Origin of the sequence: Paenibacillus aceris (genome assembly GCF_017874035.1) — a bacterium.
In the GTDB taxonomy this organism is placed as follows: Bacteria; Bacillota; Bacilli; order Paenibacillales; family NBRC-103111; genus Paenibacillus_E; species Paenibacillus_E aceris.
Genome location: NZ_JAGGKV010000024.1, coordinates 57672 through 114202, shown reverse-complemented (window position 1 = coordinate 114202; position 56531 = coordinate 57672). Strand labels below are relative to the sequence as shown.

Annotated in this window: 35 protein-coding genes and 1 pseudogene; 7 read left to right on the top strand and 29 right to left on the bottom strand. The window is 46.8% G+C overall.

The window, feature by feature from the left end; all coding sequences use genetic code 11:
- Together J2Z65_RS29210 and J2Z65_RS29205 are read right to left on the bottom strand one after the other, a co-directional pair.
- Positions 1-1382: sugar ABC transporter ATP-binding protein (locus tag J2Z65_RS29210; RefSeq protein WP_209856197.1), on the bottom strand; the 1382-nt coding region annotated here is incomplete at its 3' end.
- A gap of 79 nt (positions 1383-1461) precedes the next feature.
- On the bottom strand, positions 1462-2499 hold the full coding sequence (locus J2Z65_RS29205) for an ABC transporter substrate-binding protein (protein ID WP_167055529.1): 1038 nt from the start codon (positions 2497-2499) through the stop codon (positions 1462-1464).
- 266 nt (positions 2500-2765) lie between these two features.
- Here J2Z65_RS29205 and J2Z65_RS29200 point away from each other — a divergent pair, with 266 nt between their 5' ends.
- Genes J2Z65_RS29200 through J2Z65_RS29190 form a run of 3 tightly spaced genes read left to right on the top strand, consistent with a single transcriptional unit; the run spans position 2766 to position 7175 of the window.
- Positions 2766-4574 carry a cache domain-containing sensor histidine kinase gene (locus J2Z65_RS29200; RefSeq protein WP_167055527.1) on the top strand — a complete coding sequence of 603 codons (1809 nt, stop codon included), beginning with the start codon at positions 2766-2768 and terminating at the stop codon, positions 4572-4574.
- The gene (locus J2Z65_RS29195; protein WP_167055524.1) at positions 4574-6223 is read left to right on the top strand and encodes a response regulator; all 1650 of its coding nucleotides are present in this window, start codon (positions 4574-4576) and stop codon (positions 6221-6223) included. Before J2Z65_RS29200 ends, J2Z65_RS29195 begins: the two co-directional genes overlap by 1 nt.
- Positions 6207-7175, top strand: a complete 969-nt coding sequence (locus J2Z65_RS29190) for a sugar ABC transporter substrate-binding protein (RefSeq protein ID WP_193580848.1) — start codon at positions 6207-6209, stop codon at positions 7173-7175. The genes J2Z65_RS29195 and J2Z65_RS29190 overlap by 17 nt, the downstream gene beginning before the upstream one ends.
- A 317-nt stretch (positions 7176-7492) precedes the next feature.
- Here the strand turns inward: J2Z65_RS29190 and J2Z65_RS29185 are convergent, their stop codons facing one another.
- The 3 genes from J2Z65_RS29185 to J2Z65_RS29175 all read right to left on the bottom strand — a co-directional run bounded on the left by J2Z65_RS29185 (position 7493) and on the right by J2Z65_RS29175 (position 22414).
- Positions 7493-12961 (bottom strand): family 43 glycosylhydrolase, encoded by a 5469-nt coding sequence (locus J2Z65_RS29185; RefSeq protein ID WP_167055522.1) that lies wholly within the window; start codon positions 12959-12961, stop codon positions 7493-7495.
- 76 nt (positions 12962-13037) lie between these two features.
- Positions 13038-17786 (bottom strand): LamG-like jellyroll fold domain-containing protein, encoded by a 4749-nt coding sequence (locus J2Z65_RS29180; protein ID WP_167055519.1) that lies wholly within the window; start codon positions 17784-17786, stop codon positions 13038-13040.
- Positions 17787-17872: 86 nt separating this feature from the next.
- Positions 17873-22414, bottom strand: coding sequence for a LamG-like jellyroll fold domain-containing protein (locus J2Z65_RS29175; protein ID WP_167055516.1), 4542 nt, complete (start codon positions 22412-22414; stop codon positions 17873-17875).
- A gap of 395 nt (positions 22415-22809) precedes the next feature.
- On the opposite strand from J2Z65_RS29175, the gene J2Z65_RS29170 reads away from it, so the two are divergent.
- A complete protein-coding gene (locus tag J2Z65_RS29170) occupies positions 22810-23832 on the top strand; it encodes an S-layer homology domain-containing protein (protein WP_167055512.1) in 1023 nt (340 codons plus the stop codon).
- A 63-nt stretch (positions 23833-23895) separates the two neighbouring features.
- Here the strand turns inward: J2Z65_RS29170 and J2Z65_RS29165 are convergent, their stop codons facing one another.
- The 22 genes from J2Z65_RS29165 to J2Z65_RS29060 form a co-directional block, all read right to left on the bottom strand.
- Positions 23896-25146: an MFS transporter gene (locus tag J2Z65_RS29165; RefSeq protein WP_167055507.1), complete on the bottom strand. Its 1251-nt coding sequence runs from the start codon at positions 25144-25146 to the stop codon at positions 23896-23898.
- Between the two features lie 216 nt (positions 25147-25362).
- Positions 25363-26286 carry a C40 family peptidase gene (locus J2Z65_RS29160; RefSeq protein WP_167055505.1) on the bottom strand — a complete coding sequence of 308 codons (924 nt, stop codon included), beginning with the start codon at positions 26284-26286 and terminating at the stop codon, positions 25363-25365.
- Complete coding sequence (locus tag J2Z65_RS29155; RefSeq protein ID WP_167055503.1) at positions 26283-27386, bottom strand: dipeptide epimerase; 1104 nt, start codon at positions 27384-27386, stop codon at positions 26283-26285. The genes J2Z65_RS29160 and J2Z65_RS29155 overlap by 4 nt, the downstream gene beginning before the upstream one ends.
- A 13-nt stretch (positions 27387-27399) precedes the next feature.
- The gene (locus J2Z65_RS29150) at positions 27400-28332 is read right to left on the bottom strand and encodes a S66 peptidase family protein (protein WP_167055501.1); all 933 of its coding nucleotides are present in this window, start codon (positions 28330-28332) and stop codon (positions 27400-27402) included.
- A 73-nt stretch (positions 28333-28405) separates the two neighbouring features.
- Positions 28406-30049 carry a peptide ABC transporter substrate-binding protein gene (locus tag J2Z65_RS29145; RefSeq protein ID WP_167055499.1) on the bottom strand — a complete coding sequence of 548 codons (1644 nt, stop codon included), beginning with the start codon at positions 30047-30049 and terminating at the stop codon, positions 28406-28408.
- A gap of 31 nt (positions 30050-30080) precedes the next feature.
- On the bottom strand, positions 30081-31127 hold the full coding sequence (locus J2Z65_RS29140; RefSeq protein ID WP_167055497.1) for an oligopeptide/dipeptide ABC transporter ATP-binding protein: 1047 nt from the start codon (positions 31125-31127) through the stop codon (positions 30081-30083).
- 5 nt (positions 31128-31132) lie between these two features.
- On the bottom strand, positions 31133-32050 hold the full coding sequence (locus J2Z65_RS29135) for an ABC transporter permease (RefSeq protein WP_167055495.1): 918 nt from the start codon (positions 32048-32050) through the stop codon (positions 31133-31135).
- Positions 32051-32053: 3 nt separating this feature from the next.
- Entirely contained in the window at positions 32054-32986 is a 933-nt protein-coding gene (locus J2Z65_RS29130; protein ID WP_167055493.1) for an ABC transporter permease subunit, read from the bottom strand.
- Positions 32987-33007: 21 nt separating this feature from the next.
- Positions 33008-33832, bottom strand: a complete 825-nt coding sequence (locus J2Z65_RS29125; protein ID WP_167055490.1) for a M55 family metallopeptidase — start codon at positions 33830-33832, stop codon at positions 33008-33010.
- Positions 33833-33956: 124 nt separating this feature from the next.
- Entirely contained in the window at positions 33957-34313 is a 357-nt protein-coding gene (locus tag J2Z65_RS29120; RefSeq protein ID WP_167055487.1) for a DUF3870 domain-containing protein, read from the bottom strand.
- Positions 34314-34473: 160 nt separating this feature from the next.
- Complete coding sequence (locus J2Z65_RS29115) at positions 34474-35628, bottom strand: serine hydrolase domain-containing protein (RefSeq protein ID WP_167055484.1); 1155 nt, start codon at positions 35626-35628, stop codon at positions 34474-34476.
- A gap of 167 nt (positions 35629-35795) precedes the next feature.
- Positions 35796-37310 (bottom strand): glycoside hydrolase family 28 protein, encoded by a 1515-nt coding sequence (locus J2Z65_RS29110; RefSeq protein ID WP_167055481.1) that lies wholly within the window; start codon positions 37308-37310, stop codon positions 35796-35798.
- Between the two features lie 38 nt (positions 37311-37348).
- Complete coding sequence (locus J2Z65_RS29105; RefSeq protein ID WP_240159603.1) at positions 37349-38017, bottom strand: hypothetical protein; 669 nt, start codon at positions 38015-38017, stop codon at positions 37349-37351.
- A gap of 13 nt (positions 38018-38030) precedes the next feature.
- A complete protein-coding gene (locus J2Z65_RS29100; RefSeq protein ID WP_205300927.1) occupies positions 38031-39506 on the bottom strand; it encodes a glycoside hydrolase family 28 protein in 1476 nt (491 codons plus the stop codon).
- A complete protein-coding gene (locus J2Z65_RS29095) occupies positions 39410-41584 on the bottom strand; it encodes a glycoside hydrolase family 88/105 protein (protein ID WP_167055478.1) in 2175 nt (724 codons plus the stop codon). Before J2Z65_RS29095 ends, J2Z65_RS29100 begins: the two co-directional genes overlap by 97 nt.
- Before the next feature lie 71 nt (positions 41585-41655).
- On the bottom strand, positions 41656-43203 hold the full coding sequence (locus tag J2Z65_RS29090) for a type 2 periplasmic-binding domain-containing protein (RefSeq protein ID WP_167055475.1): 1548 nt from the start codon (positions 43201-43203) through the stop codon (positions 41656-41658).
- Between the two features lie 208 nt (positions 43204-43411).
- Positions 43412-45724: an AraC family transcriptional regulator gene (locus tag J2Z65_RS29085; RefSeq protein ID WP_167055472.1), complete on the bottom strand. Its 2313-nt coding sequence runs from the start codon at positions 45722-45724 to the stop codon at positions 43412-43414.
- A gap of 104 nt (positions 45725-45828) precedes the next feature.
- Positions 45829-46695 (bottom strand): carbohydrate ABC transporter permease, encoded by an 867-nt coding sequence (locus tag J2Z65_RS29080; RefSeq protein WP_167055468.1) that lies wholly within the window; start codon positions 46693-46695, stop codon positions 45829-45831.
- A gap of 11 nt (positions 46696-46706) precedes the next feature.
- A complete protein-coding gene (locus J2Z65_RS29075; RefSeq protein ID WP_167055465.1) occupies positions 46707-47684 on the bottom strand; it encodes an ABC transporter permease in 978 nt (325 codons plus the stop codon).
- Complete coding sequence (locus J2Z65_RS29070; RefSeq protein WP_167055462.1) at positions 47668-50961, bottom strand: glycosyl hydrolase; 3294 nt, start codon at positions 50959-50961, stop codon at positions 47668-47670. The genes J2Z65_RS29075 and J2Z65_RS29070 overlap by 17 nt, the downstream gene beginning before the upstream one ends.
- Before the next feature lie 265 nt (positions 50962-51226).
- The gene (locus tag J2Z65_RS29065; RefSeq protein ID WP_193580850.1) at positions 51227-51850 is read right to left on the bottom strand and encodes a response regulator; all 624 of its coding nucleotides are present in this window, start codon (positions 51848-51850) and stop codon (positions 51227-51229) included.
- 65 nt (positions 51851-51915) lie between these two features.
- On the bottom strand, positions 51916-53109 hold the full coding sequence (locus tag J2Z65_RS29060; RefSeq protein ID WP_167055457.1) for a sensor histidine kinase: 1194 nt from the start codon (positions 53107-53109) through the stop codon (positions 51916-51918).
- 174 nt (positions 53110-53283) lie between these two features.
- Here J2Z65_RS29060 and J2Z65_RS29055 point away from each other — a divergent pair, with 174 nt between their 5' ends.
- Positions 53284-53790: a CcdC protein domain-containing protein gene (locus J2Z65_RS29055; protein ID WP_167055455.1), complete on the top strand. Its 507-nt coding sequence runs from the start codon at positions 53284-53286 to the stop codon at positions 53788-53790.
- Between the two features lie 60 nt (positions 53791-53850).
- Here the strand turns inward: J2Z65_RS29055 and J2Z65_RS29050 are convergent, their stop codons facing one another.
- Complete coding sequence (locus tag J2Z65_RS29050) at positions 53851-55377, bottom strand: copper amine oxidase N-terminal domain-containing protein (protein ID WP_167055453.1); 1527 nt, start codon at positions 55375-55377, stop codon at positions 53851-53853.
- Between the two features lie 161 nt (positions 55378-55538).
- On the opposite strand from J2Z65_RS29050, the gene J2Z65_RS29045 reads away from it, so the two are divergent.
- Both J2Z65_RS29045 and J2Z65_RS29040 read left to right on the top strand, forming a co-directional pair.
- Positions 55539-55748, top strand: a complete 210-nt coding sequence (locus tag J2Z65_RS29045) for an alpha/beta-type small acid-soluble spore protein (protein WP_167055451.1) — start codon at positions 55539-55541, stop codon at positions 55746-55748.
- A gap of 169 nt (positions 55749-55917) precedes the next feature.
- Positions 55918-56133 (top strand): hypothetical protein, encoded by a 216-nt coding sequence (locus J2Z65_RS29040; RefSeq protein WP_167055449.1) that lies wholly within the window; start codon positions 55918-55920, stop codon positions 56131-56133.
- 110 nt (positions 56134-56243) lie between these two features.
- Here the strand turns inward: J2Z65_RS29040 and J2Z65_RS35980 are convergent.
- Positions 56244-56357, bottom strand: a pseudogene (locus J2Z65_RS35980) (cupin domain-containing protein); the annotation flags it as partial.
- Between the last annotated feature and the right edge of the window lie 174 nt (positions 56358-56531).

The following is a 56531-nucleotide window of genomic DNA, read 5'->3' as shown; positions in this document are numbered from 1 at the left end:
GAAGAAATGAAGAGCACCGACATGCCCTTTTGGGACAAGGAGAGCACAAGCTTCTGAATTTCCGCTTTGGCCCCGATATCGATTCCCCTTGTCGGCTCATCCAAGATTAACAGCTTCGGATTCGTCAGCAGCCATCGGGCCAGCAGTACTTTCTGCTGATTGCCTCCGCTTAAATTTTTGATCAGATGCTCCGGATTTGGCGGGTTAATATTTAGAGCGGAAATATATTCTTCCGCTATTTCATCCTGGCGCTTTCGGGGAATCGCATTGAAACAGCCACGCGTCGCCTGCAGCGCAAGAATGATATTCTCGCGAACGGTTAAGTCGTCAATGATGCCTTCAGTCTTGCGATTCTCGGAGCAGAAGGCAATGCCTTGGTCAATCGCTTGTCTCGGTGAGTGTATCGCAGCTGGCGAATCGGAAAATTTCAGCTCACCTGAATCCGCACGGTCAGCTGCAAAGAGCAATCTGGCAAGCTCGGTTCTTCCCGAACCGAGAAGTCCGGCCAAGCCAACGATTTCCCCCTTATGGATGGAGAAATCCACCGGCTCAATGGCCCCCTTTTTCCCCAACGAGTAAGCCTCTAATAACACCTCTGCTTTTACCTTAGGATCATTCGCACTCTTCGGAAGTTCTTCCAGCAAATGCAGCTCTTTACCAATCATTTTGGATACTAAATCTATTCGGGAGAGATCCTCGGTCATGCTCTCTCCAACAAATTCTCCGTTACGAAGAATGGTTATTCGATCTGAAATTTCATATACCTGATCAAGGAAATGCGTTACAAACAAGATGGCCAGACCTTCCTTCTTCAGTCTTGTCATCACGGTAAATAGCTGCATGACTTCGCCCCGGTCCAAACTGGACGTAGGCTCATCCAGAATTAGCACTTTGGCGGAGATACTGACCGCTCTTGCAATCGCAATTAATTGCTGAACGGCGACGGAATAGTTATGCAAGGGCAATGTCACATCAATCTCAAGATTCATTCTCTTCTTAAGCAGCAGGGCAGCCTCTTCATTCATTTTCTTCCATAAAATACGGCCAAACCGGCGCGGTTCGCGACCGATATATATATTTTCTGCGACAGAAAGATTAGGACACAAGTTGACTTCCTGATACACCGTGCTGATCCCCGCTTGCTGCGCATCCAGAGGACTATGGATTCTGACCGGTTTCTGGTCTAATTCAACCTTCCCTTGGTCAATGGAATACACCCCGGTGAGAACCTTAATCAATGTAGATTTACCGGCTCCGTTCTCGCCCATCAGAGCATGGACTTCCCCCGGGAACATCCGGAAGTTAACGCCTGACAATGCTTTAACACCGGGAAATTGTTTATGAATATCCGTCATTTGCAATATCGGCTTGTTTTCTCCCATGGGAAAACTCCTCTCCTTATAGAGAAAAGCCACTCCACCTGCTACTTGTATGGAGTGGCTTTACCTTTATCTGATCTTATTAGTATTGACGATCTGCGAGCACTTTCTTCGCGTCTTCCGAAGTAAACACGCCTTCTTTGGTTACGATACGTTTCTCGATTTGTTTGCCTGCAACAACATCATTGACAGCTTGCATCAATTGTGGTCCAAGTAATGGGTTGCACTCCACGATGAAGTTGATTTTGCCTTCGCTTGCTGCTGTCATGCCATCTTTCACCGCATCGACAGAAATGATTGTAATATCTTGACCTGGTTTCAAGCCTGCCGCTTCAATAGCTTGAATCGCTCCAAGCGCCATGTCGTCATTGTGTGCATAAAGAACATCGATATCTTTATGAGCTTTTAAGAAAGCTTGCATAACTTCTTTCCCTTTTGCCCGTGTAAAGTCACCCGTTTGCGATGCGATCACTTTTAAGTGAGCGTTGCTTTTAATCTCGTCCGCAAATCCGGCTTTACGGTCGTTTGCCGGCGCTGAACCTGTTGTTCCTTGAAGCTCAACAATGTTCACGTCTTCCTTGGTGTCTTTATATTTATCAGCAAGCCATTTACCTGCTTTGTGGCCTTCCTCTACGAAATCGGAACCGATGAACGTCGCGTATAGTGAAGTATCCTTCGAATCAACAGCACGGTCTGTCAGAATGACCGGGATTTTGGCGTCCTTCGCTTCTTTCAACACCGTATCCCAACCCGATTCAACAACAGGAGAGAACGCAATGACGTCCACTTTTTGTTGAATATATGTACGGATCGCTTTAATTTGATTTTCCTGCTTTTGCTGGGCATCGGAGAATTTCAAATCAAAGCCCGCTTCCTTCGCCGAATCTTGTACAGATTTCGTGTTTGCCGTTCTCCAACCGCTCTCTGCGCCAACTTGAGCGAAGCCTAGAGAGATTTTCTTGGCTGCTGCCGGAGTAGCAGGAGCTGCGGTAGCCGCTGCATTCGTTGTTGGAGCCGTCGTTGTGCTTGCTCCTGTGCTCGCGCTGTTCCCGCAAGCCGCTGTGAATAACATCATACAGGAAGCCGCAACGAGGACCCCCATTTTTTTCGTAACTTTCATGTTCAATTCCTCCCCTTAGTTCACCTCTTGCTCGGTGTGACCTCATTATAAAACGCTTTCAGATGACTTTTATACAGAGTTTCAAGCTCATTTCTTGTAATTTTTTAAGTGGTTATTCAAAACTCGATCGACAAAAGTTTGTTTTTATGAGAGGAAATTGTTATTTGTGGTGAAATGTATACGTTACCATATCCGCATGGACGACAATTTGTTATAGTAAGGTTGAGACTTAAGACCTCCACGTTTAGAAAGGTTACATAACAATTATGAGATTGATACAATGGATTTCATCAAGCTTACAAATAAAACTGCTTACAATGTTTATCATTCTAACGTGCATCCCTCTTATTGCGGTTGGCCTCATTTCCTACCAAAAATCATTTAAAACAGTTTTTAACAACAGTAAAGCAGCAGCCATGCTGTCCGCAGATCAGCTTGCCAGAGACCTCGACACGCAATTTATAGACACGAGGAAGCTGCTTGAAATTAGCAAAAATACACAAGTGCTTCATTTCTTATTTTCCCAGGAAGATACCTATGAGGATACCAAGCAGATATTAAGAACGATGGACTCCTACCGGCAAACTTACAAATATGATAGCGTTCTCAATATTACGATGATCAATTTGTACGGCAGAGGCATCAGTGAAAGAAAGGGTTTGTTTCAGCTCGAGAAAAATCCGCTGCGCAACCCGCATTTAACACATTTGACTAACACACCGGACGAGGTCTTGATTATCCCTCCTTCCGAGGCATCCGCTCTCGACAGAATCGACGGATTTCAATATAGTAATACGAACGTCATCTCTATTATGGCTGCGGTCAAGCAGCAAATTACGCACGAAGTCATTGGATTTATCGTCATTGATTTAGATGATAAGGTGGTCAAACAATTTTGCGATAACGTAACAATTGGTCAGACCGGATTCTATTTTGTAGTGGATTCATCGGGCACGCCAATCTTCACACCATCGACCTTAAAAGGTAATGCCAAACTCCCGCTCCCTTCCGATTTGACACATCTTCTTAACGGAGCAGATACCAATTATATTGATTCTAAGGAAGGCAAGCCGAAATTCGTCTACGTCGCCCCTTCGCGAATGACAGGCTGGAGTATTGTAGGCTACGTTCCACTTCAAGAAATCGTTGAAGAAGCCAACTCCATTCGCCAACTCATTATCATTACGGTTGTCTTAAGCTTTATCTTTGCTGTTTCACTTCATTTTTTTATTTCTAATCGATTGACACATCCGCTTCACCTTTTGAAAAGCAAAATGCAGCTAGCCGCTTCAGGATACCTGGAAGCTAAAGTCGTTCCAACGGGCAATGATGAAGTAGCCCAATTAGGCAACAGCTTTAACATCATGCTCAGTAAAATCCGAAAACTGCTCGAACAAAGCATTAAAGAACAAGAGGAAATTAAGAAGGCGGAGCTGCGGGCTTTGCAAGCACAAATCAATCCTCACTTTTTGTACAATACGCTGGACTCCATCGTCTGGATGGCTGAAGCAGGCAAGAATAATCAAGTCATACAGTTGGTTCAATCCTTATCCAAACTGTTCCGCATTTCATTAAGCAAGGGACGCGACTGGATTATTATTAATAAAGAAGTTGAGCATGTGCATAGTTATTTAGTCATTCAACAAATGCGCTATCGTGATATTTTGGATTATGAGATTGATATTGAACCCCGCTTAAACCCATATCCGATATTAAAAATGATTCTGCAACCAATTGTGGAAAATGCTTTATATCACGGCTTAAAAAATAAGCGCCGCAAAGGCATGATTCGAATCATCGGCCTGATTGATAACGAAGAAGACATTGTACTGATTGTGGAAGACGACGGAATCGGGATGTCGCCGGAGAAGCTTGAACAGATGCGTGATTATTTAACGAACAATCAGCCCCCTGAGCAAACCGGAAACGAAGTGTCCGGCGGGTTCGGCCTCCATAATGTGCAGCAAAGGATTAAACTGTACTATGGGGACAATTACGGAGTACATATCGATAGCATTCAAAACGAGGGAACGAAAGTTTCAATTCGAATACCAATGACAGGAGGTAACATTTGATGAAAAAAGTGTTGCTGGTTGACGATGAAATTTTAATCCGCGAAACGATTCGTGATACCATCCAATGGGAAAAAGAGGGTTTTATTTATTGTGGAGACGCTTCCGACGGTGAAGTGGCGCTTCCCATGATCGAACAGTATCAACCGGATATCCTAATTACAGATATTAAGATGCCCTTCATGGATGGTCTGGAGTTGAGTTCCTTTGTCAGAAAAAATATGCCCGATGTCAAAATTGTTATTTTAAGCGGTCACGGTGATTTTGAGTATGCCAGAACCGCCCTTCGCCTAGGCGTAGAAGAATATTGCACGAAGCCGATCAGCTCGGCTGATTTAGTACAAACCCTGCGTCAGGTTAGCGATAAGATTGATGACGAACGCCGCGCAAAAGAACAGATCGAGCAATTAAAACAAGGAGAAAGCAGGCATGCGGGCTTAACGCAAAGCAAGCTGCTTAATGATCTGTGCAGCGGTTTCATTACGACTTCCGAGGCTGTCCATCTAAGCTCTAAATTGAGCTTGAATCTGCTCTCCCGTTACTATGTCGTCGTAACCGCAGATTTCCGCAAAATGGCATCGGCCGATTCCGTTCCGGATGATATTTTTGACTATATGAAGCAAGATGAGCATAAGCTGAATCTCAAGCTTGAAGGTGACAATATTCTAGTGTTCAAGCGAAGTAAAACGGAGTGCGTTTGGATTCTGAAAAGAGAATCTCCGGAACACATCAAGCAAGCGCTAGAGACGTTCCAACACGTGCAAAACCAAACAACGGATCAGCTGCCCTACTCGATTTCCATCGGCATCGGGAGTGTTCAAGACCGTATGCAGGGCATTCATGTTTCCTTCCTGGAAGCCATGGAAGACATGCATTGGCGCCGTTTATCCCGTCAAAATCGCCAGGCGATGCTGGAATCAAGAAACGGTTCCTTTGAACAGTCTGTGTTCCTAGACCGGGCTCAATTTGTTGACTTTTTGAAGATCGGCTCACCGGCTAAAGCAGAGTCATTTGTCCGTACTTTTGCCTCCGTCCTTCAGCATACAGACTGGCACTCTTCGCTTATCGGGTATTATATTTTAAACGATTTAACGTTAGAAGTTTTCCGGTCTGCCAGAGATTCTTATCCGAATATAGCCAACTTCGATACGACCCTGCATACGATGCAGAATGCCATAGAATCTATACGGTCATGGGATGAATCATGTGCTTACTTGATTGGGCTCTCCGAGCAATATTGGCAGTGGCGATCCGGGGCATCTGATAAATATGGAGATATGCTGGTTAAAGTGAAAAAGTATATCCATGATCATTATGATAAAGATTACTTTTCGCTTCAAGATGCTGCTGATCATGTCAATTTGAGTCCCGGCCACTTAAGTAAAGTGTTCAGTCAAGAGATTGGCCAAACGTTCATTGAGTACTTGACGCAAACCCGAATTCGCAAAGCGATGGAGCTGCTTCAAACGACACAAGCCAAATCGTATGAAATCGCCTTCCTAGTAGGCTATAACGATGCTCACTACTTTTCAAATCTATTCAAACGGGTTACGGGAATGACGACAAAACAGTTCCGCAAAAGCGGCCAGTTGAACAAAGACCTGCCTACTTCGGAAAGAGAGGAGCATAAGGGCTTTGTCAGTTACTCCTAAGAAATGCCTTCTATTTTTAGTGATCTTTTCACTCTTTACAACCGTGGGCTGCAGGAGCGCGATTACCTCCAGCCCCCTGCTTTCTTCGGAAACGCCACCATCCTCACCAAAGAATGACCAGCATCCCGCTTATACGTTTGGAATTATTTACCCGATGGCTCATTCCTTTTACGAGGTCATTACCCAACTGGCGGAAAAGACCGCTGCCGCTAATTCGGTTCAACTCGTGGTCAAGGCACCCGAAGAAATCAGTTTAGAGCAGCAGATCCGTATGATGGAAACTATGATTAAACAGAAGGTCGACGGCATTGCCATCGATCCTATCGATCCGGATGCGCTTACTCCTGCCATCAATAAAGCCATAGAAGCAGGCATTCCGGTGATTTGCTTCGAGTCCGATGCACCTAAAAGCCGCCGCTTATCCTATATCGGTCCGGATCATTATCGTGGCGGAGCTTTAATGGGGGAAGTCGTTGGCAAGCTCATGAAAGGAAAAGGGATGGTCCTCGTGGAGTCAGGCTCCTCTACTTCATCCACTCAAAAGGATCGGCTTTCCGGCATGCTCGACTACTTGTCCAGGAATACCGGTATCCAAGTGCTTGAAGTCGGTTATAACGAAGGTTCCTCTGACAGGGCATTGTCTGACATGGAGCGTATGATTGATGATCATCCTCACTTTGATACACTCTTAACCCTTGATATTTTGTCGAGCTCTGCTTCAATTCTCTTATGGAAAGCTAAAGGATTGAAACGGAACTCGATAGCTTTCGGTATGATGCCAAATGTGAAAGAAGCTCTGATTAACGGGCAGATCACCTCTGTCATCTCTCAAAATGAACAAGTATGGGGAGACGATATTATCGGACAACTGCTCCGTGCCGTTCGCGGAGAAACGATCCCGGTCAATGTGGATACCGGGTTACGGGAACTGACGAAGGATTCCCCTGAATGATCACGATTAATCTGTGTTCCGGACAAGCGTCACAGGGGATTCGCCCGATTAAAGGGAACTCCATTCCCTTATTTAAGTGAAAACCGGTATTTCGTGGATTGTAGTGGAACTACAGGGCCTTATTTCACCTCGATCGTCCAAAGCTCTGTCCAGAATGTGAAATAGCGGACCCTGGTTCCCTTTCCCTCGCGCAAAGGGCTCTTTAGGGCAAAATAGCGCCCTGTCGTTCCCCTGTCACCAACCACCGACCGCCTGCTTGGCTAATAACGCAACAAAAAAGAATCGAGAACCTGTCAGGTTCCCGATTCTTTTTTGTACTATTCCAAGATCAAACGAGCTATAGCTGCGAGATCAACAACGTTGATGACGCCGTCATGATTGAAGTCCGCTTTCATGTACAGATTGATCCAGTTCGGATCAGATGACGTTTTGCCATAGTAAGAGGCAACCATGGCCAAATCGCCGACGGAGTATCGATTATCGCCGTTCATATCACCAGGTACCTGTACGACATCCGTAAGCTGTAGACGATAAGTTCCGCCCTGCACCGTTGTTTCCACACCGTCACCGCTGGCGACGGCAACGTCCGACAGAGTCAAAGTGCTCGAATTCGCCGTGGAATTCAACGCTTTCCATGATAATTTGAACATTCCTTCCATTGTCCCCTGCGCAGAACCGACATTGGCTGCAATTATTCTTACTTTGCCAGTTGTGTCAGAGGAGACAGCAACGATTTTCCAATTATCCTTCAGTGGATCTGCCGAGAGGAATTGCAACTGATGAGGATCGTAAGAAATCGTAATATCCTGAGCATACACATTTATGCTCACACTGTTTAACCCATATGTCACATCAAAAGACTGTCCGTAAGCAGCACTGGCAGGTCCTTGTAAGGATGCATTCGCAGCTGTCGGAACACCAGGAATTGTAACCGGACTGATTCCTTCCAGCGTCACAACAATCGGTTTAATCGTTCCATCTGCGTTAAATTCCATTTTATCGATTGTCGTTTCACGATGCGTTCCGTCACCGTCTGGGATAGCAAAACGGTGATAAACCACATAGTACTCATCCTTGCCAGGCACTTTTACAACGGAGTGATGTCCAGTTCCCTTGATGCCTAGCGATAAATCCTTTTGAAGTACAACCGTTTGCTTCGTAAACGGTCCAGTTGGCGAATTCCCGATGGCATAAGCAACCCGGTAATTCTCATCGCGTGTATCATTCTCCGACCACATGAAGTAATATTTGCCATCACGCTTGAACACAAACGAGCCTTCGTTATAGCCGGACGGCGTAATATCTTTTACATCGCTTAGAGAGATCATATCCGCGTTTAACTTGCCCACATAGGCTCTACCGTTACCGAAGTACAGATAGGATTGCCCATCTTCATCCGTAAATACAGCAGGATCAATCATTTGACCGCTTCCGTACTGTCCGGTTGCAACAAGCGGTTTGCCCAGAGCGTCGACGAATGGTCCTGTCGGAGAATCCGACACCGCCACGCCAATCTTGCTGTCCGCACAGAAGTAGAAATAATATTTGCCGTTCTTCTCTTCGATGCCAGGAGCCCAAGCCTTGCCTGTAGCCCATGTCGTATCCTTTGGAACATCGAAGATAACGCCGTGATCCGTCCAGTTCACCAGATCGTCAGAGGAGAACGCTTTGAATTGCGTACCCGACCAACCAGCGAAGCCATCCGTTGTCGGATAGATGTAGAACTTGTTACCAAACACGGCAACATTAGGATCCGCATACAGCCCCGGAAGCACAGGCGTCTTGAGAATTTTCGCAGTTACTATCCATTGCTGAATCTTATTATCTTTGCCTGTTACTGTATACGTGACCGGGTTCGTGAAATCTTGAACCGATCCGGATGCCGGTGTGACGGTTGCTCCATTCGAAAGTGTCAGGCTTGGCGCCAGACTCTTCAAATTGCTACCAGGCTTCAAGACCATCATAATGGTATGATTCGTTCCATCAATGAGAGGCTTCGTCTTCTGCTCCGCTGCATTCATATTAATGATCGCAGCCGTATTGCCAGATAATGTGCTGACCTCTTCGGCACTCAACGCTTTGTTATAAATTCGGAAATCATCAACCTCTCCTGCAAAATACGGATCCGGGTAGAAAGATTTCCCAATGTAGCCGGAGTAATTATTGGCCGCATTGTACAAATCAGACGGCTTGATGGTAATGTTCTCATTCCGGCCTACTTCAATGCCGTCTACATACAGCACAGCTGTTTTGGTATCGGAGTTAATGACAGCCGCTACATGCTTCCATACATTCGTTGGCAGCGGCGATGACATGCCGAATCTCTGCTCAGCCGTATAGCCTTGGCCTGTAGAGGAACTGCTGACATTCGTTATGGCCGTATTCATCGCACTTCCTGTTGAAGGCGTTGTAAATATATATTGGTTGCTGTTAAGTCCGAGAGCGTACAGCCATTGATTAATCGCTCCGCCGCTCCACTTGACATAAGAGGAAATCGTGATGTTCGCTGCATCCTTTAGAATTCCGTTCGGTATTCTCACGTAAGGCGCCGTAGTTGAATTGGAAGCTCCGCCTGCCATTTTGAATGAGCCGCCGTTTATCCCCGTGCCAAACGATGGTGTATTCACATACGTGCCGTCGTAATTGTTGCCTGAAGAATCAATCGCTGTGGCGCCGCTTGTTTCATCAAATTTGTACCACATCAATAAATTGGGAATCGCCGGCACAGCGTCATTTGCTACGACAAACGTGGCCGTTACAGCTCTATTTTCGGGTAAAATCTCTCTATCCAATGTCATATCCAGAACCGGCGTATCATCTGCTGCCCAATGTACTCTTCTTGCATTTGTATTTCTTTGACCACCGGATGACGGGATAGTGTGATAAATATTAACCAGATTGCCATCTTCATCTTCTACGTAAGAGTTGTGGCCCGGGCCATATTCACCTGGAACAGATTCCGATGTGAGAATCGGGTAATTGGTCTTTGTCCATGAAGCCGGGTCCAATAAGTTGCTGTTTCCATCAGCGCTTAACAATCCGATGCTATAAGTTTGATCTACGCCTGAACCTGAGAAAGTGACAAACACTTTATCCCCGTGTTTTAAAACAAACGGTCCTTCATCCACAGGCGTTGTCCGGCGGTCCCAGCCATATTCAGGTCTCGCAATACGAACAGGGTCTGTCGTCAGCTTCCATGGCTGGCTCGGGTCGATTTTCGCAATGTAAAGGTCAGAGCTCGAATTTTCCGGAGATGTAATCTTCCGCTGAGCCCAGATAATATAGTACTCGCCTTTGTGCTCAAAGGTGGTCATATCCAGGGTAATCCCCTCGGTGTAAAGGAAGCCGCCCGCTTTATTCTGAACTCGGATCGGTACTTCCCAGTCGGAAGCACTCAGCGGATTCCCGCCATCTTTCAGCTTCATCACACGTGACTGCACGGTATTCCAAGCCGAAGGGCTGCCCGCAGCAAAGAAAATATATAACTGCCCATTCACTTCGTGCAGCTCTGGAGCCCAAATACTTCCGGACATGTCTCCGGATGCATTCGCCGTCCAAATCGTAACCGAAGCTGCGTCCTTCAATCCCAAAATAGTGTCGGCCGACCTCATATTGAGATCCTTTTGACCATTTTCATTCGTTGCAATAAAATAATATTTTCCTTTGTATCGAAAAACATTCGGATCTGCATATTGTTTGATCATATTGCTTGGATACAGGGTCTGTTTGACTGTCCCGTTTACTTGATATACCCCTTTTTTGCTAAAATCGATTTGGTTAAATTCAGCCTCATTCCAACTCACAGCTTTACTAGCCGTTGAACCGTCGTTATAGGAGGCAGTTACCTTCATTTGACTAAGGTCATCAAAAGTAAATTTTTGTTCCTTTTCCACATTTATGGAAATACTAGTTACACTCGTATTGATTACTTTCATGAGCTTATTGGTTACAGCCTTTGCCTCCACCTTGGTCACTGGAAGGCGGTTGCTTGGAACAGCGTCAGCAACATTGACTGTCCCTTTTCTGACAGTGAGCTTCGCTCCAGCCTTTGGATCGCTGACCGTTACGAAATCCTTGGTTGTATTATAGAAACTGCTGCCGTCTTCGGCCTTCCACTCAATCCTGTACTCTCCAGTAGAAGGGTCGACTTCACTAATCGGGTTAGTTACCGTTTGATTGGTATGCAGCGAAATCAATCCTGCTTCTTCATAGGATACTAAATCCTTTGATTTGAAAAATAGGAAGGATGATTTCTCGTCTGCACTTTGCAGTCCCGTACTCTCCTGTCTTGTTGCAACAACACCAAAAGTGCCGTCCAACATTCGGAATATATACGGTTTAACTAATTTTTTGGACACTCCGGCAATACTGGTTGTAAAATCTGCTTTGGCGAATAAGACACCCGTATTATTGTTTAGTGCAGAATACGTTCCGCCGTCCTGACTATACGCCAGGTGCATGGCATCAGTAGCTAGCGTGCTTCCTGAACGGGTATAGCCTAATAAATAGGACGGAGCAGTTTCCATGACTTTAACCTTTAATTGTCTCACAGCCTGCTGTCCACTGATAGAAACAACTGCTGTTAAGCTAACCTCTTCCATTCCTTGTAAAGATGGTTGAATGATGCCATCATTACTGATAATGGCTGGACGACTACTGCTCCACTTGATGGAGGCGCTGCCCATGGAAGTCGGTAGAGTATCGCCTTGAATAAGTACATAAGGGAGATACAGCTTATCGGCAAATGTTTCAGCAATCCCTTCGCTAGATACTAGTGTAACCGCAAATTCTTTGGTAGCTTGATAGCCTCCCAGCGAGATTGTTGCCGTTAATGTAACCTTCTGCTCAGAAGTTTTGAGTGAAACAACCCCTGTGTTGGATATGGCCGTCTCATCACTCGACTTCCATGAGATCGTCGATCCGTTCGCTCCTGTTACCGGAAGCGTCATATGATCTGCAACGGCTGAGGTGTCTCCCAAGGCGAGCTCTTTCTTCGCCTGCTGCAGCGCCATGACCTTCGATCCTTCCGTATACACGGAAGTCACTCCGGCATCATTCAGAGCCTCGCCATAGATACGCAAATCCTGAAACGAACCTGCAAATGCGGGATCGTTCAAATAATTGGAACGCCCAATATAGGCATTTAACCCCGTCCCGAAATCACTTGTTTTCCTTGTTTTGCTGACAGTTCCTATCTTCACTCCGTTGATATAACCGGTAAGCGATGTTGGAGTGATGACTGTCGTATAATGTGTCCATACCCCTTTGTTCCCTGTAGTCGAGGCGGATGTTACACCGACTTCTGAACTCCAAGGCGCACTATTATTGACAGTGTTCGTAAAGACCGATTTAAAGTTGCCGCTTGGATTGGTTGGATTGAATAACCAATAGTTAACTGGCACACTGCTGCTATTAGCCGGTGTCCCAAAGAATAAGGCCGAATAATTCCCACTTCCCGTATTGCTCTTCAGCCAAAGAGATACCGTGACCGAATCCTGATTGTCAAACAGTCCAGTTGGCAGCTTGACGTAATTGGTACTGCTGCCCGATCCGCCCGGCAAAGTTAAACCATCGCTAAACGAAACACTACCGACAGCTTCTCCGTCTTTTCCGTTGCCCGACACATCCTTCACATCATCGATTAACGGATACTGAGCCAAAAGATTCGAGGACAAAAGTTGAGTTTCCCCTTCGGCATGTGCAATTGAACTCTCCCCTATAGAAGTAGGAAGTAAATTCCCAAAAGCTAGTGTCAGAATAAGCAGACCCTTTAGAAAAGGTTTCATGCGTTTATTTTCCCACCTTTCTGTAAATCTCTAAGAAAGATATGAGGGAAGCTGACCTCCCTCATATCGCTTGCACTTACTCCAAAATCAATCTGGCGATAGCAGCCAAATCAAGAATATCGATCTTGCCGTCGTGGTTCAAATCCGCATGTTTGATCGCTTCCCAATTTGCGGAAGAGGAGGTTTGACCATAAGCTATTGCCGCTATGGCCAGATCACCGATGCTGTATTTGCCATCGTTGTTAAGATCTCCACTCTGCGCAGTGTTGACCAAGTTGCGGAATGCCAGAACTGCTGCATTCAGCCGGTCTATTGCGCTGTTTACATCCTGTTGATTAGCGTTTGCAGAATCAGCCACTGCTTGTGCAGCCGTAATCGCACTATTCAATGCAGCTTTTGAGCCAACAGGGTATTGCCCGATTTGGGTTCCTTCTGCAGCTGAGGCATACAGAGATTGCGCGCTGGAAATAGCTTGAAGCAGACTTGCTTTATCTACAGTCGGGTTGATTTGAATCTGAAGCACGTTTCCATTATTCAGGTTGGTTTCAACACCTAAGTGATTTGCCACAACTACGTCGCTCAAGGATACAGAGCTAGTAGCGGATGTAGTGCTTGAAGCTGCTTTAAACTTGATCTTCAGCAGGTCGGCAGAACCCGTAAAAGCATGCTCCGAACCCAGGCTTGAAAGCAGGAGTCGAACGACCCCTGAAGCGGAAGTATCCGTGGAATCCGCAACGATCACGCCATCGCGCATTGCTTCCACTGAGACGAACTGCAGCTTTGCAGGATCAAAATGTATGCGCAGATCATTTGCATACACCACTGACGTCACGTTTGAAACCCCGTAAGTAAGTTCAAGTGATTGCCCGCCGCCTACGCTCGCAGCTCCTTTGAGAACAGCCGTATTCTTCTCACTCGATGGCCCGTTAATTTCAGACGCAGTAAGTGCACGATTGTACACTTTTACATTGTCAAAATAACCTTTGAAATAAGGGTCCGCCGGGTAAAAAGATTTACCAAGGTAGGCCAATACATCTCGGCCAAAGTCTGAAATGCTCACCGAAACATTATTGTTTTGCGCGAACAGTACGCCGTCCTTATAAATGGTCATGCTTGTAGGTGTAATGACCAGCTTAATGTTCATCCATTTGCTTTTAATAGAAGCTGTTGCTGCTTTTGCTTCTTGCTCGCTTGAATACGTCGATTTCGTAATCGCATTTCTAATTTCGGTATCCCGCGTTCTTAAGAACATGTACTTTTGGTTATTTTTTCCGATGGTAAATGTAAAAAAGTTGCCTGTGACGGTTTCCGGCTTAATATCCATGGAAATGGACACCGTATTTCTGCCTTCGAAGAAGCCCGTCGGGAAAGCCGCAAAAGTATTCGTTGTTCCATCTAAATACAAGACTTTGGAATTCTTTTCTTGGTCTGTTACATACGTCGCATTTCCGTTCAAAGTACCTGTATAATTGTTGCCTGAAGTATCCTGGATTTGGCCATTTGCCATCGTTTCATCAAAGTTATAGGCGAGAATAGGCTGCTCCTGCTGATCCTCTACAGGTTCTCTAGCGAATATGCCCCATTTGGCCATTACGGCATCGTATTCCTCTTGCGTGATGTTTAAAACAGCACCGTGCCTTTTCGTATTTGCATCTAAGTTGTATTCTGCTGTCGTTAATTTTCTGAAATTCCCGCTGGACAGATCCGAAGTAACCAAAGGAAGATACCCTTTGCCGGTAGCATATTGATCGACCATCAGGTTCCATTCATTGCGATCATTGAACTTATAAATTAATGGTCCTTCTACATCACTGCCGGTTAATCCGATTGGCGCCAGCGTGCCAATAGTCGACCATGTGCCGAGGATTTGATCACTGCCCTCTATCGTGATTTGACCATCACCGGAATACCGGTAATATTTGCCGTCAGCATCTTTAATCATTGTCGTATCAATGATCCCTTGGGTACCTGGCCTGTCAATGTATAAAGTAGGCTTCGTAAACGTATAGAAATCTCTTGTCTTAGCGTAATAGATATTCGGCGCGTCAAAACCACCCGATGAATTTTTTATGTTGGAAGCCCAAAACACAACATATTCACCCGTTTTTTCGTCATACATCGCTTCAGGCGCCCATGTAAATCCTGAATCCGGAGGTCCCACCTCTGCCATTCTGGGCTTCGACCAATTCACTAAATCGGTAGATTCCCAAATAATAAGGGATTTGCTTCCGTCATTCATCGCCGCACCCCAGCCTTTTCCGCTGGCGATTCTTAAGTCCGTTGCGAGAATATAGAATTTATCTCCTTCCGCAGAACGTAAAATATAAGGATCGCGAACACCCTTTTCTCCGATATCCGAGGTTAAGACAGCTTCCCCGTCATTCAGGTTTTGCCAATGCAAGCCATCTTTACTGCTCCCAAAATAAATCTGCTCTCCTGTTGCACTTTCACCTGTAAAATGAGCGAATAAATAACCCTTATAATCTCCTTTCGCAACCTTTGCTTTTACAGTAAGAGGGATTTGCTTGGTATGAACGGCTGTTCCATAACTAACCGTGGCGGTCAGGGTTACCTGTGTATCGGTGTTCTGTCTAGTTACAACCCCGCCAGGCATGGCGTCATAATTAGCATTGACCACCTCATTAACATTAACGACATCGGCTCTGTCCGTTTGCCAAGTAATCGTTGCACCTTCTGCACTGCGTGTCGGCAATGTCATATTGCCACGAACGTCATTCGCATTCGGAATCGTTAAGTCGGCTAGCACTTGATTAACAATGTCCGCATCACCCGGTGTTTCCCAGCTCGTTTGATTAAACACCTGATTCACCTGCACATCTGTTAGTGCACGGTTATAAACTCGAACATTATCAAAGGAACCTTTGAAATAGGGATCGCTGTAGAATGCTTTCCCTAAATAAGCTTTTAGGTCCGGCCCCATCGTTGATAAATTTGCAATTAAGTCCGTTAGTTGACCTAGCAGTACACCGTCTTTATACAGCCTCATTGTACTGTGGATACCGTCAGCATTGCGGTCCAGCACAATAGCGATATTCGTCCACGTATTTTTAATTGAAGGACTCTGTGCTGAAACAATTTTTTGCTCGCCTGGATTGGATTTCACGGTTAAGGCCGAATAGATTTCGTTTGCCCTTGTGCGCAAGAATACATATTTCTGATTATCCTGGCCCACACCGAAAGTAAAGAAGAATTGATTATCCATCTCCGATTTGATGTCCATGATAATCGATACTTGATCTTTGCCGTCAAAATACCCTTGCGGGAATGCGAAATAGGGACTGTTGGTATTCGCGTTTCCTCCGCCGAGATTCAATACCTTTCCTTTGTCTGCATCTGTTTTATAGACAGCGCCGTTATATAGCGTTCCATTATTTTTGGTTCCTGAAGCACCTGTATTCACTACGGTATTCCCGCTCAGCGTTTCATCAAACTTATATTGCAGGTCGGGTACGAGTTGATCGCCAGTATCGGGCGCCACCGGTTTCACAAGATCTTTTCCCCATTTTGCCATAACGGCATCATACTCTTTCTGAGTGACAGGAATAATTCCGCCGTGTTTGGCTCCTGTCGGCATTCTAAATTCTGTTTTTCCGAGTCTTCTAAAATTACCTGCATCCAAATCCGCTGCACTTTCAGCGATTAACGGAAAGAATCCGACACCTGAATTACTTCCCGTATAACCGTCCATGAGAAGTATCCATTTATCTTGGCCATTTAGCTTAAAGCTGGCAGGCCCCTCTACACCGCTTTCACCGGCAATTTTATTGCCAACCAGTTCAAAATTACCAAGCACGGAATTGCTTTTTTCTAATAAAATCGTTAAATCATTTTCATTTTTTGTAAAACGATAATATTTTCCGTTGTTTTCAATCATATTCGTATCAATGTAAGTAGCTGAAGCGGTTTTAGCTTTGTAAATTGCAGGCTCTGTAAATGTCCAGAAATCACGGGTTTTGGCATAATAAATGCTGTGACCGCCGACATTGGATGCCCAGTAAACGACATACTCACCGGTCGTAGGATCATAAATGGTCTCTGGAGCCCACATATTCCCTGCGTTATCCGGCGCGATTTTGATCATCCGCTGGTCCGACCAATTGATTAAGTCATCGGACTCCCATACCATAATCGACTTACTTCCAGCCGTCGCATATGCTCCCCAATTACCGCCATTCGCATCTAGGTCCGTTGCGATCAAATAAAATTTGTCACCCTCAGGGGATCTGACAATGAACGAATCGCGCACCCCTTTTGTCCCCAAAGTCGAAGTTAAAATTGGTTCGTTCTTATTCATATCGTCCCAGAAAAGCCCGTCTTTACTCGAAGCCAAATGGATCTGCTGACTTTCCCCGTTGCCGTACAAATTAGCCCGGAAGTACGTATAGATGTAGCCTTTATATGCTTCCACTTGAGCGGATTTTTTGACGGTTACAGGAAATATTTTTTGGATAACATCTCCGTTCAATTCAAGATTAGCCGTCAAAATCATATTTTGGTCTGTGGCTTGGCGTTTGACCACACCGGCAGGAATTTCTCCGCTGCCACCCGTTGCTTTGTCCGTGATGACAAGGGGATCCGAAGATTGCCATGTCACATTGACTTTACTCCCATCCACATCAAGCTGGGATGGCAGCGTAATATTTCCACGTATATTGCTTCCGTTAGGAATGACTAATTTGGAGCTTGCAGACACCAAAACTGGGTTTTCGCTGTCTGCCTTCACAACGGACGTCTTCTTAACGAAATTAAACATGCTGCCGACTACCATAGTGAAAACCAGGAATATCATTAAAGTACGTCTCATTACATTCATCGTCCTGCCTTTCTATTGTTGATTTAACGAGTAATGAGAACAGAAGAGCGGCCTTTCGGACACTCTTCTGACTGGACTTACTCTATAATCAATTTGGCTACTGCTGCGAGGTCAACGATATCGATGATGCCGTCGCCATTGAAATCCGATTTCTTGTAAAGCGTATTCCAATCCGGATCAGCCTTCGTTTTGCCATAGCTGCTTGCGACAATGGCAAGATCTCCGATACTGAACCTGCCGTCTGCGTTCAAATCGCCTGTCTGCGCAGTCACCACGGAAGCTTTAAACACTTGAATTGCCGCTTCCAATTGCCCAATAGCTGCATTTACCGCTTGTGAGTTCGCGCCGGCATCAGCCGCTACGCCTTGCGCCTTGGCAATCGCACTAAACAGTGCCGCTTTGGCCCCGGCAGGATACTCGCCCGGCAAGCTGCCTTCTTGTGCTGCATCGTGAAGCTGCTGAGCGGCTGCGATCAAGTTCAACAATGCCGTTTTATCAACGGTATCGTTCACTGTGATCTGGAGCGCCAAGGCATCTCCGCTATTGAGATTCGTTTCGGCACCGCTGCTATTTGCTATTATGACATCGCTTAAAGTTACGGTGCTTGAAGTCGTTTCGCTGACCGATTTGGCTTTAAAGTGAAGTTTCAGCAATTGAACCGTGCCTGAAACGGCAGCTCCCGTATTCGCTGCCAGAATCCTCACTTTGCCTGAGTTTCCAGGTTCAGAGTTGCCTACGACTTGGATCCCCTCTACCAAGGAGTCTGCAGATACGTACTCCAAATGGTTGGGATCGTAATTCACCGTGATGTCATTTGCATAAACACTCTCGGTTACATCACTAAAGCCGTAAGTCAAATCAACGCTGCTGCCGGCTTCAACGGATGAAGGTCCCGTTAGCACTGCAGCCGGGTTTTCGTTCTTTTTCTCAGCAACTTGAACCGTCGCATAAGCATTCAAATACGTGCCGGCTACGATCCCTTTTACTTCAAAAGTTCCCACGGTTGCATATTGGTCCTCATCGACTCGCTTCCATTCAACATCCGCGTTTTGTTTGCTGCCGTCGGATTTCGTAACCGTAACAACGGCCGGCAATTGCGGCGCGCTTCCAATGCTCGTATGGACATTGACATTGTCAATGCTGTCGATAACAGGCGCACTAGTTGTTCTCAGTCTTATGACAGAGAGCGAGTACGCAGGGAAGCTATAGGAGAATGATTTCCCAAAGCCGCTAACCTTCTTCGTTACCGGGAACACGTTGGTCGGATCGTTGTACGAATTCTCATCTGCACTTGATGCCGATTTTAATTCAATAACAGTAGCCTCAGGCTGAATATACTCGGCTCCGCTAACGTTCACTTGCGTACTTTGAGCTTCGCCGGAGATATTGACAACTTTTACAATCAGGTCGCCAGTCGTTTCATCCTTCGTTGTTACGCTGTAAAGCGGTCCGGGAATCGTATTATCCGTAATGTCATGGATGAGCTCCCCATCCAAATAACAGCGAATCCGATTGCCTTCCACAACAACTTTGATATCGTACCATTGGTTTGCCGTTATTGTTTTGGTGCTCGTGTTGCTGATCGTCGTTTTTGTTCCGTTCACGGCTTTTTCAATGACCGTTTTGGTATTGCCGAAACCGCCAAGATTCCACCAATAGTAGTTATTGGAATCTTTGTTTCCAAATCCGACAAGGAACCCTTCCGCGCCGCTAACTTTTCTCGCCTTAAGTTCCAGGGTATAATTGGACCAGTTTTGCCCCTGAAGCAGCTGCAGCCTTGCATCAGTAGCGCTTGCGTCCGTCTGCTTCAGTAAGCCGCCCGTAATCGCCCAAGTTCCTTTAAAATTATTCCACTGTGACAAAGTAGCGCTATCTGTAAAATCGTTATTAAGCAGCTCCGTATGATCTGCACTTGTTACTTTGACATTGTCATAGTCCACTGCTGTACTCCAAGAACCCAGTACAATAGAGCCGGTTACGTCACTTGACGGTTGGTTCCTCTTGGTCAGTTCAGTAGGCATCAGCTTTTGCCCAAGATGATTCTTGAACATTTGTTGGACATAATAGTTCGGCGTTCCAAAAACCTCATGATTATTAAACCAGATCAAATCCGTGGTCCACTGCGTACGGTTCGTGTAGGCGAACAGCGGAGCAAAGGAGGCCATGCCGACAACGTCGGAATTTCGTTCCAGACCCGTCATGAAGGCTCCTTCAGCCAGAGCGCTTTCCATATTATTTCTTTTGCCTGATCCGTGAGCAGCGTACTCCCCGACGAAAACTTTCGGACCTGTTCGACTGTATTTATCGTACCGGTTTACATTGTTATAAAACCATTGCGGCGACTGATACATATGCTCGTCGACGAGATCTGCTTTCTGTCCGTTTTTACCGAGCCAATTGTAGGCCAGATCGAAGTTAGCATCATCCGGGTATGCTCCAGCGCTTAAGACAAGCTTCATCTCCGGATATTTCGCTTTAATTGCATCGTAGAAAATATTATAGCGGTCAAGGTAGTTCTGACCCCATAGCTCATTTCCCAGTCCAAGATACTTCAAATGGAACGGTTCTGGATGGCCATTCGCCGCCCTTGCTGCCCCCCATTTCGTCGTAACATCGCCATTGGCATATTCGATCAGGTCAAGAGCATCCTGAATATACGGCTGCAAATCACCGAGAGGAATCATTGGCGGCGTAGCCGTGCAGGATACCTGACCGATGAAGAGAAGCGGCAGCGGCTCGGCTCCAATATCTTCAGCTAATTGAAAATACTCGTGGAAACCTAGACCAAATGACTGATAATAGTTGCTAGCCCATTGGTTATGCTGGATTTGCCGCTGGTTCACATCACCAATCGTATTTTTCCACTGGTATCGGTTCTGTAGGGAGCCTCCCTCAACGATACATCCTCCAGGGAAACGGAGAAATCCGGGATGCAGGTCATCCAGCATTTCGGCCAGGTCGTATCGAAGCCCATTCGATCGATTCCCCCACGTAGTCTCAGGGAACAGAGAGACCATGTCCAGATCCACCGTAGCCGCGTCCGTGGCCATTACGACTATGCTGGCTTTGGTGTCCGTCGCCTTAGCTTTCAGCGAACAATCTAACTTCTGCCATTGTGAAGTAATGCCGTTGATTGTACATGCATCATACACCGTTCCTTGCTGCCCTCTAAGCTGCACAGCAATCGATTTAGAAGGTGAATCTGAGCTGCGTGTATACACGGAGAAATGATACGATTCGCCGCTTTTTACAGCAATGCCATCATATCCGCTGTTAGAGATTCCTACGCCTGCACCCGGTTTTGTAACGGATAAGCGGACGTAGTTCGGATTTTTCGCATTTAACGGATCGGTTTTTGCCGTTGTTACTTGCCCTGCACCGCCGTTTTCAATCACGTTGTTCCACGCATATAGCGGAGAATCAAATTCAAACGAACGGTTCTGTACAAGTTCGCCGTATAACCCGCCATCTGCCGAGTAATTGATATCTTCAAAAAAGATGCCGTATAAGGTCGGACTTACATCATGCGCCGGCTGGCTGCCGTTAATATTCATCGTATAGGCGGTCGAACCGGATTCCCATACAACAACGGTAAAGCTTTTGGTATCTTGAATGTCCCCTTTGGAGATCGTAGCTGTAAGGGTTACGGATTTATCCCCTTGACCGGCCGCAGGTTGGGTGACGGTCCCATCTGTTTTTACAATGCTGGCATCTGAGGTTTGCCAGGTAACGGACGTTCCGCCCGGTCCTGACGTAGGCAGGCTTAAGTTTTGTGTTTGCTTGGAGGTATCACCGAGGTTTAGCCAGTTTTTGGAGTATGCCACAAGCTCGAGATTGGACATGCTTTCGATCGCAAGTCCCATCACTTCATTGCCCTCGAGCGCGCGGTTGTAGATACGGAAGTCGTCAATGCCGCCGTCAAAATACGGATCCGCATATTGTGATTTCCCAATATAGTTCTGCGTTGTATTTCCCAGTACAGATGGTAAAGTTGGCATTGTAGTTGTACTGGCAACTTCTATACCATTTATGTACATCGTGCTTTTATTTCCTTTTTTTACCACAGCCACATGCTGCCAGATCTTTGAAGTCGGAAAGGCGGGGCCGCTTACCAGTTCTTTACTGCCGCCCTCCGGGGTCGTTGAAAATTCCATGAATCCGGAGCCATTCTTCAGCGTCAGCATCGTCCAATTGGACGTACCTGATCCGAAATCAAACACGCGTCCCCAAGTTTTGATGGTATTTACTTTTACCCATGTTGCTATGGTTACGTCATTCTGGTCTGCGAGAATACCATCAGGCAGCTTGATATACCCATTCGTCCCGTTCAGGGTAACGGCTCCCCCTATTTTCCCCTCTGTGTTCCAAGTGGCGCCACCCATTAAAGTACCGCTATGGCCTTTGTTAGAAGCATCTTCTACGGTCGTCCCGCTGGTTTGATCAAACTTGTAATGCAGCAGTAAACTATCTTCTGCAACGGTTGATACAGCCGAGATTGTCATATTTGCGTTAGTATTTGTATCCTCACTTGACCCTTGCACTGGTGAAACGAAAACACTGCTCATCATTGTCATCATGCCTAAGAAGCCAACCATTTTTTTGAAAGTTCTCAGTCTCATCGTTATTCCTATCACTCCATTAGCCAGTTTTTAATGAAATTGAACGGCATAGAAGTTTCCATCCAACACTCCTGCATCGTTTGCCCCCTCTCCCACTCTTATTCTAAGCGCTTTCATTGGATTTTAAATGGAATAATTTGTTTGAAACTTATAATTTAATCATTATTAAAAAATTATTTTGTGTAACAAATCGTCTTAGCATTTATATGAAAAAACTTAAAATTTTACAAGTTTACCTTATGAAAATGTATAGATTCTATAGGTATAAAAGTTATATAATGAAATCATCATTGCTAGAAAGCGTTTCCGAGAGTCGCATGATTGAGATTTGGTAGTCTTAAATTCACAATTTAGGAGGGAGGCCTTCCCCCCTTCTCAACGAGAGGATGATAGATATGATAAAACGTAAAACAATTCTAACTACTTTAGTGTGCAATCTTTGTTTATCATTAGCAGTAGCTGCTCCTATTTCCGCAGCAGACGTCTCCCAATTCGAGTTGACGACATCCGACACTGAATCGGATACCGGCGAATTCACCGTTACTTTAAAAGGACAAAATATTCAAGATTTATTCGCATATGAGGTCAAATTTAATATCGATGCCAGCAATGTCGAGGTTGTTAAAGCCGCAACGGCGATAAACGGTTTCTCCGTTCCTCCTATCGTGAAAAATAATGAAGTAACTTTTGCTCATACAAAGATTGGAAAAGTGGATGGCGAAAAAGGAAATGTAGATATCGGCACCATTACCTTCAAGGCCAAAAAGGCAGGAACAACAAGCGTTAAATGGACCGATATCAAAATCGTAGATCATAATTTGGGAAGTCAAACTTTTAAGCCAGATCAATCCACAAGCTTTATCAAAGTCTTTAGTGACCTTGCCGGCCACTGGGCAAAACCTGATATTATGCAGATGGTTGACAAAAAAATTGTAGAGGGTATGGATGACGATCATTTTGCACCTGATACGAATGTGACAAGAGCACAGTTTGCAACCCTGCTATCCAAAGCGCTGAACTTGCAGGATGATGCCGGGCAAAACCCATTTGCTGACGTTGCAGCCGGATCTTGGTATGAAAGTACCGTGAAGAAATCCTATGCAGCCGGCCTGATCAACGGGGTTGCGGATGATGCGTTCGCACCAGAGCAAAACATTACCCGTGAGGAAATGACCGCAATGCTCTTAAGAGCGAAAGCTCATGCAACAGGGACCAAAATTGAGGACATGGCCGTAAAGGGCTCCATTCCGTTTAGTGACGAAGGCTCCGTCAGCGACTGGGCTAAGAAAGTTGTCGCACTGGCAGTCGATTCAGGTTTAATGAACGGTAGAACGGATCAAGAATTTGCTCCGCAAGAGCATGCTAGCAGAGCTGAGTCCGTAGTCGTGCTGAAGCGATTGATAGCTGGTTTGAATTAATCAAAGCAAGAGGCTGTCCCTCCGTCAGTTATGACGTTGAGACAGCCTCTTCACATTCTTGCATCAGTCCTGTCCTTGCAATTTTCTATCCAGCATCCCCTGCACGAACAACGCATAAATTACATACCCCACCAACAGCGCAGCGGCCGTTAGCAGGAAAGGCAGCGAATAATAATTTCCAGCCAAAATATAACCCGCCCAGTAAGAGGCGATTGTGTTACCGATGCTGCGCGATACGGTCCGCATTCCTGCGAACAAGTTGCGGTCTTCTTCGGCAACAGCAGACATACATTCACTATCCATCAAGTTGTTCAACATGGTGAAGCCCGTCCCGCGAATGAGCAAAAGTACGGCGAATATGGAGACTGGCATAGCAAGGGCCATTAACGCCGCGATCATCATATTATATAGAAATAGGAAAACGAACGTCCTGCGGCTGCCCCATCTCTCTACGACGTACGGCATGACGATGGAGCCGATAAAGAAGAAAAAACCAGACAGCGCCAGCAATCCGGAGATGTTGCCGTCCTCCATATGAAAGCGAAATTTCAGGATAACGTTCAAGAACGGACTAAGCAGCCCGAAAGTAAAGCCGGAGTTGAAAATAAGCAGTGAAAGCAGCAGAAGAAAATAAAGCGCACGCCCTCTTTTCGGCTGATCCGTCGGCTTCCCTCGCTGGGCGCCGCTAACCTCATCTGCCGTATTTTTCACCCGTGCATGTGTAGATGGAAGCAGCAGTCCCCGTAATATGCCTGAGAGCGCCAAACATCCACCGGCAACGAAGAATGCATATTGGTACATCGTAGAATGCCCGGGCAGCCAATTCGGCAGGAAACCGCCTAGCCATGTGCCTAGCCCGGTAAAAAAAGTAAATATTGCGAACAGCAGCGAATAAGCGCTTGTCTCTTCTTTCTTGCTGCGGCAATATTGAAAGATCAATTGAATCTCGGAGTTCACTATCGCTGTCATACCGAGCGACCAGATAAGCTGCGCGGCCGTCACCGTGCCAATGCTGGTACCGAAGCCGAACAGTACTAGCGACAGGAAGGCCAGGAGCATGCCGGTGACGAGCATCGATTTGCGCCCGACACGCTTCACGATGAAACCTGCCGGCAGACTGGCGAGGCCAATTGTCAGCGCCCCCAGCGATGTTATTTTACCGATATCGCCTTTGGAGAAGCCAAGGTCTAAGAGATGTAAATTCAAGACGAGGCTGAAGATGCCAACTCCGACGCCAAACAGGCTCTCAGTTGCGATGAATCGCTTGACGCCGGGAGATAAATCACGAACTAAATTTACGGTATACGTCCACATCGATGTACCTTTCCTCTTGCTGTAGTATGTGTTTTATCTTACATGGCGGCGGCATCCAGTTCAATCCTATTTTTCCAGAACGATTCGTAGATGAAATAGGCCGATAATAAAAAGCTTTCCTAAGAGCAGACACACCTCCTAGAAAAGCCTATAATCGTTCCATGAATTAACTAGCTTACGATATGACGCCTTACGTTTTTCACATGAATATCTGCCTTACTTCCAGTAACGTTTGGATACGCAATGCTCCTTGGCCAGCTTCATCGTGCTCAAATCCACAATTTCAATACATTTAATCGTTTCCGGGGAATGTATCATCTGGTTGTCTCCGGCGTAGATCCCAACATGGTGAATAGCTCCCTTGCCTTCCTCATGTGCGAAAAAGAGCAAATCTCCCGGTTCCAGCTGTTCCTTATCAACTAAGGTTCCCTGATTGGCTTGGTCCGAGGCGTCTCGGGGAATCAAAATTCCAAAATATCTGTGCATGGCATAAGCAAAACCGGAGCAGTCATAGCCATAAGAGGACATTCCTCCCCATAAATAGGGCAGATCGAGAAACCTCTTCCCCTGCTCCACAATCCCCCGACCTACGTCGACTCCAGCAGATTTGGGAGCTAGAGGACCGTCGATCAACCGAATGTCATCCGCTTTTAAATATCCCGTCCCCTCAGGCGTCTGCACTTTCACCCATTCTTCCGTTTCCTCCAGCACAGGAAGAGAGGTTAGATAGCTCAACTCCATGACCAATTCGGTCGGATTCTTATACAACCAAGCCTTATCGGAAATTACTTCCGCTCTCTTCGAGCCGAGAAGAGCCTCACCCTCTTCAGCTAACTGGCAGCTTGGTACCCAGCCGGGATAGCCCAAGGTATCCTTCCGTGTTCCCTGCTGTGGGATAAGCACCTTGCTCCAACCTTCGCCTTCTTCCACGACAAGCACAGTGGAACCATAAAGAATTTGCGTTTGAATTCGGTTCCCCAGACACAAATCCAGCTTGTCTCCAAGCGTCATGAACCCCAGCCATTCTCTTATTTCGGCCGGATACTTCAATGCAGGCTCATCCATCAGCCTTGGAGATTCCGGTTTCGTCCACACTGTGGCGACAGAAACAACGACCGTCATTCGTTTAGGCATACTCATGATCCCACTGCACTCTGGCTTTGGACCACGTCTAAAATACCGAGTCCAGCAGCTTTCGGGAAGGTCATCACCCTTCCGTCGTACTGCACACCGCCAACTACAATGTCTTGAAGCATCATTAATGGAGCATCAAAATCGCAACGGGTAATATTTTTCTTGCTGGCAGCAAGATGGGCTGCAGCTGTTACGGCCACACGGGATTCGATCATACTGCCCACCATGCACTCCACACCGAATTCTTCCGCGATATGATTAATGATTTGTGCTTTGTAAATACCGCCGGATTTCATCAATTTGATATTAATCAGGTCGGCTGCACGGTTTTTCAGCACCTCAAAAGCTTGTATGGGAGTAAACACACTCTCATCCGCCATAATGAGTGTTTCCACGTGATCCGTAACCATTTTCAACCCTTCGATATCTCCAGCTTTCACCGGCTGTTCAACCAGTTCAATATCAAGTCCTAAATCCTCCATACGGCGAATCGTCCGAATGGCATCCTTCACCTGCCATCCTTGATTCGCATCCAGGCGAATTTTCACGCCGCTGCCTACGCATCTGCGGATTTCCTTTATTCTTTCGATATCCTCTAGGAGATTATCCTTACCAACTTTAATCTTCAGTACATTGAAGCCTTCTTGCACATAACGAATCGCGTCTTCTCCCATTTCCTTAGGCGAATTGACGCTGACCGTGAAGTCTGTTTCAATCTGATCCTGATATCCTCCTAGGAACTGATACAACGGCAAACCACAGTTCTGTGCGACAAGATCGTAGATAGCCATATCCACAGCCGCTTTAGCACTGCTGCTCCCAATCATCGATAGATGGATCTCCTGCAGAATGCGCTCGTAAGCTAGCAGGCTTTTTCCAATCAACAAGGGGGTGAACGTATTTACGATAGCCGAATGGATACTATCCAAGCTGTCACCTGTGATGACAATGGTCGCCGGAGCCTCTCCCCAACCGACTCTGCCGTCGTTCGTCTGAATCCGAACAATAATGGATTCCGTTCTATACACTGTACGCAGTGCTGTTTTAAACGGCTTTTTGAGCGGAGTCGATTGCCGCATGACTTCAACACTTTGAATAAGATTCATGTTTGTTGCCTCCTTATGCCTCTACACCAGGTTCCGTACATGCCAGCAACTTCTCGTATGTGCTCATTCTTGCTCCTATCCCAAGTGGAACCGCAATATTCGGAGAGCAGTGGCCGATTTTAAATCCCGATAGTGTCGGCTTCCCTGCTGAAACGATATGCTCGCTGAAGATCTCCTCTAAAGTAAATGACACTTTACGTTTATTCGGCACGCAATTATGAAAATCACAGATCAGAATGCCAGCAGCATCGGCAAATTTCCCTGCGTGCCTGAGCTGATTTAACATACGATCCAACCTGTAGGGCTCTTCGTCGATATCTTCAATTAATAGAAGTTTTCCTCTCGTATCCAACTCATACGGCGTCCCGAGCGTACTTACAATTAAAGATAGGTTCCCGCCAATAATAGGTCCAAAGGCTTCCCCTTCCACCAACGTTTGCAGCGGGGAAATCTCTTCGGTGTAGCGGAGAACGGAGGGATGAAGCAGTGTTTCATAATTTTGAACCGTCAGCGGGTGCAAATCTTCTTTTCCCAAATCGATCAACATGGGACCATGAAAAGTAACCAAACCTGCGAATCTTCCTATCGCTGCATGCAGAAAGGTAATGTCACTATAGCCCCAGAATATTTTCGGATTCGCGCGAATAAGGTCATAATCCAGCAAATTGGCTATTCTCCCTGTTCCGTATCCGCCACGCGCGCAAATGATAGCTTTAATCGCAGGATCGGCGAACATGGCGTTCATTTCCGCAGCACGTGCCTCATCCGTTCCGGCCAGATAGCCGTGCTGCATGGTTAGAGTATCTCCCAGCCGAACATGCAGGCCCATCTTCTCCAGAATAGTTGAAGCCTCTTTCACCTGCTCCGTATCTACCAAACTTGCCGGGGCTGTAATGCCCACTGTATCGCCAGGACTCAACCGCCGAGGCTTGATAAGCTCTACCATGATTGAACACTCCTATCCCGCATGGAAAAAAGGGAGAAGCACCCCTGACAGGTGCATCCCTCCATCATCCTTTTTATTTCAAATCTGCCCACTTAAAGTCGAGGAAACCGAATGCGTGTCTAACGACACCCTCTAATTTATCGCTTTGCAGGTAAGTGGAGTTATAGAAGTAAAGCGGCAGAACCGGTGCTTCGTCCATCAAAATCTTCTCTGCATCATGCATCATTTTGTATCGTTTGGCCTCATCCGTTTCTACATAGGCGTCTTTGATCAATTTATCATAAGAAGCGTTAACCCACCCTGTGCGGCTGAACGGATTCGTCGATTGGAAGCCATCCAGGAAGTTGATCGGATCGGCAAAATCCGGAAGGAACGAAGAACGGGACAATTGCAGCTGCAGAGCCTTTTGCTCGGTAGTCAGAACTTTACCTTCTTTATTTGCTAATTTCACATCAATCCCTAAGTTATCCTTGAGCATGGCTTGAAGCGTTTGAGCAATCCGTTGAGAGACATCATTCGTGTTATACGTCAAAGTAACTTCAGGCAGTGTCGTATATCCGGCTTCCTGCATCCCTTTGGCCAAAAGCTGCTTCGCTTCGGCTGCATCGAACTTGATCAGGCTGCCCCCAACTTGCCGGAAGTCACCACCGGCAGGATCCTTAAGTCCTGGCGATACATAACCGTCTGCCGGTTTCTGCTTTTGCTTTAATACCAAATCTACAAGTTTCTGTCTGTCTACAGCCGCAACAAAGGCTTTCCGGATGTTAACATTATTGAAAGGAGCCATTTTCACATTAAAGCGGTAAAACGCTGTTCCAGCAGCATCTTCAACTTTCACTTTGTTTTCTGCGAACAATTTATCGCTCATGTCAGCCGGAATGGATCCCGTTGTATGAAGCTCACCGGTCGTGAAGAGCTGGTAAGCCGTGTTCGTATCATTGATCATTTTGAACGTAACGCCCGTCAATTTTACATTTGCGGCATCCCAGTACTGATCGTTTTTCACCATTTTCAGCTCGCTATCGTGCTTCCATTCGGTAATTTTGAACGGTCCGTTACTTACAATCGTGGATGCTTCACCTGCCCATTTGGCGTTGCCTTCTACCGTAGCCTTATGGACGGGGAAAAAGGCCGGGCTGGAAACCATGCCAACTAACCAGGAAGCAGGCTGTGTCAACGTCACTTCAAGTGTCTTGTCGTCCAGAGCCTTAATTTTCACACCGTCAGCTGTCCCCTTGCCGGAGTTGAAAGCTTCTGCTCCTTCAATAGGATATGCGAGGAAAGCCGCGTCAGAAGCTGTTTTTGGATCCAGCAGACGCTTCCAGGCATACTCAAAGTCGGCAGCTTTTACCGGGTCGCCATTGGACCACTTTATGCCGTCACGAAGCGTAAATGTGTACTTTTTCCCATCCGGCGTGACTTTCCACTCTTTCGCCATAGCTGGCTCAGGAGCCTGATTCTTGCCAAGACGCGTCAATCCCTCAAACGCATTGTTAACTACGTCGTAAGAAACTTGGTCGAATCCTTTCGGTGGATCGAGGGATGTTGGTTCTTTTAAATTGTTGTAAAGGAGGATTTTGGATTTCGCTTCTTTGGCTGCTTCCGTCTGCTTGGCGCCAGACTCTGGAGTTCCGGCCCCTGGATCTTTGCTGCATCCGGCAAGTAAGGTACCGATCACCAATACGGAGCTGATTAGCAATGCTGAAACTTTTTTCATGAGCACTTCTCCCCTTCGTTCTTTGTCTTATTTATCCTAGAGCCGACAAGATACTTCGCTTGATCGGCGGCTGGAATACAATTTGAGAGCGCGGATCCTGAAGCCAGCAGGCTACCGAATGAGTGCTCGACACAGCTGACTGCTCCGGTTGGTAGATACCGCATACCTCCATGGCGTAACTGCAGCGTGCTGCAAATGCGCAGCCTTTGGGCGGAGCGAACAGATCCGGCGGCGTTCCCGCAATCGGCGTAAGCGGAAGCGACTTGTCTGTGTCCAGTCGCGGCATGGAAGCCAGCAGCCCTTTGGTGTAGGGATGCTGCGGATTGCGGAACAGCTCATCCACAGTTCCTGCTTCAACGACCTTGCCGGCATACATCACATTGACCCGATCGGCCATATTCGCAACAACACCAAGGTCGTGTGTGATGATGATGATGGAAACGCCGGTTTTCTTCTGAAGCATTTTGAACAGCTCGATGATCTGCGCTTGTATAGTGACATCCAGCGCTGTAGTCGGCTCATCCGCAATAAGTACCGAAGGCTTGCAAACCGCTGCGATGGCAATCATAATCCGCTGTCTCATGCCTCCGCTAAATTCGTGCAAATATTGCTTCAACCGCATCTCAGGGTTAGAAATGCCCACCAAGCCCAGCATTTCCGTTGCCTGCTTGCGTGCTTCCGCACGCGATATTTTCTGATGGCGAATGATGCCTTCCATAATCTGTTCACCGATGGAGATGGTGGGATTCAAGGCTGTCATTGCATCTTGAAAAATCATTGAAATCTCGGAGCCTCTCAGCTCGCGCAGCTGCTTTTCGCTAAGCTTGGTCAGCTCCCTGCCCCGAAAGCGGATGCTGCCTTGGCTGATCTTCGAGCTGTGCTCGGGAAGAAGACGAATCATGCTGCGCGCTGTGACACTTTTACCGCAGCCGGATTCGCCTACGATAGCTAGCGTCTCTCCCTTACCTAACGTAAAGCTGACCCCGCGAACCGCCTTCACTTCTCCACCATGCGTGGTGAACGAAACATGAAGATTGTCGACTTCCAATATAACGTCGGATGAGTTCGTTGTTTTCACCTAGACTACCTCCTCCTTTTCGGATTAAAAGCGTCCTGCAAGCCGTCACCAACCAGGTTAAAAGCAAGCATCGTGATCGATATGAAAAATGCCGGATAAAATAACCGCCACCACTGCCCTGACAAAATGGTCGACAGACCGTCGTTGGCCATAACCCCCCAGCTTGCCAGAGGAGGCTGAATACCTAGTCCAAGAAAGCTTAAGAACGCTTCTGCGAAAATAGCGGAAGGCACCGAGAATGTCACCTGCACGATAATGACACCTATGGCATTAGGCAGCAAATGTTTACGGATGATGTAGCCCGCGCCTCCGCCTAGTGTTCTTGCCGCCAGCACGTACTCCGATGATTTCAAACTAAGCACTTGCCCGCGCACAATCCGCGCCATTCCGATCCAGCCTGTGGCGCTTAAGGCCACGATGATCGTTAGAAGACCTGGGCCCATAACGACCATGAGCAAAATAACAACAAGCAGATAGGGGATCCCGTACAAAAGATCAACGAACCGCATCATGACATTATCGATTCGTCCTCCGAAGTAACCGGCGATGCCGCCATAAATAATGCCGATGACGAAATCGATCAATGCAGCCATAAGGCCGATAAATAACGAGATGCGTGCCCCATAAAGGATACGGGCATATACGTCGCGCCCAAGCTCATCTGTGCCGAACCAATGTGCTGCCGATGGTTTCTGATTGGCATCCAGCAGCACCTGCTTCGAGTAGCTTTGGTCCGTAAGGAGAGGCCCACATATCGCAAGCAGCGCCATCAAAACAACAATGATCAGCCCCGCCATGGCCAATTTATTTGCGCGTAGCCTAATCCAAGCTTCCTGCCAGAACGACAGCCGCTCGCGAACAATGGCTTCCGATGTCCCTTTGCTCTTGGCCATAGGGACAAATAAAGAATCCGGAACGTTCATCGCTTACCCCTCCTTCCTGTGCAGCTTGATGCGGGGGTCAACAAGACCATAGGCGATATCCACCAGGAACATCATAATGACTAGTAGAGCGCTATAGAATACGGTCGTACCCATAATGAGCGAGTAATCACGGTTGTTAATGCCGTCGACGAAATATTTCCCCATTCCCGGAATGGCAAATATCTTTTCAATCACGAAGCTCCCCGTTAGAACGTTGGCCACCAAAGCACCGAGCAATGTAATAACCGGTAGGACAGCATTTCGGAGCGCATGCTTGATGACGATTGTAGCGGGCGACAAGCCTTTGGCCCTTGCCGTTTCGATGTAGTCGGCGGTCAACACCTCCAACATACTGGCTCTTGTCAATCTGGCTATAATCGCAAGAGGTCCTGTTGACAAGGCAAGTGCGGGAAGGATGACATGCTTCCAAGTTCCCCAAGTGGCTACCGGAAGGAGCTTCCACTCAACAGCCACGTATTTGATCAGCAAGGTAGCTACAATGAAGTTAGGTACTGCAATGCCAATAACCGCAAAGATCATCGCGAGATAATCGATGATTCGATTCTGTCGGAGGGCGGCGACCGTTCCAAGCGCGATACCGGTGACGATAGAAATAAGAATGGACACCATGCCAAGCTTAAACGAAACCGGAAAGCCACGGCTGATCATCGAATTCACGGTATCGGGAAAGTGACCGATAGAAGGTCCAAGGTCCAATGAGAGCAGCGATTTTAAATAAAGGAAGTACTGCGTCGTAACGGGTTGGTCCAAATGGTAAAATTCCATCAGGTTCTGAACGGCCGTCGGATTCGAATTCTTGCCCTCCTTTTCGAAAGGCGATCCCGGAACCGCATGCATCAGTGCAAAAGTAACCGTAATAATTAGCCACAGTGTGACAATCATGGAGATAAATCTGCGAAGAATATATTGTGTCACGCTATCACCCACTCCCGCTTTTTAACAAAATGCCGTTCTCATCGCCAATTCCGTCATTACCAACATTGCTCGGTACGCCTCAAGAATGTCTTTCGCCTGAAATGTGACAGTAGGACTGTTATCATCTATGGTCGTACCCGGCATCAGGTGAGCCCACTCCGCTTGACCATAGTTGGCAAATTCAATCTTCAATACCGGTTGATCCGGCGGTACGAGCGGTTTCACTCTGCTGCGGTTAGCCAGCGCTTCCTTGGTTTTTTCCCGGAGCAGTTGCCCGCTCTTCTCGGGGGTTAAGCAGACAGCCGAAGTTCGCGATATCCGCTTTTTCACAATCGCTGTCGTAATACCCGGAATGAGCTCTTCCGCTTCCAGAGCGGTTTCATCGTCCCCTGCCACTAATAAAACAGGCACACCGTAATGTCCGGCAACATAAGCATTAAAACCGAGCTCGCCAATTACCCTTTCGTTAATGTACATGTTCCTAACTCCGAATATCATCGTATGGCTTAGTACGCCTTTGGTAGCTGCTCTAGTGTGATAACCTAGAAAAGCGGCTCCAGCAAAGGAGGCATCCAGCCCCTGTACCATGGAAAAAGGCTTCACATCACCTGAGATCAACTGGGTTTCGGGATGCAGCTTCTCGATTAACAGATTGTTCATTTTGGAGTGACTGTCATTCACGATAACTTCCTTGCAACCTTCATCAAAAGCAGTTCCGATGACATGATTGGCTTCATCTGTCATGATGTGCTGCCCGCGTGTGTAGTTGTACTGTCTGGAATCAACAAATGTGTTATCAACAAGTCCGGTTATCCCTTCCATATCAATGGAAATATAAAGTTTCATTGGTTGTCCTCCCCTTTTGTAAGGTAACAAAAACCCAGCAAACAGCCTCGGGCGCATGCATCCCAAGAAACCATTTGCTGGGTTTTATTTACGGGTATGTTGCCATACGGATAAATAAAGCAGCTTACACTGTACCGGAAGATTGGAATCCCATCTCTTCCCGGCCGTTAAGTGCTAATTTGTATTTTTTTTGTGCGTCTTTATAAGCTACCACAAGAGCCTTCTGGGATGACCCATGGTATCTTCGGCGGATTTCCTCCGCCACCACATCAAGGAGAAGCATATTGTGCCCGATGAAGATCGAGCGGACAAAATCCGATGTGAGTGGAATGGTAGATGAACATCCTGCATCAACAATCTTATGGCTGGTCGTATCTACGACAAGTCCAATAAAAAATGCGTTATACTGCTGGGTTATAGGATTGTTCACGGAAGCCTGCGCATCGCCGATAATATAAATTGTATCTTTGTCGTATAGCAAACGAGCACACTCTCCTACTTAGCATTCTGTTCGATTTCTGAACGGGATGTGGGAAGAGATTCGGTCTCCCTACGACCGCCAGAAGCCAGACCGCTAATGATGTAATATATTCTAACATCGAATTCACATGTTGTAAATATCGAATCTTTTGGCGTTAAGGTCACCTGAGAAAAGCCGAATGCAACAACCGTGCAAGTTCTTCTTCTGCCTCAAAATAAACGCCTTGCTCTTTTCTTTGGATAAGACCGTTCATGAGCAGAATGAAGCCCCATTTCTCCTGTTTATGCAAATACATATCGCTAAGCAGTCCATAAGCATCACCCGAATGTCCAATCAGTCTGTTTCCCGGTATCAAATCGTCTGTAATCAGAAACTGGAGACCGCAATTGCGGAAAAAACCGTCTCGACGGTGGCCCGACCAATGTGGCGTGTGCATGAGATCTACCGTTTCCGGCTTCAGGATTTGAACATCGTTCAATTTACCTGCGTTCGTATGCGCTTCCAAAAAGCGCGTCAAGTTATCCACATTTGTGCGAAGACCGCCCTGAGGGCTGAATAACGCACCGTTGGTGCCAGGCACATATCCGCTGTAATCCATTGCTTCCGGTTTTCTTCCACCAAAATCGTCCGTGCCAACAATAAATCGATCATCGCCCTCTGAGTATTCATACAGCACAGCAACAGAATCCATGTCCTTCAAATCACCGATATGAAAACTGGTATCGTTCATTTGAAGCGGCTCGAACAGATGCTTCTTGCAGTATTCGTCAAAACGTTCATTCGAAAGCCGTTCCACGACAGTTGCTAGAATGACGGCGCCAAGATTCGAATATTCAAAGCAATCCGGATCTCCTGGCTGTCCGTCTCCCCAGAGATTGTCCGTGTAATAGGTCCCGCCTGGCAGCAGGATATCGACAAGACGTATCTTAGGCGGATTCTCCCTGCGCGAATCCACGACAAATCGAACATATTCATCTTGCAGCCCGGAAGTGTGGGTCATGATCTGCTTGAGCGTTATCGGTACATTCGGATGCTTGAAATTGCGCACTGCAAATCCAAGTATGTCTCCTACGTCCTGATCAATTCCGCATAAGCCCTTTTCCACAAGCTGCATGACCGCTGTTGCGACTACTGTCTTTGAAATCGAAGCGATGCGGAAAACAGTTTGTGATGTAACGGGGATTCGTCTTTCTACATTCGCCCAACCATACCCTGCGCTCCAAATCTGTTTCCCTTCACGAATCACGGAGGCCGCTAAACCAACAACCCGATGCTTGTCCATCACCTGCTGAATCCGTTCATCCAAGGAATTCAAGGAGATCCTCCTTCGCCCTGATTTGTGAAAATATTGATACCAATAGTTACATTATAATAAAGTCTATTCGTGCTGTGTAGCATTTTTTTGTTCCTGCGTCTCGCCGAAAAACCGGCACCCCTATTTTCCTCGGAGTCCCGGTTATATTAACAGCTATTTTTGGATGTTTATTTAACTTGAATGCCTGTAGCAGCTTTGGAGAAATCATTGCCATCCAAATGGTTCAAGGACGAATCGACATCCTGCAAGGTCAAATAAGTACCTGTCCCCGGCAATGCTTTCGTTCTCTCGAGGTCAAGCCCCCGAACATGCTTAAGCTCCATGACACTTAAATGATGCTGAGCTGCCGTGCCTTTAAATCCCTGAATGTGCAAATTCTCCAGCTGTTCGCCGTACAAGGCATTGGACCAATTGGGATTCCTTTTTTCTCCCCACTTGATCTCAACGTCGCTTAATGTTATGTCATTTGCATAGCGCATAAAGACTGCAGGAATATGATGCGGAAACACGCCGCGCACAGAAGGCTGTGTATCGAATACGCCGCCGGCGTATCCGCTTTTCTCTCGCACGGTATGCTTCACATTGCGAAGCGAAATTTCCTCGATAACGCTATCCTCCGAGCCTTCCAGGTAGATACAGCCTTCCGCTTCGATAAGCACATGATCGAAGCGGATATTGCGGATTTTCCCGGGCGCAGGCGCGTTCGGGACATTCCTCCGCTCAGCCGTCATGAAGATCGGCTCCGATTTGCCCCACCAACGAAGTGTCCGCTGAATTTCATCCTCGTTGCTGAACAATCTCGTTTCGATGATTAGATTGGAAAACAGCATATTTTCTACGGTTGCGCCATCCCGTACCCAAATGCCAACACCGCGATTGGAGTTGCGGATCACGCAGTTCGTCACCACGATATTGCGGATATCCGCGTGCGTTTCAGTCCCGATTTTGATTGCCGAATCATGGGATTGCAGCGTGCAGTTGGTCACGGTAATATTCTCGCAAGCCCCGTAGCGCTCAGCGCCATACTTCGTCGTTTTGATAACGATGCAATCGTCACCCGTTTCAATGTGGCAATTGGAAATATGCACATCCTTGCAGCAGTCCGGGTCAATCCCGTCGTTGTTGGGGCCTCGGACTTGCCCAAGAATCTTCACGCCATCCACGGTTACCTGGTTGCAGCCTGTCATATGCAGACCCCAGGAAGAAGCTCTGTACATAGTGACGTCGCGGAAAATGACATTCGTACATCCTTCAAAGTCGATCAGCTTAGGACGGAAGCCACCCAAGGGCTGCAGCACATAATCACTGACGCCATCCTCCGGCTCCAGAAAATGCTCCCCTCTGCCATCGATCGTCCCCAATCCGGTTATGCCGATATGGGTCGCATGCTTGGCGCAAACTAAGGCCCGATTCCCTTGACCTTCACTCAGCTCTAAAGCTTCGACGCCTTCAGGAAGGACGAAATCCGCCTCCTCCATGGAGCTGACGATTCTTGCCGCAGGCGTTAGATGCAGCTCCACGAAGGAGCGAAGCATAATCGTACCGGACAGGAATTCTCCTTTCGGTATGACAACCGTGCCCCCGCCCTGCTCTGCACAGAAATTTATCGCTTTTTGAATACTTGCCGTATCTTTCGTTATCCCGTCTCCGACCGCCCCAAAATCCGCAATGTTTACGATCATCCTTTACAGTGTCCCCTTCCCTTGTTCCGATTCGTTCCTCAAGTCATGTCGCCAATGTAATAAGCGAAAATTTGTTCAATCGGTTTAAAATATAAATATCCATCGTCTTCCCATGGCTGAAAATGCAGATCCATCCGCGAATCGTTCCAATTTTCCGGGGTTCCCTTCGTATTCAGTCGGCCTGGCACAACAGGCTCCTCGATGACCTTCGGAAATTCCTGATAACCGAATAACAGGTTTTCGTGCATGGCAATGATTTCATATTTATCCCCGGAAAAAGCCCTCTCCTCTTGAAGCTGATAATGATAATAGATGTAGCTGCTCATCATCTCCGGCTTCAAGAAAGCGACCCTCCCCGCACGTCTCTCGACCGGCTGCTTACGCAGCCAGTGCTCGTGACTGGCCGGCTCGTTAAAGTGGAACACATCGATCATCAAGATCCACTTCCGAGGTTGCGATTGTCCAGGCCACTCCTTCAAATATGGAAGCGCGGCGCCGGCGATCTCTTCAGGAGCCACTTCACGGTTTATGCATTCGTAATAGAGAAAGAGATTGTTTCTCCAAGAGAAAGCTGCAGCCGTCATGACTTCTCCCTGCTCAACCAGTTTCTTGGCCTGTTCACTTATCTGTAAAGCTTTCAAGCCTGCGGACTCTTGGCCTTGCGCCAACTCAGCCCGATACATCATTCTTTTGATCATAGATGACATGCCTCGGCTTTCCTTAGGATAGATGTTCAAATACAGGCAGCTCAACGTTCGTGCAATTGACCTTCTCGAGCGGTGCTGGATCTAATGTGCGCACAACCACATTATCCATCGTCCAATTCAAAGCGTGGGCAATGGATCCGGATTGGTGAACGGTCATCCCAACGTTAGTAAACCGAATCCCCTCTATCGGCTGCTCCGGGTAGGCCTCTACCTCGAACGCTCTTGAGCGCGGCAAACTTCCGCTTCCATCCTTTGGTCCCGCATGAAATAAGCTGTGCACCTTGACATCCGAAATATCGATGTTTTTGAAATGCGGGATGCCCCGCGAAGGCGGCGATACCGGCTCAGCCATCACTTTCCAGTGATCTGGAACGTCCCCTTCATACGCCTTTGGAATCTCCGCATAGCTGTAGCTGGGATTCCAGTTCAAGAGAAAGCTGAACGGATTTCTTACATCTGTCATGCTCATCCGGTTGACACGAATGTTCTCGATCACGCCTCCGCGGGTGCGCGCCGATTTTAAACGGAACCCGTTTTCAGTGCCTTTCGCCGTAATATCGGAGATCTCCACATTGCGAATGCCCCCGGAAGTTTCGCTACCGATTGTAATGCCGCCTCCGCGTCCCATTTCACAATGACGGATGACAACATTCTCGCACGGGCGATTGACCCGCAAGCCGTCGGCATCCCTACCGGCCTTAATGCAGAAGTTGTCGTCATTACAATCGACATAGCAATGCTCAACCAGCACATTCGACGAGGAATCAATGTCGATGCCGTCTGTACTCGGTCCTTCGTTTCGCTCAATCCGCAGCCCGCTCACCGTGACATGCTCGGAGTAGCAAATATGGACATTCCAGAAAGGAGAGCGTATGAACGTAAGTCCGCTGATATCAACATGAGAGGAATCGGAAACAAGCAGCAGCCGTGGCCGCTTGCAATCATAATCAACTGCCCACCGGAGCCCCTGTGACGTGTAAACCTTCCTCATCCCGCCAAGCCGGTCGGAGCCCCAATACTTATGCCACCAATATTCGCCCTGGCCATCAATAAGACCTTTTCCGCTGATTCTTACATCAGTCTGACCGCAAACATTCAGCAGGGCGCTGTGCCACTGCATTTCGATACCCGCAACGCGCGTCCAGATGGACGGATACGCCGATTCGTCTACTACCGCCCGAAGCACCGATCCTTCCGCGATTTCAAGCTCAACATGCGACTTTAAGAAAATCGCGCCCGACGTATATACACCGCCTGACAAGATGACCTTTCCGCCTCCGCTGGCGGCTGCCTCATCAATGGCTCGTTGGATCGCTTCCGTGCAAACATGCGTATCCGTCACCTTGGCAACGTGATATGCAGGCAGGGAATTCTGAGACATCTTCGGATTCATCAGGCAGTCCCCGCTTTCAAATGCTGCTGTACTTTCATAACCTCCACGCCAGCCAGCATGACGATCCCGATCCCATGTGTATCGTTCAGCAGCCATGGCAGTTCATCCTTGTAATAACGCCCGGAGAACGAATAGCCGGAGCCTCTGCATACCCCGTAAATATTTCCGAACTTATCGATGCTGATCTTGGTCAGCCCTGTCCAACCTTTCATCACAGCTTGCACATAGGCCTCAGGCTCAAGCAACCATCCGTTCTGAATACCTTTGGCGAAGGCGTACATGAACATGGACGTACAAGACGTTTCCTCATAGGAAGCAGGATCGGTCAATACTTGATGCCAGAGCCCGTTTATCCCTTGCAGCTGCAAGAATCCTTCACACAACTCACGATAAAAAGCAAGCAGTGCCTCCCGTTTTTCGTGCTTCTCCGGGAGCGCGCCCAGCAGTTCGGCAAGCGAGAACAGCACCCATCCGTTCCCACGCCCCCATGGTATTAGCGTAGGCCGATTGGTTTTAAAGTCGTAGATGTGCGACATGATTTGTTGTTCCGGCATATATAAATACTTTTTATATAGAAGAATCTGATTCGCTGCATCATCCATGTAGGAAGCATCCTGTGCGTATGCGGAATATCTATACAAGAAGGGAATGCTCATATACAAATCGTCGCACCAAAGCGTATCTTTCATGAAATCAACGCTCCCGCGTACCCGGTAAAGCGCGCCGTTCGGCAATCGGTCTTGCACATGAGTGATGTAATCGGCGATTCTGGCCGCCACCTTCTCCGCCCCTTCAATCTTCCCATAGTCAAGAGCAGCAAGCATCGTCGCGCCGAATGAGCCGCAATCATCCAAACTGTCAATGAAGGCCAACTGATTGTTGACACCCGCAGCCCCATACTGCTTTCCGTCCCATAACGAGTACTCGTCAAAGGATGCGCTCTGCTCCACATGGCGGCGTACATAATCGATATAGTCCTTCCTGTTAAGAGCCGCTCCAGTCTGTATGAGGCCATACAACGTAACCCCAAGCGGGTAATTCCATTTTGCGAAAAGTGTATTCTCCAAATAAGGCCGAACCCAGGTGTTTGGCCGATCGGCTCTCCAGTACGTGCCTCCCCTGCCGTCGTCGTAGACTCTGTTCAATAACTGGATTCCCTCCGGTTCAGGTACGCTTGCCTGCTCAAAAGAGCCCAAATAGAGCCAATGATCATCTAGGCCTTCGACTGAAAAAGGAGCTACCAAGGATACCGCATGTCCCTCCACTGCAGGCTGCATAGTAAAGCCCCATTCTCCCCCCGTGCAGGTCGAACGAACCACAATGTCATGATCTCCGAAATCGAGCGGAATATCGATTTGGAATTCAGCGCTGTTCTGCGCCGAATACACTTCCTTGCCATTGACATAGACCGTTAAGGAACCGTCATGTTTGCCAAGCCACTTGCTTAACTGACCGGCAATACCGCTGCGCGCTCTTGTCCAAGCGATGGCCGTACGTCCTGGCTCCGCGCCGAACAATCTTGTGAATACACCGCTCTGACGCGCCTCTTCATTCCAGCTATGATTAGGCAGCCACTTCACGAGACCGTCTGTCTCCATTAACCCTTCAGCCAGCAGTTGTTCCGCGTCAACACTCGTCGGCTCCGAATAGATCCAACCTTCCTGACCGTCCCGCTCCTGCGTTGGACAGATGAAGTGAAGCGGAAAATTTTTGTACGAGCCTGTGCCGAACACACCGCCGCACCCGTTTGCCGTATTCTCGAACTGAAGCACAAATTCATTCCAGCCTTTGTTCATCTGTGCACGGAATACGTTTTTGCGTTCAGGGGCCATCTCATCCGAAATATTTGACGCAAACACGCGCTCGCCGTTTACATAAATATGGACCGGACTATAACAGCTAATGCCAAAGTTAAGCTCTACCGGCTGGTCGCTCCAAAGCTTTGCCCAAGCATAGACAAACTCCCCAATGCGCATATTCTCCCAGCGTTCCTGAAAATTCATATCATATCTGTAATCGTGAATACGGGCGAAACCATCCTTGTTGAACAACCGGTACACGAAAGGGTGTGCGGGACTCGCACCGATATAACGCTGTGCAATCGTCTGAAGGGTTCCTTCCACATCGTGGTAACACTTCTTAAATACTGATTCATTTGCTTCAAAATAAGCCATAGCAGGTTTCTCCTCTCTCCTCTAAGACAAAGACTCCCACACCATAAGCGCGGGAGTCAGCTGAGCTCTCTTTATTTTGCGGCAAGACGCTTCTTGTAAGCATCCGTCATTTCTTGGCTCATTTTCACGACGTTCGCGTCTGTTTTCAGCTTATTGACAAAGTCATCCCATGCGGCAATCGTTTCTTTTCCTAAGATGACCTTAACCTTCATATCAAGCACTTTCTTCTGAAGCTCCGGCAAGTATTGCATAGCGGTCGGAGAGTACAGGCCGATGCTGATATCCGCTTGGCTTGTTTTGGCACGTTCGTCCTGAACTTTTCTGTACAAATCTTGTGTATCCTTCTGGAAGAAGTTCTTCACTGTACTCGCATATGGATCAGCGACATAGACGATCTGATTGAAATCCGGTCCTCCGTCATCCGCCAATTTCTTGGAGTCGACAACCTTCACGCCGTCTTTCACCGTATGGTCTACACCTTCCATGCCATAGGTTTGAATCGCGAACACGTCATCGTTCATCCACGTATCGACCATTTTCAGAATACGCTTCATTTTATCTTCTTTAACGGTTTTCGGAATCGCCAGTACGCCGGAGAATCCAGGTCCTTTCGGATTGTAGCCGTTAATATTTGTAGCCGGATAGAAATCTGTTTCTTTCACATTCGGATTAATCTTTTTCAAATCGTTCAAGTAATCGGACACGACAGTTCCTGTTTTATCTACAAGACCGCCCGCTTTATCTGTCTTCACGATGTCCTTCACTTGGCTCGTTTTCAGAGAAGCGAAATCTTCCGGAATCAGTTTTTCTTTGTAGAGCTTAATTACGAATTCAAGCGCTTGACGCTCTTCAGGGAGAAACGATTTGAATACCATCTGATCGTTGACCCATTTCCAATCGCCATTGGATTTAGCGAAGGAGTTTTCAATTTGACCTAACGTATCGGAAACTTTATCTCCGTTGGTCGCATTAACGGAAAGACCGATTGTATCTTTTTTGCCGTTTTTGTCCGGATCATTCTCAGTAAAGGCTTTATACACTTGATACAATTCATCGGTTGTCGTCGGCACATTCATGCCCAGGTTATCGAGCCAGTCTTTACGGAAAAGAAAGAACGTATCTCCTTCCGTTGGACGCGGACGAGGAATGGAATAATTTTTTCCGTCTTCCATTTTAGTCAAATCCCAAGCGGTTTTGGAAATCTTGCTGTTTAAGTTCGGATAATCCTTGATGTAATTGCTTATATCCCAGAATGCACCTTGCTGAACCATGCTGCGGAACACGGAAGTAAACGGATCAGGGATATAAATGAGCTCAGGAATGTCACCGGAAGCGAGTGTAACGTTCAATTTATCGGGATAGCTATTCGCAGATACCCATTGAATGTTCATCTTGGAATTGGTCGCTTTTTCAATCGCCAGCTTGATAGCGTTATCATTTGCAGGCGGGTTAGCGCTTAGAAGAATCGTCATAATATTGACATTTAGCGGCGCCGTATCCGATCCGGATTGAGCCGTCGTCGTGCTTTCAGTTTTATTCCCGCATGCAGTAAGTGCCGTCGCGGCAATCAGCATGGCAGTCAAGCCTAACGCTGCTTTCTTTCTGACTTTAAAAGTCATTTTGTTTCATCCCCTTTTTCTTGATTAAATTAGCTTCGTGCTGTGATTCACATCGTAAGGGATATTAGACTTCCCGACAACTCGACTTTCTTGCAGACACGCCAATCGGCCGGCTTATCCTTTATTGCACACTATTCATTCCTTGCACGAATGCAGAAAATCCGCTCCCCGCCTGGTTTTGCGCCAAGTCTGGAAGCGGAGTTCCGGGTTATTTGTCCTTCTGTACCATATCCCTGTATTGACTTGGTGAGACCCCCTCAGCCTTCTTAAAGATCCTGTTGAAGTACGTGTGCTGATAACCGACTTGATCTGCAATCTCATTAATTTTCAGCGTCGTCGTACGCAGCAGTTCCTTGGCTTGTCCGATCCGGAGATTGGTCAAATAGTCGATGAAATTAATGCCCGTCACTTGCTTAATCGCCCGGCTAAGCGTATACGGAGATGTGCCGAAATGGTCGGCGCACGACTCCAAGGAAAGGTTGGTTCTGTAATTTTCCTGAATGAAGAGCATGACATTCTCAACGATCTGCTTCATTTGGAAATCCTGCCGTCCCGTTAGTTCCTGGACATAGGTTCCTACAACGCGTGTTTCCAACCAGCGGAGCATCTCGCCAGGCTCATTCAGCTGATTCAGCTCTTGGAATAGGTTAGCCCCTTCGAACATACGGATGGGATTGATGCCGGACTGCAGCATATTGTGCTGTATGCTTCCGAGCAATTGGTTCATCCCTTGCTGAATCACCAGCTTTTTCAGCCCGGAGGAAGTTAATTCATCAATAAATTGCCGTGCAAGCTTCACCGCCTCCTCTTCCGATCCAATTCGGATGGCGTGAATCAGCTCTTTTTCCAACATGAAATTATAAGGAAAAGCGAGTTGGCTCGATGATTTATGGAATTGTACGACATCAATGAGCTCGTTATTGTCTTTGAGATCCCAATAATTCAGCAGTTGTCTTGTTTCTTCGAACAAGTATGGAACATGGCTGATCTGAGTTGTTGTATTGCCCATGACAATAACCGCTTGTAACTTCAAAATCTTCTGAATGATCTGAAGCATTTCGTTTCCAAAGTCACACAGCCACGCTTTGCTGCGCTCGGGACCCCACTCCTTCGGCAGCGTCAGGAACAAGCCTAGCGACAGATCGTGAAAGTTCAAGACATCGCAGCGCACTCCCATGTTTTCTCCAAGTTCCTTCGCGATATTGCCTACGGCAAAAGCGACCAACTCCTCGTCTCCTTGGGAGAACCGTGCACCTTTTTCCCAATTTAAACCGCGCATTTGGACAACCATAGCACTGATCTGCTTATTATCCAAATCAAGTCCAAACTGCTTCAATCGTTCTTGTACGTTGGATTCGGTGAGCTCGAATAAATACCCCTGCACCAGCTGCATCAGGAAGCCTTCCCGGAGAACCGGAAGCTGAAGATCCAGCTTATTTCTCAAGTGCTCGCCCTCTTTCGTGAGCGAGTCCCACTTCATCTCGATCCATTCAAACTCATTGCGATGTCCGTCTCTGCCATGCCCACCGCTTAGCTTGCGGAATAGACGTTCTAGCGGAGAGTAGATCCGCCTCGAGCCCATCCAGGATAGCCCAAGGGCAAGCAGCAAGCCGCCAAGACTAACAAAAAGGATCACCTTGGAAATTAACAATACAGGCGACGTAATGCTGGAAAGCGGGACAGCAGAAAGAAACACCCACGTGGTTCCAAGTCTCGTAAATTGGCTGATCGATACCGAATAGACCGCTTTCTGATAAGAAAATAAAAAGGAGTCCTCTTTGGAGCCCCGGCTCTGATATTCGTTTTCAAGCGCCATGTCGAGCTCGGTTCGCTGTCCGTTCGACGAGATTTTCCACTGATTGTCTCCGCTTAACAATAAGGTCGAGCCTTCTCCCAAAGGATTAAGCGTTTTCAGCTGTTCTTCCAATCTCGTTTTATTCAATGTTGCGATTAATAGCCCATAGGGCTCCGTTGGTCCGCCGGGAAGTTTGTTGATTAGAGCCAGCGTAGTCCCGTCAGAGCTTTTTGGCATCCCCGGCAAACCTGCTGCGTCCATCCAATAAATCGATTTTTCCCTCTTCATTAGGGCGCTATACTGTTCGAGAACGTCAGGATTTTCCTGATAATCATACCCTTCCTTATTCATGACCACTGGGCGGGAGCTTCCGAAATAAAGCGAAGCCTTGTCAATCAAAGGATTGGAACCTTCAATAATCAACAGCGTCCTGTAGAGCTCATGGACCTGCTCAAAATCGGTCGCAAAGCTTAAGTTTTTCAGTTTAGCGCCAAGGTTAGGCTCAAACGCCCAATGGGAGAAGGTCATCTCCAAATTGGCGAATTGTGCTTCGACATTCTTCTCTTGCTGAATGATTTTATTATGATGCAAGCGCTGCAGCTCGCCCTCAATTTTATTCGTCACCGTCCAATAAATGACAAACCCCATCACGATTCCCGGGATGCATGCGATCAACATAATCATAACTAAGCTATTACGATAAAAACTTCCTCTACGTTTCAGCAAAACTGGGCCCACCTTCCAAGCAGTTCTTAGCATCCCGTTCATTATACAGCAATAAAAAAATGATTTCGATGGAAATTCCATCGAAATCATGATGAGACCTTAGATTAGCCTTTCACCGACCCGACCATTGAGCCTTTGGCAAAATGCTTCTGAAGGAACGGATACACACATAAAATCGGAATCGTCGCGACGACAACAGCCGCCATCTTAAGTGTCTCTGCCGGAGGAGCAGCTACGAAGGCATCCTGCCCTAAGTCGCTGTTTTGAGCATTTTGCAGCATGTTTTGCAGCAGTACCTGAATCGGCCATTTATCCGCATCATTCAAGTATAGCAGCGCGGAAAAATAAGAGTTCCAGTATCCTACGGCATAGAACAAGCCGAACGCTGCCAAGGAAGGTAGCGAAAGCGGGAGAATGATTCTGAAAAAGGTCGTTATATCGTTGCAGCCGTCAATCGCTGCCGATTCTTCCAGTTCAGCCGGGATGCCGGAGAAGAAGCTTCGCATCAAAATAACGTTCCAACCGCTAGCCAAGGCCGGAAGAATCAATGACCAGGTATTATTAATCAAATTCATGTCTCTAACCAGCAAGTAGTTCGGAATAATGCCCGGGCTGAACAAAATGGTCAGCAGGATCATCAACGCAAACATTTTTCTTCCCGGCAGGCGTCTGCGGGATATCGCGTACGCGAGCGCCGCCGTAACCACTAGACTAAGCAGCGTCCCGACAATAGCCAGATAGGCGCTGTTTCCGATGGAGCCCAGGAATGCTTTTGTACCTAGCAAATATTTATAGGAATCGAGGGACCAATGCTCAGGAAAAAGGATAAACTTTTTCTGCAAAAATTCTGTCGGGTCTGTGAAGGACACAACGAATACATAATAAATCGGAAAAAATGTCAGCAAGGCAATCAGGCCCAGAATCGTAATATTGACAGCGTCAAAGATGCGGTCGCTTGCACTTTTTTTCATATGAACCCTCCTTAGTAGACGCCTTCTTCGCCCATTTTTTTGGCTAATTGATTGGAAAGGATGACCAGAATCAGGCCGACTACCGATTTAAACAATCCAGCGGCTGTACTGTAGCTGAATTGCCCCTGCTTAATCCCTACCGTGTAGACATAAGTATCGAATACTTCCGCTACCTGCGAAACGGCGCCATTATACATCAGGAATATTTGTTCAAAGCCGACATCCATCATATGACCGAGACGGAGAATCAATAGAACGACGATGACACTTCGGATCGCAGGAAGCGTGATGTGCCAGATTTGACGTAATCTTCCCGCGCCGTCCATACGGGCTGCTTCATATAGTCCTGGATCAATGCTTGCAATAGCGGCTAAGAAGAGGATTGTTCCCCAACCGGCCTCTTTCCATATCGACTGTATAACGATCATCAGCCAGAAAGCATTCGGACTCGTCAGTACATCGATTTTTTCCCCACCGAACGATTCAATCACTTTGTTGACGAGACCGTCACCCTTGGAGAACAGCAGGAATGTTAATCCCGCTATAATAACCCAGGACAGAAAGTGAGGCATATAAATGATCGTTTGAATAATTTTTTTATAGATTTCTTTGCGCAATTCGTTCAAAAACACCGCGATCAGTATGGGAAGAGGGAAGAACAAAATTAAATTCAACAGATTGATCCCCATCGTATTGCGGAAAATCATTAAAAAATCGGGATTGGAGAAAAATCGCTGAAAATGGTCAAATCCAACCCAAGGACTATGCAAAACCCCTTTGAAAGGGGAGTAGTTTTGGAACGCGATGACGATCCCAAACATAGGAATATACTTAAAAATAAGGAAAAATAATAATCCGGGCAAAGCCAGCAGATATAAATATCTGTTTTTCACGATTTCCTTGCCCAATCCGCTTTTCTTCTTCTTCGCAGCTGTGGAGGACGAAACCCCGGGAGTATGAGCAATATGGGGCTTAACTGTGTTTTGCATTAGATGTTCTCCTTTCAAGTATGTCTGCGACACGATGTTCATGATAGTCAAAATATTTGCCTTCGAGCATTCCGATCAATGATCCGGTCACCCGAACCTCTAGTTCGTTAGCTCCTTCCTGCAGAGATGACGTGCTGCCCTCCCATACATAAGGCGACCAAGGCCGCACACCTAACGATTGGCCGTTTATCAACACTTCTATCAAGTCGTGAACGTCCCAATTGTTGAAGGCCAGTTCGAATTGCTGAGACTGCGGCAGTGCATCCAGCCATAGCTCACGGGTGAAGGAAAGCGTTCCGGCAAAGTAAGGATACCCGTCGTAATAGCTGTCAACTGCAAGACTGCCCGCGGCGGTTGGAACGTCTGTGATGCTCGGACTCACCGATTCATCCGCGAACTGCACGCCGAACGTGCCATACAAATATAGAGCGTCCACAATACCATGCCAATCTTCCTGAATGTCGACATGAACCGTCAGCTCATTCCAGCCCTCGACCAGACTTGCTTTCACATCGCATACGCAATTCGAATTATCGTACACGATTTGTTTATTGAAATCCGACTTGGTAAAAACCGTTTGATTCATCGTTAGTTTCCAGTCCCCAAGTATCGCGGATTGATCCATCAACAGCATGCATTGCTCAGGTATTTTCTCCACATAAAACCGGATTTGATAGCGGCACGGTATCGGGTAAGCGAGCTTCATCTTCTTCGGTGTTCCGAATATTTGCGCGAACGAAACGGGAAGTTTGCAGTTCTCGGCCAAATCGGCGCACTGGTCGATAAAGGTTTTCGCCTGTACCCACTCTCCCGGGCCTTCATGATCCCCGCCAATCGCTAGCTGGAAGTTCTCAAAGCGTACCGTGTTCGGCGTTAGCGCCTTCTGTTCCCAAGCCCCTTCAGCATCAATACTGAGACGCCATGCAGCCGGATTATCGAATTCTTCTGTTGATGCAATCAGCTTCTGTTCCTTGATGCTCAGCCGAATCATGCGCGAAGCATAAGGTGCGAAAGACATCTCGATAGAAATCGATTCGCCGCTTGTTTCTATTGTAAGAGGGCTGCTGCTTCCAGTTTCCAGATCTAGCAGTTCTGCTTCTATGCGGACGTCACGCTTGATGTCAGGCCAAATCACAGACAGATCTGCCGTGATCCGGGTATCCCACGCCTCGCCTTCCTGATTGCTGGCAAAGAGGATATACTCCCTATCTGAAATATATCTGCTTTGGAGAAGGAAAGATCGATTGTCCTTCCCGCAATCCAAGGTAACGGCTCTTGGCAGTACTTCATCGAGCAGCAGGTCGAGCTTGCTCAGTGCTTCTTTGAGCGATGTGCCTCCCTTACGCGGGATAAAGTAGGCGGACTGCTCGCCTTTGAAGGTGGCCTTCGTTTCAAATGCTTGCTGCCCTTCTCCCTGCCAGTAATAGCTATCTGGCGTTTGCGGAAGTCCAAATGCCTGAGCGGCTTCTTCCGGTACGGTATTACCTGATTCGATTCGCTCGCTAGGCACCAGACCGAAGCTGATAACCTTGCCTCCTGCGGCAAGGAAACGCTTCGCTGTTTCCCAAGCCTTCTGCTCCAGATTCGCAATCGGTGGCAGTAAAAGCACGGAATACGCAGCGCCGCCAATCACAAGCTTGCCGTCCTCGATAACGGCTTCTGCCAGAAGCTCGGGATCAAGATGATCGTAATCTCTTCGCGTTTGCAGGAGATTGACGGCAAGAGAACGCCAATCCTCTTTCAGCTGCTCCAGTCTTGCCTTCTCAGCTTCATTGTCACCGCCATAGTCGAAATGGTGCAGCGGATTCCCCATATGTGTCCAGAACGTCGTCGTTGGATCCAGCATAGCGATTCGTATATCAGCGGAGCCTTGTGCCATGATGTAGCTAATCCGTCCGGTATAGTCGCCAAGCTTGTGGAAATAAGACCAATAAGGGTTTTGATAAAATTGGGATGGCGGCGCATCATGCTGCGTCAAACCGTCTACGGTATAGAAAAAAGCATGGAACGCATAAAAATTCGTGCCAAGTGCAGCCATACGGTCAATCATCCATTTGGCATCCTGCATATTCATCGACCAACCGACACTGTGGAAGCACTCATCCACGTTCCGCTGACGGCCCAATTGACGGGCGATGGAGCTGGTCATCTTCGGATTATCCCGGAAGCTGCAAGCATATCGCCGCAGAATCCATTCCAGAGAACGCCCCAGCTTCTCATGGGCGCTATCTCCGCCAGGTATGTGACTGAACCGTTGAGTGGTCATCCGGATCGACGGCACCTCTGCCAAGTACTGCAGATTGTGCTGATCGCACCAATCATAGACTTGCTTATGATAAGACTGTGTCAAAAGCTCATGAAGAGCTTGAAAATAGTCATAACGAATATGAGCAGCATCTTTATAATCTGAATAGGACAGCGCCGCGACGTGCTCCGTAATGGAATAGCCGTTGCGTTCCTTGAAATACGCTTCCAGCCTCGGCGTCCACGGCATCTTCCCTAACAGACCGATCTCGTCTGTAAACATCCCCTTCACGGTATCGCCAAACTCGCTTCCGATATACCGCGCATACCGTTCATGCGTTAAGTTAATGAAAGTTCGCATCGCTTCCTGATGGCATGGATCGACGAAGGTGCCGTAATATTTGAAATCCTCAACCTCTTTTTCCTGATAAACAATAATATCCCATTCGTTAGCAATGGCCGGCGCTTCCCAATCCAGTTGAAATACCGTCCGGTACGTGAAAAAGCGCTTTTGGTTATACGTCGTCAGTCCCGTCTTCTGAAAAACGGGATCGGCCTGTAGATTCCCGATTGAATCCTTTAGATCAATCATCCGCTCCCACTGCCGCTGTCCATCCTCGGAAACAGGCACCGCCTTGGCGTAGATCACCTTTGCCCAAGGGTACTCTTGCTTCACTTTGGAGCCTCCGCTAACACGAGTTTCCGTCGTAACAAGCGTCTGGTGCTTCGCATCCGGATGAAGCAGCGTCACTTCACCACCGGCTATGCCGCTTGGATACGGATATTCGTCATACAGCCAAACATGCATGCCTCTCTTCTTCGCAGCGTCAATCGCAAATCGAACCTTCTCGAACCATGCCTCCGATAAATACGGAATCTGCAGCCCTTGGCGGGGACATATGAAAAATCCCCCCACCCCTTGCTCATCCATCTCCTGAATCTGTCTTGCAATCTCATCGTTATTCATATCTCCGTTCCAAAACCAAAACGGTTGAATTCTATATTCCGCGCCCGGATTCTTAAATTGTTCCATTGTTTAGTAAACCTCCCCAAAACTCGTAACTGGTCTTCACCAACTGTATGTCTGTTCCCATTTCCCGGCAAGAATCATTTCTTGCACCCGTCGATAATGGGGCTTAACACTTTTTTGCAGGCTTAGATTTCGTTGCAAATCCCTTAAAAACCTTAGGTTAACGGCAACTTCATGACATACACAGCTGTTCGGCCCTCGTTAAAACGCAACAAGGCTGCCAGTATAAATCCACTGGCAGCCTTGTTCTATATGCTATTAATATTCTTCATTTCACCATACCGTTGCGAAGTGCTGCGACCACCACTTGCGTTCGATCCTCACAATCAAATTTTTGCAAAATACGATGCACATGCGATTTTACGGTACCTTCCGTGATGAAAAGTTTACGAGCAATTTGTTCATTACGAAGTCCGTATGCCATTTCCTGCAGAATTTCATGCTCCCGGTCCGTCAGCGGATCCCCTGGGAGCAGCTTGGTGTCCGTATCGGCTGTTAAAAAATCGGATGCCGCCACTCTTTGAAGAGCCGTGGCTGCAAGCCCTGTCTTAAATATGGCTTCCCCGCGGGAAGCGGATCGAATGGCCCCCAGCATTTCCTCGATATCTGCATCTTTTAACAAAAAACCGACAGCTCCGGCACGTATTCCTTGATATATATAGTCTTGATCGTCAAAGGTCGTTAAGATGACGGTTTTGGTTCCCGGCAGCCGTTTGTTTATTTGCTGTAAGGCATCAATGCCTGTCAAACGAGGCATCTGTACGTCCATTAAGATGACATCGGGGTGGAGTTGCAAAGCTAGATCGACCGCTTCTTGCCCGTCAGCTGCTTCCCCAACAAGAACCATGTCAGGTTGCAAACCGATAAGATAGCCGAAGCCCTGTCTGATCATGCTTTGATCGTCGGCGAGCAATACTCGAATTTTGTCGTTGGTCGGCACATACAACGCTCCATTTCCTAATTAGCATATTGATCTGAACCATTGCATGGCATGGTCGCGATAAGTTCAAAGCCATTTGGTTCGACAGTCCGGTACTGAAGACGCCCAGCACGTTCTTCCAGTCTTTTTTTCATGTTAACTAAGCCAAATCCCTCCTGAATTTGATGTTCGGTATCCATAACACCGTTGTCACGTATCCGAATTTCGATGCTCTTCTCATCCCTAGTCAGGCTTACCTCCAAAAACGTTGCATTAGAGTGACGAATCACATTGGTAATCGACTCCTGCAGCACTCGGAATAAGGTTTCATAGACATCGGCATTTAAATCTTCATCGTGTAAATTCGTTTGAAAGCTATAACGGATAGATGATGTAACCTCCAAACGAGAAAGCAGTGACTTTAAGGCGGTGATCCCGATTGCTTTACGGTTGTCTGCAAGCTCATGAACGGAAGTACGAATATCTTGCAGACCTTGACGCGCTACAGTAAGCATCTCTTCAATGGATTGTCCTGCTTGTGCGGGGCTTTCCCTAATCATATAGCGTAAAGCTTGCATTTGAACGATGATAGAAGTCAAACTGTGTCCAACCGCATCGTGAATGTCGCGGGCAATGCGGGTTCTCTCTTCTAATATTGCATTTTGCATTGAAGTAGCAGATGCTTCCTGCAATTGTTCATAAGCAACCTGGAGCTCAGCCAAATGTCGTTTGTTCTGTTCATACGCCTCATTTCTTTGAATGCGGATACGAATGGAAAAATAAAACACAATCGCCAACATGATAAAAGAGAGCAGATTAAACAAGTCCTTTTGGCCATAACGAATATAGAGAGCCGCTGTTACTACCATCAGTGCAATGAGGGAAGTCTGATATTTGGAAAAGGTTCTACGGAGGGCAGCGGCAAAGACAACAATAGCGATCAAATACAGCAGCATGACTTCCTGATAACCGATGATGCCTATCAAACATTCAATAAACAGAATGCCCGCGGCGATTGCTAACCTCCGTCTATTCCACCAAGATCTCCGAATAAACAGACTAACTGTAATGGTCAGCCAAATCGCAAGATGGAGCGCAATATGGGATAACGAAGTAAGGAAAAGCTGGTTTCTGATCATGAGAAAAAAAATGAGCGCAGAAATAACCATAGGCCTTCCGTGGTTTTGGTATTTCACCATCATCCCTCCGAATGTCTCAAGATACCTCCTCATTCTAGCTTTGCACCCAGGAAAAAAACAACTGGATCGAACGACTTTGAACAAATCTCTATCCACAGATAGAGAAGCATACAGATTAGGTTCTATCCGCAGGTAGTCGTTCCGTCGTCAAAATCCGGGTACGATTAGCGTAGTCAAAGAATTGAATTGAAGAGGAGCTAAACATTCATGTCAGCGAACAATATGATTTATATTTTACTCCTTATTTTTCTCGCCTACCGGATTTTCAGACGGGTTCAACGAACATTCGGATGGCAGCAATTGAGTTTGCGCAGATTGCGGATTATGAACGGTCTATTTTGTGTGATTGGGCTGCTTTTTCTTATAGAAGGTGTCTTTCATTGGGTTAGTCTTGTTTCAGATGTTATAGGCGCTTCTTTAGGTATCATTTTAGCTTATTACAGCGCGGAGACGACGCGTTTTGAAATACGTGAAGGACTTCGTCTCTACCGTTCGAGTGCATGGATAGGCGGAACGGTGACGTTGCTTTTCATTGGACGTCTAAGCTATCGAATCTACGCGATGATGCAGGACAGCCATGCGCACCAACTCTCCAGCCAATGGAAAAGCCTTGGCGGCACTTGGACATCAGGTTTGATGCTCATTATGATCGCTTATTATTTTACTTATAATCTTTTCTTGATTCGTAAACAGAAGCAGCTCAACCCTGCTTAGAAGTTTGAAAATAAAAGCAACCTCGACCCTTCAGAGTCGGAGGTTGCTTGGTTTGATCCGTTATTGCTCGAAAATAGTAATTTTCCTGATATTCATGCTTAAACTATCATAAATGAGAATATTGCCTTCTGAGTCAATCGTAAATTGAGGTGAGACGCCGATTGTCATCTTTTGGGGCTCAGCTGTTCCCGAATAGCTCTGCCGAGTAGGCGTCGGATCATATTGCCCCGTCATCATATTATATATTCCTTTATTATAAATAGCATCTTCCAGATTGGCGTAGGGTTCTATCTCACCTTTTACATTGACCCGATAAAATTGCTTGTCATCCGTAATGTAGTAATATCCATCATGCGTGATGGCTGTGTTTATTACGTTAACATCTAGCTTCGCAATGACAGTTGCTCCTCCATCAGGATGAATTTCTCTAATGGATTTGCTCTCGCGATCAAGTGTATACAAACTTCCATTATCAACAAGGGGAACAAGGTGATGCATACGTTCTCCATTGACATTTGTATAAGTTGAAAGCCTCTCACCTTCACGGGCCGTATATAAAGTATTTTTGAAAGAATTGCTAATCCAATAGGTTTGACCGTCTCTTGATGGCTGTATAAAGTCCGTTTTTGTGTCCAATTCGCTCGTCGTATCGTAAGCAATCATTTTTACACTGGGATACACTTGATAAAAAACGGTTATATAATTGTAAAAATCCCTCCCCATGGCAAAAATTCGATCTGAAAAGCGGTCGTAATATAGAGATTTGGGGATGAACTCATAATGCAGAAATTTGGACTTGGAACCTCCTTTCTCATACATAAAATCAAACTTCTCATCATTGAAAGAAAGCATGGTTTGTAAACTAATCTCTGTTCCTTTGCTCAGATTCATCTTCTTAAGAGAAAAGCCAGAAATTGCCTCTTCCGAAATGAAATACAAATTGTCCTTGCTGTCAGAGATCATCACGGTTTCATTATAACCAATATTACCAAGGCCATCGAATATGATGCCAGTTCGAGGGATTTTTGTCGTGACTTGTGAAGTCAAATTATCAATAGTAGGCTTAACCAATCGCTTTTTGGCTGGGGGAGTGCTATTAACATTTGTCGCAGTTGATGGGTAGATAGTGATCATCCGAGTCTGTTCATCAAAAGTAACCGTTTGCTGGAAATTCTCCGCTATGAATCGAATCGGCACGAACGTTGTTTCATTTTCGATGAAGGGCGCTTGCTCTAGGCTGAGTAGAGTGCCGTTTGCCTTTGCAGTTGTACTTCCAATTTGCATGGTGAGAAGCTTCGTGTGATAACTCAATTCAACACCCTGTGTTCGTACATCCCATTTGACAGTAGCCCCTAAAGCTTCTGAAACAAATCGAAGAGGAATCATCGTTGTATCATGAACAAGGTGCGGAGCCGCCTGGAGGGTAACGTGTTTGTCATTAATCGTGGCCGCAGTATCATCCAGTATTAGTTTAATAGAAGTGGATTCGTTTACAGCAGAAGCAAAGGCAGTTAAAGGGACATAATTCCAAACGAGTACTAAGAGAGCACTTAAAAGAAGTGGTTTTTTGGCTGTTTTCGACAACATCAAACTTCCCCCAAAATAGTAATTTTAAGCCTATATTACCACGAAATCGAGGAGGGTTATATATATACTTAGCCTTTTCAAAATCGTTGTAAATTTAATGTATAATCGTTCCTTCCACTCCACATCATAAGAGTACACCAAAAAAAGGAGTGATTTTTTCCATGGCAAACAATAACACACTAGTTGTTCCTCAAGCAAAAGCGGCTTTAAATCAAATGAAATTTGAAGTAGCGCAACAATTAGGAATACCTCTACAACCAGATGGCTACAATGGAAATCTCGCTACACGCGATGCTGGCTCTATTGGTGGCGGTATTACGAGAAAATTGGTACAAATGGCTGAACAACAGCTGCAAGGTTTTCAACGTTAATTTTTTGATATAAGACCAAGTACAAAAAGACTCCAATCACCTTCCTCCTTCAGGTGAATGCAGTCTTTTTTATTTTTAATTCAATGTTTCCCGTACATAAAATCAATTGAAATCGAAGATTATATAACAGTTGTTTAATACAAATACATTTATCTTGGAGGTTCGAAAATTGGCACAACAAATTGATCCAAACCAGTTGAAGAAAGCAGAAGCGGCAACAACACTTGCTAAAAGTCTTATTAGCCAAGCCATTGAACAATCGGCAGCTAATCCTACACTTTGTGAGGAAGCCTTAAAGCAAGCATCCATGGAAATAACGCAAGCACAAACAATGATTAGCCAAGCTCAATCCACATTACAAGCATCTTCTCAACAATCTGGATGATGTGAAGGATAGTTGTTAGGCTTACTAAACGGCGTATTACTTGCATTTCATAAGGGAATAAAAAAGACTGGTGGGAATCAGGTACATTCCACCAGTCTTTTTTTGCATGCAGCGCCATGCCAGTGTTTCACATCAGGAAGGATCTTTACTACATCCCCTTCATGGAGCTCTTATACCGGTTTGCTTTTATCCTGGTAATATCCTTTGCCGCCGGTAACAAGCAATCTGCCCATTCAACATTTGGCTGGCATAAGTCAGTCCCGCCTTATCATAGCAATTAACAAGGACCTGCATCACCTATGTTCAATGTTGCCGAATTGTTGTCTAAAACTTGAGGGAGGTCATGGTTATGATCGTGTCAGAAGAAATTTATCGCTCGTATGGGTTGGAGAAGGAAG

Coding starts and splice junctions, on each gene's coding strand:
- J2Z65_RS29075 (WP_167055465.1), bottom strand. CDS start 47,684: ATGCAAAACACAGTTAAGCCCCATATTGCTCATACTCCCGGGGTTTCG.
- J2Z65_RS29160 (WP_167055505.1), bottom strand. CDS start 26,286: ATGAGTATGCCTAAACGAATGACGGTCGTTGTTTCTGTCGCCACAGTG.
- J2Z65_RS29165 (WP_167055507.1), bottom strand. CDS start 25,146: ATGTGGACGTATACCGTAAATTTAGTTCGTGATTTATCTCCCGGCGTC.
- J2Z65_RS29145 (WP_167055499.1), bottom strand. CDS start 30,049: ATGAAAAAAGTTTCAGCATTGCTAATCAGCTCCGTATTGGTGATCGGT.
- J2Z65_RS29095 (WP_167055478.1), bottom strand. CDS start 41,584: ATGGCTTATTTTGAAGCAAATGAATCAGTATTTAAGAAGTGTTACCAC.
- J2Z65_RS29205 (WP_167055529.1), bottom strand. CDS start 2,499: ATGAAAGTTACGAAAAAAATGGGGGTCCTCGTTGCGGCTTCCTGTATG.
- J2Z65_RS29125 (WP_167055490.1), bottom strand. CDS start 33,832: ATGAAACTTTATATTTCCATTGATATGGAAGGGATAACCGGACTTGTT.
- J2Z65_RS29055 (WP_167055455.1), top strand. CDS start 53,284: ATGTCAGCGAACAATATGATTTATATTTTACTCCTTATTTTTCTCGCC.
- J2Z65_RS29200 (WP_167055527.1), top strand. CDS start 2,766: ATGAGATTGATACAATGGATTTCATCAAGCTTACAAATAAAACTGCTT.
- J2Z65_RS29045 (WP_167055451.1), top strand. CDS start 55,539: ATGGCAAACAATAACACACTAGTTGTTCCTCAAGCAAAAGCGGCTTTA.
- J2Z65_RS29195 (WP_167055524.1), top strand. CDS start 4,574: ATGAAAAAAGTGTTGCTGGTTGACGATGAAATTTTAATCCGCGAAACG.
- J2Z65_RS29180 (WP_167055519.1), bottom strand. CDS start 17,786: ATGAGACGTACTTTAATGATATTCCTGGTTTTCACTATGGTAGTCGGC.
- J2Z65_RS29080 (WP_167055468.1), bottom strand. CDS start 46,695: ATGAAAAAAAGTGCAAGCGACCGCATCTTTGACGCTGTCAATATTACG.
- J2Z65_RS29150 (WP_167055501.1), bottom strand. CDS start 28,332: ATGGTAGAGCTTATCAAGCCTCGGCGGTTGAGTCCTGGCGATACAGTG.
- J2Z65_RS29100 (WP_205300927.1), bottom strand. CDS start 39,506: ATGGCTGCTGAACGATACACATGGGATCGGGATCGTCATGCTGGCTGG.
- J2Z65_RS29110 (WP_167055481.1), bottom strand. CDS start 37,310: ATGATCGTAAACATTGCGGATTTTGGGGCGGTCGGAGACGGGATAACG.
- J2Z65_RS29065 (WP_193580850.1), bottom strand. CDS start 51,850: ATGATCAGACAGGGCTTCGGCTATCTTATCGGTTTGCAACCTGACATG.
- J2Z65_RS29135 (WP_167055495.1), bottom strand. CDS start 32,050: ATGAACGTTCCGGATTCTTTATTTGTCCCTATGGCCAAGAGCAAAGGG.
- J2Z65_RS29090 (WP_167055475.1), bottom strand. CDS start 43,203: ATGACTTTTAAAGTCAGAAAGAAAGCAGCGTTAGGCTTGACTGCCATG.
- J2Z65_RS29185 (WP_167055522.1), bottom strand. CDS start 12,961: ATGAAACCTTTTCTAAAGGGTCTGCTTATTCTGACACTAGCTTTTGGG.
- J2Z65_RS29050 (WP_167055453.1), bottom strand. CDS start 55,377: ATGTTGTCGAAAACAGCCAAAAAACCACTTCTTTTAAGTGCTCTCTTA.
- J2Z65_RS29070 (WP_167055462.1), bottom strand. CDS start 50,961: ATGGAACAATTTAAGAATCCGGGCGCGGAATATAGAATTCAACCGTTT.
- J2Z65_RS29175 (WP_167055516.1), bottom strand. CDS start 22,414: ATGAGACTGAGAACTTTCAAAAAAATGGTTGGCTTCTTAGGCATGATG.
- J2Z65_RS29155 (WP_167055503.1), bottom strand. CDS start 27,386: ATGAATCTTATTCAAAGTGTTGAAGTCATGCGGCAATCGACTCCGCTC.
- J2Z65_RS29105 (WP_240159603.1), bottom strand. CDS start 38,017: ATGTCATCTATGATCAAAAGAATGATGTATCGGGCTGAGTTGGCGCAA.
- J2Z65_RS29060 (WP_167055457.1), bottom strand. CDS start 53,109: ATGAGGAGGTATCTTGAGACATTCGGAGGGATGATGGTGAAATACCAA.
- J2Z65_RS29170 (WP_167055512.1), top strand. CDS start 22,810: ATGATAAAACGTAAAACAATTCTAACTACTTTAGTGTGCAATCTTTGT.